At 69.9% G+C, this 41,421-nt stretch carries 45 protein-coding genes and 1 pseudogene (1 of these 46 only partly in view); 26 read left to right on the top strand and 20 right to left on the bottom strand.

Features of this window, described 5'->3' with window-relative positions; all coding sequences use genetic code 11:
* The 3 genes from ASE44_RS13715 to ASE44_RS13725 form a co-directional block, all read right to left on the bottom strand.
* Positions 1-237: the start of a S41 family peptidase gene (locus ASE44_RS13715; protein WP_056780680.1), read on the bottom strand. The gene continues 819 nt to the left of window position 1, outside the view; only the first 237 of its 1,056 coding nucleotides appear in the window; the start codon lies at positions 235-237; its stop codon lies beyond the left edge, outside the window.
* 104 nt (positions 238-341) lie between these two features.
* Entirely contained in the window at positions 342-569 is a 228-nt protein-coding gene (locus ASE44_RS13720; RefSeq protein ID WP_056011878.1) for a hexameric tyrosine-coordinated heme protein, read from the bottom strand.
* Positions 570-583: 14 nt separating this feature from the next.
* Entirely contained in the window at positions 584-1,132 is a 549-nt protein-coding gene (locus ASE44_RS13725; protein WP_056010419.1) for a carboxymuconolactone decarboxylase family protein, read from the bottom strand.
* A 123-nt stretch (positions 1,133-1,255) separates the two neighbouring features.
* Between ASE44_RS13725 and ASE44_RS13730 the strand changes: the two genes are divergently transcribed.
* From ASE44_RS13730 to bla, 3 genes are read left to right on the top strand one after another with little or no spacing between them, the layout of a single operon-like run.
* A complete protein-coding gene (locus tag ASE44_RS13730; protein ID WP_056780681.1) occupies positions 1,256-2,146 on the top strand; it encodes an AraC family transcriptional regulator in 891 nt (296 codons plus the stop codon).
* A gap of 7 nt (positions 2,147-2,153) precedes the next feature.
* Positions 2,154-2,561 carry an SRPBCC family protein gene (locus ASE44_RS13735; protein ID WP_056780684.1) on the top strand — a complete coding sequence of 136 codons (408 nt, stop codon included), beginning with the start codon at positions 2,154-2,156 and terminating at the stop codon, positions 2,559-2,561.
* Complete coding sequence (bla, locus tag ASE44_RS13740) at positions 2,558-3,499, top strand: class A beta-lactamase (RefSeq protein WP_082456018.1); 942 nt, start codon at positions 2,558-2,560, stop codon at positions 3,497-3,499. Before ASE44_RS13735 ends, bla begins: the two co-directional genes overlap by 4 nt.
* On the opposite strand, the gene ASE44_RS13745 is transcribed toward bla, so the two are convergent.
* Positions 3,489-4,538: an SDR family oxidoreductase gene (locus ASE44_RS13745; RefSeq protein WP_056780685.1), complete on the bottom strand. Its 1,050-nt coding sequence runs from the start codon at positions 4,536-4,538 to the stop codon at positions 3,489-3,491. The two genes, bla and ASE44_RS13745, sit on opposite strands and share 11 nt — an antisense overlap.
* Before the next feature lie 85 nt (positions 4,539-4,623).
* On the opposite strand from ASE44_RS13745, the gene ASE44_RS13750 reads away from it, so the two are divergent.
* The 5 genes from ASE44_RS13750 to ASE44_RS13770 all read left to right on the top strand — a co-directional run bounded on the left by ASE44_RS13750 (position 4,624) and on the right by ASE44_RS13770 (position 7,502).
* Positions 4,624-4,938 carry a helix-turn-helix transcriptional regulator gene (locus tag ASE44_RS13750; RefSeq protein WP_056780688.1) on the top strand — a complete coding sequence of 105 codons (315 nt, stop codon included), beginning with the start codon at positions 4,624-4,626 and terminating at the stop codon, positions 4,936-4,938.
* Between the two features lie 69 nt (positions 4,939-5,007).
* On the top strand, positions 5,008-5,451 hold the full coding sequence (locus tag ASE44_RS13755; RefSeq protein ID WP_056780692.1) for a hypothetical protein: 444 nt from the start codon (positions 5,008-5,010) through the stop codon (positions 5,449-5,451).
* Positions 5,444-5,770, top strand: a complete 327-nt coding sequence (locus ASE44_RS13760) for a transcriptional regulator (protein ID WP_082456019.1) — start codon at positions 5,444-5,446, stop codon at positions 5,768-5,770. The genes ASE44_RS13755 and ASE44_RS13760 overlap by 8 nt, the downstream gene beginning before the upstream one ends.
* 122 nt (positions 5,771-5,892) lie before the next feature.
* Positions 5,893-6,246 carry a UBP-type zinc finger domain-containing protein gene (locus tag ASE44_RS13765; protein ID WP_056780693.1) on the top strand — a complete coding sequence of 118 codons (354 nt, stop codon included), beginning with the start codon at positions 5,893-5,895 and terminating at the stop codon, positions 6,244-6,246.
* On the top strand, positions 6,243-7,502 hold the full coding sequence (locus ASE44_RS13770; protein ID WP_056780697.1) for an FAD-dependent oxidoreductase: 1,260 nt from the start codon (positions 6,243-6,245) through the stop codon (positions 7,500-7,502). The genes ASE44_RS13765 and ASE44_RS13770 overlap by 4 nt, the downstream gene beginning before the upstream one ends.
* Positions 7,503-7,538: 36 nt before the next feature.
* Here the strand turns inward: ASE44_RS13770 and ASE44_RS13775 are convergent, their stop codons facing one another.
* Both ASE44_RS13775 and ASE44_RS13780 read right to left on the bottom strand, forming a co-directional pair.
* Entirely contained in the window at positions 7,539-8,759 is a 1,221-nt protein-coding gene (locus tag ASE44_RS13775) for an MFS transporter (RefSeq protein WP_056780700.1), read from the bottom strand.
* A gap of 32 nt (positions 8,760-8,791) precedes the next feature.
* Positions 8,792-9,607: an SDR family NAD(P)-dependent oxidoreductase gene (locus ASE44_RS13780; RefSeq protein WP_369817198.1), complete on the bottom strand. Its 816-nt coding sequence runs from the start codon at positions 9,605-9,607 to the stop codon at positions 8,792-8,794.
* A 171-nt stretch (positions 9,608-9,778) separates the two neighbouring features.
* Between ASE44_RS13780 and ASE44_RS13785 the strand changes: the two genes are divergently transcribed.
* A complete protein-coding gene (locus tag ASE44_RS13785; protein WP_082456088.1) occupies positions 9,779-10,873 on the top strand; it encodes a GlxA family transcriptional regulator in 1,095 nt (364 codons plus the stop codon).
* On the opposite strand, the gene ASE44_RS13790 is transcribed toward ASE44_RS13785, so the two are convergent.
* The 5 genes from ASE44_RS13790 to ASE44_RS13810 all read right to left on the bottom strand — a co-directional run bounded on the left by ASE44_RS13790 (position 10,870) and on the right by ASE44_RS13810 (position 15,639).
* Positions 10,870-11,670, bottom strand: coding sequence for a family 1 encapsulin nanocompartment shell protein (locus ASE44_RS13790; RefSeq protein WP_056780703.1), 801 nt, complete (start codon positions 11,668-11,670; stop codon positions 10,870-10,872). The genes ASE44_RS13785 and ASE44_RS13790 overlap by 4 nt on opposite strands.
* Entirely contained in the window at positions 11,667-12,737 is a 1,071-nt protein-coding gene (locus ASE44_RS13795; protein ID WP_082456020.1) for a Dyp-type peroxidase, read from the bottom strand. The genes ASE44_RS13790 and ASE44_RS13795 overlap by 4 nt, the downstream gene beginning before the upstream one ends.
* The gene (locus ASE44_RS13800) at positions 12,734-13,648 is read right to left on the bottom strand and encodes a CdaR family transcriptional regulator (RefSeq protein ID WP_056780706.1); all 915 of its coding nucleotides are present in this window, start codon (positions 13,646-13,648) and stop codon (positions 12,734-12,736) included. Before ASE44_RS13800 ends, ASE44_RS13795 begins: the two co-directional genes overlap by 4 nt.
* Before the next feature lie 96 nt (positions 13,649-13,744).
* A complete protein-coding gene (locus ASE44_RS13805; RefSeq protein WP_056780710.1) occupies positions 13,745-14,962 on the bottom strand; it encodes a cupin domain-containing protein in 1,218 nt (405 codons plus the stop codon).
* Positions 14,963-15,078: 116 nt separating this feature from the next.
* Positions 15,079-15,639: a hypothetical protein gene (locus tag ASE44_RS13810; RefSeq protein WP_056780714.1), complete on the bottom strand. Its 561-nt coding sequence runs from the start codon at positions 15,637-15,639 to the stop codon at positions 15,079-15,081.
* Positions 15,640-15,825: 186 nt separating this feature from the next.
* On the opposite strand from ASE44_RS13810, the pseudogene ASE44_RS13815 reads away from it, so the two are divergent.
* Positions 15,826-16,647: pseudogene (locus ASE44_RS13815) on the top strand (helix-turn-helix transcriptional regulator); the annotation flags it as partial.
* A 38-nt stretch (positions 16,648-16,685) separates the two neighbouring features.
* Here the strand turns inward: ASE44_RS13815 and ASE44_RS18995 are convergent.
* The 6 genes from ASE44_RS18995 to ASE44_RS13845 all read right to left on the bottom strand — a co-directional run bounded on the left by ASE44_RS18995 (position 16,686) and on the right by ASE44_RS13845 (position 23,006).
* Complete coding sequence (locus ASE44_RS18995) at positions 16,686-17,255, bottom strand: hypothetical protein (protein ID WP_162235757.1); 570 nt, start codon at positions 17,253-17,255, stop codon at positions 16,686-16,688.
* A 107-nt stretch (positions 17,256-17,362) separates the two neighbouring features.
* Entirely contained in the window at positions 17,363-18,199 is an 837-nt protein-coding gene (locus tag ASE44_RS13825; protein ID WP_056780725.1) for a helix-turn-helix transcriptional regulator, read from the bottom strand.
* Positions 18,200-18,233: 34 nt separating this feature from the next.
* Entirely contained in the window at positions 18,234-19,850 is a 1,617-nt protein-coding gene (locus ASE44_RS13830; RefSeq protein WP_056780727.1) for a hypothetical protein, read from the bottom strand.
* 88 nt (positions 19,851-19,938) lie between these two features.
* On the bottom strand, positions 19,939-20,664 hold the full coding sequence (locus ASE44_RS13835) for a FadR/GntR family transcriptional regulator (protein ID WP_056780730.1): 726 nt from the start codon (positions 20,662-20,664) through the stop codon (positions 19,939-19,941).
* A 40-nt stretch (positions 20,665-20,704) separates the two neighbouring features.
* A complete protein-coding gene (locus ASE44_RS13840; RefSeq protein ID WP_056780735.1) occupies positions 20,705-22,171 on the bottom strand; it encodes an APC family permease in 1,467 nt (488 codons plus the stop codon).
* Between the two features lie 55 nt (positions 22,172-22,226).
* The gene (locus tag ASE44_RS13845; RefSeq protein ID WP_157579965.1) at positions 22,227-23,006 is read right to left on the bottom strand and encodes a carbon-nitrogen hydrolase family protein; all 780 of its coding nucleotides are present in this window, start codon (positions 23,004-23,006) and stop codon (positions 22,227-22,229) included.
* 124 nt (positions 23,007-23,130) lie between these two features.
* Here ASE44_RS13845 and ASE44_RS13850 point away from each other — a divergent pair, with 124 nt between their 5' ends.
* The 3 genes from ASE44_RS13850 to ASE44_RS13860 all read left to right on the top strand — a co-directional run bounded on the left by ASE44_RS13850 (position 23,131) and on the right by ASE44_RS13860 (position 25,179).
* On the top strand, positions 23,131-24,186 hold the full coding sequence (locus ASE44_RS13850) for a nitronate monooxygenase family protein (RefSeq protein WP_056780736.1): 1,056 nt from the start codon (positions 23,131-23,133) through the stop codon (positions 24,184-24,186).
* 70 nt (positions 24,187-24,256) lie between these two features.
* Positions 24,257-24,916: a hypothetical protein gene (locus ASE44_RS13855; RefSeq protein WP_056010477.1), complete on the top strand. Its 660-nt coding sequence runs from the start codon at positions 24,257-24,259 to the stop codon at positions 24,914-24,916.
* Complete coding sequence (locus ASE44_RS13860) at positions 24,913-25,179, top strand: hypothetical protein (RefSeq protein ID WP_056010480.1); 267 nt, start codon at positions 24,913-24,915, stop codon at positions 25,177-25,179. Before ASE44_RS13855 ends, ASE44_RS13860 begins: the two co-directional genes overlap by 4 nt.
* A gap of 147 nt (positions 25,180-25,326) precedes the next feature.
* Here the strand turns inward: ASE44_RS13860 and purB are convergent, their stop codons facing one another.
* Both purB and ASE44_RS13870 read right to left on the bottom strand, forming a co-directional pair.
* Complete coding sequence (purB, locus tag ASE44_RS13865) at positions 25,327-26,709, bottom strand: adenylosuccinate lyase (RefSeq protein ID WP_056780740.1); 1,383 nt, start codon at positions 26,707-26,709, stop codon at positions 25,327-25,329.
* Entirely contained in the window at positions 26,706-27,233 is a 528-nt protein-coding gene (locus ASE44_RS13870; protein WP_056010486.1) for a low molecular weight protein-tyrosine-phosphatase, read from the bottom strand. Before ASE44_RS13870 ends, purB begins: the two co-directional genes overlap by 4 nt.
* Before the next feature lie 176 nt (positions 27,234-27,409).
* Between ASE44_RS13870 and ASE44_RS13875 the strand changes: the two genes are divergently transcribed.
* Both ASE44_RS13875 and ASE44_RS13880 read left to right on the top strand, forming a co-directional pair.
* On the top strand, positions 27,410-27,706 hold the full coding sequence (locus tag ASE44_RS13875) for a hypothetical protein (RefSeq protein ID WP_056780742.1): 297 nt from the start codon (positions 27,410-27,412) through the stop codon (positions 27,704-27,706).
* Positions 27,703-29,142, top strand: a complete 1,440-nt coding sequence (locus ASE44_RS13880; RefSeq protein WP_056780745.1) for a hypothetical protein — start codon at positions 27,703-27,705, stop codon at positions 29,140-29,142. Before ASE44_RS13875 ends, ASE44_RS13880 begins: the two co-directional genes overlap by 4 nt.
* Positions 29,143-29,160: 18 nt before the next feature.
* Here ASE44_RS13880 and ASE44_RS13885 read toward each other — a convergent pair whose 3' ends face one another.
* Positions 29,161-29,553, bottom strand: a complete 393-nt coding sequence (locus ASE44_RS13885) for a phage holin family protein (RefSeq protein WP_056010494.1) — start codon at positions 29,551-29,553, stop codon at positions 29,161-29,163.
* Positions 29,554-29,653: 100 nt separating this feature from the next.
* Here ASE44_RS13885 and ASE44_RS13890 point away from each other — a divergent pair, with 100 nt between their 5' ends.
* The 11 genes from ASE44_RS13890 (at position 29,654) to ASE44_RS13940 (ending at position 41,043) form a co-directional block, all read left to right on the top strand.
* Positions 29,654-30,805 carry a histidinol-phosphate transaminase gene (locus ASE44_RS13890; RefSeq protein WP_082456022.1) on the top strand — a complete coding sequence of 384 codons (1,152 nt, stop codon included), beginning with the start codon at positions 29,654-29,656 and terminating at the stop codon, positions 30,803-30,805.
* Positions 30,802-31,941, top strand: coding sequence for a thiamine pyrophosphate-dependent enzyme (locus ASE44_RS13895; protein WP_056780748.1), 1,140 nt, complete (start codon positions 30,802-30,804; stop codon positions 31,939-31,941). Before ASE44_RS13890 ends, ASE44_RS13895 begins: the two co-directional genes overlap by 4 nt.
* The gene (locus ASE44_RS13900; RefSeq protein WP_056780751.1) at positions 31,938-32,918 is read left to right on the top strand and encodes an alpha-ketoacid dehydrogenase subunit beta; all 981 of its coding nucleotides are present in this window, start codon (positions 31,938-31,940) and stop codon (positions 32,916-32,918) included. The genes ASE44_RS13895 and ASE44_RS13900 overlap by 4 nt, the downstream gene beginning before the upstream one ends.
* Positions 32,919-32,944: 26 nt before the next feature.
* On the top strand, positions 32,945-34,321 hold the full coding sequence (locus tag ASE44_RS13905) for a dihydrolipoamide acetyltransferase family protein (RefSeq protein WP_056780755.1): 1,377 nt from the start codon (positions 32,945-32,947) through the stop codon (positions 34,319-34,321).
* A 110-nt stretch (positions 34,322-34,431) separates the two neighbouring features.
* Positions 34,432-35,421: a metal ABC transporter solute-binding protein, Zn/Mn family gene (locus tag ASE44_RS13910; protein WP_056780757.1), complete on the top strand. Its 990-nt coding sequence runs from the start codon at positions 34,432-34,434 to the stop codon at positions 35,419-35,421.
* Entirely contained in the window at positions 35,418-36,275 is an 858-nt protein-coding gene (locus ASE44_RS13915; RefSeq protein WP_056780759.1) for a metal ABC transporter ATP-binding protein, read from the top strand. Before ASE44_RS13910 ends, ASE44_RS13915 begins: the two co-directional genes overlap by 4 nt.
* A complete protein-coding gene (locus ASE44_RS13920) occupies positions 36,272-37,192 on the top strand; it encodes a metal ABC transporter permease (protein ID WP_056780762.1) in 921 nt (306 codons plus the stop codon). The genes ASE44_RS13915 and ASE44_RS13920 overlap by 4 nt, the downstream gene beginning before the upstream one ends.
* Positions 37,193-37,284: 92 nt before the next feature.
* Complete coding sequence (locus ASE44_RS13925; RefSeq protein ID WP_056010514.1) at positions 37,285-37,686, top strand: Fur family transcriptional regulator; 402 nt, start codon at positions 37,285-37,287, stop codon at positions 37,684-37,686.
* Between the two features lie 7 nt (positions 37,687-37,693).
* Positions 37,694-38,782, top strand: coding sequence for a permease (locus ASE44_RS13930; protein ID WP_369817199.1), 1,089 nt, complete (start codon positions 37,694-37,696; stop codon positions 38,780-38,782).
* Positions 38,775-39,587, top strand: a complete 813-nt coding sequence (locus ASE44_RS13935) for a TIGR03943 family protein (RefSeq protein WP_157579967.1) — start codon at positions 38,775-38,777, stop codon at positions 39,585-39,587. The genes ASE44_RS13930 and ASE44_RS13935 overlap by 8 nt, the downstream gene beginning before the upstream one ends.
* Entirely contained in the window at positions 39,577-41,043 is a 1,467-nt protein-coding gene (locus ASE44_RS13940) for a hypothetical protein (protein WP_157579969.1), read from the top strand. Before ASE44_RS13935 ends, ASE44_RS13940 begins: the two co-directional genes overlap by 11 nt.
* Positions 41,044-41,421: the final 378 nt, after the last annotated feature.

The raw sequence follows: 41,421 nt of genomic DNA on the forward strand, positions 1-41,421 counted from the left end.
CGGCGTCGCCTCGATGCCCTGGCGCATGCCGTCGAGCGCGACCTCCGCGTAGGTCTGCGGCGACGGCGGGACGAGGTAGATCCCGAACGACCGCAGGAGCGGTGCGGCGACGATCGCGCCACCCACGATCACCGCGAGGAGCGACGCCGCGACGACGCCGACGATGCGGCCCCGTCGTCGTCTCCGCCCGGTGATCGGCTGCTGCAGGGGAGAGTGGTCACGGGTGGTTCGGGGCATGCTTCCACGCTACGAACCGCTGCCGCCCGAGGCGTCCGTCCGCAGGACGATCCCGCCTCGTGGACGTCATCCGCGGGCGGGATCGTGGTGCGGCGGTTCGGCGGTCAGCGCCAGTAGCCGTTCGCTGCGGCGACGGTCTGGAAGTTGATCGCGATCACCTGGGAGGCGCCCATCAGGCTGTCGGCGTTCTCCGCATAGGCGACCCGCAGACGTGCGCGGACGTCCGCGTCAGGCTGGGTCATCTTGACGCCGGTTCTCGACAGCTTGATGGCGAGCGCATAGCCATCCTCCGGTGTGGCGGCCAGCAGGGTGGGGAGCCAGGATTCGGTCATCGGGACCACCCCGCTCAGGCTGCAGGGCGAAGCGCCACGGTCGGGAAGTCGACCGGCACCTCGAGCGCGACGTTGAGGTAGTTCGTGAACAGGTTCAGGGCGACCTGGCCCACGATCTCGACGATCTGCTCGTCGGTGACGCCGTGCGAGCGCAGCGCTTCGACGTCGGAGGACGGGACCTGACCCCGGAGCTCGACGAGCCGCAGCGCGAAGGCGAGGATGGCGGCGGTCTTCGGGTCGTGGGACTGCCCGGTCTGCGCAGCCGCCATGGCGTCACGGCTGACACCGGCCTTCCGGCCGAGCGCGGAGTGCGCGGCGAGGCAGTACTCGCAGGAGTTGCGGTTGGCGACGGCGACGGCGATCTGCTCGCCGAGGGCTGCGCCGAGCGAGCTGCTCGCGCCGAACGCGCCGAAGGCCGACCACATGCTCGTCAGGGCAGCGGGCGAGTTCGCGACGGTCTTGAACATTGCCGGAACGGTGCCGAAGGCGGCGCGGATCTGGTCGAGCTGCTCCTTGGTGGTTCCGGTCGCGGTCTCGGGATCGACGAGGGGGATGAGTGACATGGCTGGGTTCCTCTTCTGACTGGCCCGGTGTCTCCGGGGGTGATCCCATCCTGCGCGCCGACACCGGACGATTCGTTGCAATACGTCTGGACTTCGGTGCAGATCGTCTGAGATGCTGGCGGTATGTACCCCGTGGACCGCCTGTCGTCGATGCTCGAACAGTTCCGGATCCGGGCGAGCCTCTTCCACGCGGGCCCGCTGTGCGGCGTCACCACGTTCGCGGCGAGCCCCGGGCGCGGCTTCCTGCACGTGCTCCGCGACGGCGAGATGACCGTCACGCATCAGCACGCCGACGGCCGGATGGAGACCGTCGAGGTCGATCGCCCGAGCCTGCTGTTCTACCCGAGGCCGCTGGAACACGCCTTCCACAACGCGCCGACCGAGGACTCCGAATTCGCCTGCGCCACCATCGACGTCGAGGGCGGTGCCACACATCCGCTCCTCCTCGCGTTGCCGCCGGTCGTCGTGATCCCGCTCGACGCAGTGACAACGCTCCGGCCCGCCCTCGATCTCCTCTTCACCGAGGTCGACGCCGGTGCCTGCGGGCAGCGGGTCATCGTCGACCGGCTGTTCGAGGTGGTCCTCATGCAACTGTTCCGCTGGATGCTCGACCACACGGACGAGGTCGGGTTGCCGGCGGGCCTCCTCACCGGGCTGGCGGATCCCGCGCTGGCACGCACGCTCGTCGCCATCCACGAGGCGCCGGGTGAGCCGTGGACGTTGACGTCGATGGCGGAGGAGGCACGGCTGTCGAGAAGCACGTTCGCGGCTCGGTTCGCCGCGCTGGTCGGGATGCCTCCCGCCGAGTACCTCACCAGCTGGCGCGTGACGCTCGCGCAGGGCATGCTCCGTGCCGGGGAGCCGGTCGGCCGCACCGCCTCGCGCCTCGGGTACGCCAGTGCGCCGGCGTTCTCGCGCGCCTTCTCGCAGCGCGTCGGGTCATCGCCGCGGGCCTGGTCGGCCTCCGCGCTGTCGGCTGACGCGGTGGCCGTGCGGCCGTCAGGGCTGGCATGATGCCACGATGAGAAGCCACCACGTCAGTCGGGTCATCGCCGCCTCGCCGGAAGCCGTCTACGAGTACGCGTCGGACGTCGACAACCTGCCGCGCTGGGCCGCCGGGCTCGCGCAGGCCGCGGTGGTGCGCGAGGGCGACTCACTGTTCGTCGAATCACCGATGGGCCGCGTGGAGGTCCGCTTCGTCGAGCGCAACCGGTTCGGTGTGCTCGACCACGACGTCACGCTGCCCACGGGCACGGTGGTCACGAACCCCGTCCGGGTCCTGTCGCACCCGGACGGCGCGGAGGTGGTCTTCACGGTCCGCCAGATCGAGCTCGACGATGACGAGTTCGCCCGCGACGTCGAGCTCGTCGCGAAGGACCTCGAGCGGCTCGACCAGCAGATCACCGGGACCGATCGTCCTCGTCCATGACCGGCAGTCGGCTCTCCCTTCGGACCGTCGTCCTGGCCGGAGCGCTGCTGCTCGGCGTCGTCGGCTGCAGCCCGTCCGCTCCGTCGCCCTCCGGCGGCCCGAGCGCGACACCGACGTCGTCGGCACCGGCGGTGGTCCCCGCACCCGACCGCTCGGCGGAGTTCCAGGCGCTGGAAGCCGAGTTCGGCGCGCGCGTCGGGGTCAGCGCGATCGACACCGGGTCCGGAGCCCGGTTGTCCTACCGGGCCGATGAGCGCTTCGGATACGCCTCGACGATCAAGGCGCTCGCCGCAGCCGTCTTCCTGCGCCAGGTGCCCGCTGCGGCGCGGGAGGAGCTCGTCACCTGGTCGGCCGAGGACGTCGAGGCGGCCGGCTACTCACCGGTGACGAGCGAGCACATCGACACCGGCCTCACCCTGTCGCAACTCGCCGAAGCCGCGGTCCGCCGGAGCGACAACACGGCACTGAACCTCGTCCTCGCCCGGATCGACGGGCCGAGCGGACTGGACGCCGCGCTCGCCGCCTTCGGGGACGAGGTGATCGAGGTCGTCAACGCGGAGCCGACGCTCAACGTGATCGAGCCCGGCAGCACCGAGGACACCAGCACCCCGGCTGCGTTCGCCGACGACCTGTCCCGGCTCATCGACGGTTCCGTCCTGGAGCCCGCCGACCAGGAGACGCTCCTCACCTGGATGAGCGGGAACGCGACCGGCGACACCCTGATCCGGGCCGGTGCACCCGCCGACTGGCCGGTGGCCGACAAGTCGGGTGGCGCGGGTGGCATCCGAAACGATGTCGCGATCATCCGTCCGCCCGGTCGGGAGCCGATCATCCTGTCGATCTTCACCAACAAACTGGACCCCGACGCCGACTATGACGACGCGCTCGTCGCGGCGGTCGCGAAGGCAGCGCTCTCCGCGTTCGCCGCTACGGGATGAGTCGCTGCTCGCGCAGCTCCTGGAAGATGCCGAGGAACATCGTCTCGGTGTCGACGTACTCGTGGAACCCGGCTCGCCGGGACTTCGAGGTGTCCGCGATGACGTCGTAGTCCCACGAGAACACGAAGTCCCCGAACGTCCATGAGGACACGTCCCGATAGGGCGTGGCGACGAGCCCGTGCCGGTCGACCATCGCGTTCCACAGCGCCTCCTTGTCGGCCATGACCTCGGCGAGCTGCATCTCCAAGGGTGGCGCGACCTCGAGGTCGAAGAACGCGGCGATCTTCGGCCACATCGACGACCACCGGAACAGGTCGCCGTTCGTGATGTTGAACGCCTGATCGCGGGCGTCCTCGGTGGTCGCCGCCCACACTGTCGCCTTCGCGAGGAGGTCCGCGTCGGTCATCTCGATGAGGCTCGTGTAGGCGCCGGGTCGGCCGGGGAAGCGCAACGGGATGCCGAGCTCCTTGCTCATCGACGCGTAGACGGCGATGACCATGGCGAGGTTCATGGGGTTGCCCAGGCCGATCCCGGCGACGACCGAGGGGCGCAGGGCGGACCAGGACCAGCTCGCCCCGTCGCGTCGGCGTTCGAGGAACTGCTGCTGGTCGACGTTGAACTCGGGCGGCATGTGCGGCGGGTCGGACTCCTTCGCGGGTGTCGCGAAGGGGCCGAGGTGCGCGCCGTAGACCTTGTAGCCCTGCATCAGGCTGATGTGCTCGAGGTGCGTCGCGACGGGTTCGACGGCGTCGACGACGTTCGTGAGCATGGCGAGGTTCGGGGCGACGAGTTCGGCCCAGCTCGGGCGGTCCTGATAGGCGGCGTAGAAGATGTGGGTCACCTCGGTCAGCCCGCGCAGTGCCCGCATGGTCGCGTCGCGGTCGAGCAGGTCGACGGCGATGTGGCGGACGACACCTCGGTCCGTCCCACCGCGGCGCGACAGACCGATGACGTCCCATCCGAGCGTCTCGAGGTGGGTGATGAGGTTCCCGCCGATGACGCCGCGGGCGCCGACGACGAGTGCTGTGTGTTGCGTCATGACTTCTCCATCGTTAAATCGTGATTTACCGATGCACAGTCTCACACAACATCGGGAGATCGCGATATAGCGATAGAGTGGGGTGATGGCGAACGCTGACGAGTTGGACCTGGTGGCGGTGTTCAAGGCACTCGGGCATCCGACGCGCCTCGCGATCCTCGGCTGGCTGAAGGACCCCGAGTCGTTCCCGCCCCAGGATCGGCCCGCGAGCGAGGTGGGCGTCTGTCTGAAGCACATCCAGGCGAGGGCGGAGGTCTCGCAATCGACCGCCTCGCAGTTCATGGCGACGCTGCAGCGCGCCGGCCTGGTGACGTGCACCCGCATCGGCCAGTGGTCGCACTATCAGCGCGACGAAGCGGCGATCGAGGCGCTCGGCCGGCGGCTGGCGCTCGACCTCTGACGCAGTCGGTTGTTTCCTTTGGGGAAACACTGTGATAGTTTCTTCAGACGCAACGACTGGAGGTCGATCATGGATCATGAAGACGCACAGGACCGCTTGAACCGGGCGCGAGACGCCTCACGCCGCTCCGCTCGACAGGGAGCACTCACCACCGCCATCCTCACCGCGGTGCTCATCATCGCGCTCGGGGTCGTCGTCGACCTCGACATGGTCTGGTTGCTCGGACTCGTCGCCATCGGCTTCGTCGCCCTGTCCCTCGCGCGGCCGGTGCGACTCCGCCTCGACTGGTCGGATCGGACCGGCGTCCTGCTCCTCACCGCGAGCGGTGTGGCGGTCGCCGTGGTCTACGTCGTGACCCAGTGGATCGCCCGATCCGCGGGTGTCCCCGTACCCAACACGGTGTCGGCGGTCGTCGCAGCCGTGGTCGTGTTCGCCGCCTGCCTGCCCGCGCTGGTGCGGCTCGCGAACGGCTCCGCGACGCTGGGCGGGCGGTCGGGGTCGCGCGATGTCTGACGACCACCGAGCCGAAGACGCCGAGATCAGCCGTCCGGCGCTGAACCCGCTCTTCCACGAGCCCGCCCGCCTCGCCCTGCTGTCAGCGCTCGCGCCCGCTGAGTACACCGACTTCGCCTCGCTCCTCCGCATCACCGGCGTCAGCAAGTCGGCGCTCTCGAAGCACCTCTCGGCGCTTGCCGAGGCCGGGGTGGTCGAGGTCGGGAAGAGCGACACCGACCGCCGCGGTCGACGCATCGCCCTCACCGCGGACGGTCGGGTCGCCTTCGAGTCCTATCTCGACGCCCTCGCCGCGATCGTCGAGCGCGCCCGGCGCTGACGCTGACGCACCGCCGATCCGGCTCTCCTGCGGACTTCCGACGCCCGTCGAAGGCCAGTCCGTCCCGGCCGACGTACGGTGGGTCCACCTCGTCGGACCACGAGGCGAGGAAGGGATCCACCATGGATGATGTCGAGCGGTTCATCAAGCCGGACGTCCCGCCATCCGGCCCCGGCTGTGTCGAGTGCGAGGCGACCGCCAGCTGGTGGCTGCACCTGCGCCGCTGCACGTTCTGCGGCCACATCGGGTGCTGCGACGACTCGCTCAACACACACGCGACGAAGCACGCGACCGCGACCGGCCACCGGGTGATCCGCAGCTACGAACCGGGGGAGGACTGGTTCTACGACTACGGCACGGAGGAGTCGTTCGCCGGTCCCACCCTCGCACCGCCACTCAGCCACCCGCGGTCGCAGACGGTCCCCGGTCCGCACGAGCGGGTGCCGGCCGACTGGGAACGCCTGCTCGGTTCATGACCGCCGTCGGGGAGGTGGCGATCGCGCCGTTGCTGGTGTTCGAGCGGTCCTTCGGGCGCGAGGCGTTCGCGATCCGCGACTACCTCACGCGCAGCGGCGTCCTGTTCCAGACGGTCCTCATCGAGACGGAGGAGGACTGCCTCGACCAGCTCGGAGCCGGGTTGACGGAGACCCGCCTGCCCGTCGTCGTCTTCCCGGACGGCACCCGACTCGCCGACCCGACCCCGGCGCAGATCGCTGAGCACTTCGGCTGGATCAAACGCCCGAAGCGCAGCGAGTACGACGTCCTCGTGTACGGCGCGGGCCCAGCGGGGCTCTCGGCGGCGGTCTATGCGGCGTCGGAGGGCCTCGACGTCGCCGTCGTCGAACGCGACGCCGTCGGTGGCCAGGCCGGTTCGAGCAGCCTCATCGAGAACTACCTCGGGTTCGCGCACGGCATCTCGGGGGCGGCGCTCGCCGAACAGGCGCGGCGTCAGGCGATCGCGTTCGGCGCCGAACTCCTCGTCATGCGGCACAGCTTGAGCCGCAGTTTCGGCGACCACCACATGCAGGCCGAGTTGGCGGACGGCTCCCACCTGTCCGCGCGTGCGGTCATCTGCGCCACCGGGGTGCAATGGCGTCGGCTGGGACTGCCGCTCGAGGACGAGTTCGAGGGCTCCGGGGTGTTCTACGGAGCCGGCACGAGCGAGGCGTCGTCATGCGTGGGCGAGCACGTGTACATCGTCGGGGGCGCGAACTCAGCCGGGCAGGCGGCGATGAACCTCGCGGCGCACGCCGAGCGGGTCACGGTCCTCGTCCGTGGTCCGTCGCTGTCGTCGACCATGTCGACCTACCTCCTCCGTCGCCTGCTCGCGGCTCCGAACGTCGAGATCCTCGTCGACACCAGGGTCACGGCGCTCCACGGTGACGACCGCCTCCGTGCGCTCACCGTCGAGTCCGCGGGCACGACCACTGAGATCCCGGCCACGCGTCTGTTCATCTGCATCGGCGGCCGGCCCAACACCGCCTGGGCGGAGGATTCGGCGGTCGCGCTCGACAGCCGTGGCTTCCTGCTGACCGGCGGGGACCTCCTGCCGGAGCACCTCACCCGGTGGCCGCTCGCCCGGCAGCCGATGCACCTGGAGACGAACCAACCCGGGGTGTTCGCCGCGGGGGACGTCCGAGCCAACTCGATCAAGCGCGTCGCCTCCGCGGTCGGCGAGGGCGCGATGGCGGTCTCGCTCACCCACCGCTACCTGGCCGAGACGTACGGGTAGGCGTGAGACCGGGACCCCGGAGAACGGCCGGCCTGGTCAGGCCTGTCGGGCCGCCCGCCGCGTCATCGCGACACCGGCGAGCACCGTCGTCACCAGCACGAGCGAGACGAAGATGAGCAGCACCTCGATCTCGGGCGCGAAGGTCAGGGCGAACCCGATCGCGAGCACCGGGAGGGCGAGCCCGCAGTAGGCGATGAGGAAGACGAGCGACAGCGTCTCACCGCGGCGGGCCGGGTCGGCGAGGGACGCGGCCGTGGCGATCGCCGACTTGAAGAGGACGCCGACCCCGAGTCCGGCGATGATCCCGCCGACGATGAAGACGCCCAGCTGCGGGAGCAGTGCACCGGCGGCGACGGCGGCGAGACCGACGCCGCAGCTGACGGTCGCGATGAGGAGCTGGCGCTGCAACGGCAGTCGGGCGAGGAGCACCTGTCCGACGGCAGCCGCCCCGAAGACGGAGAACGTCGTCGCCCCGGCGAGGAGGTGGTCCGGTTCGTCGAAGGTGCCGATGAGGATGGTCGGGGCGAGCGAAGTGAACAGGCCGAGCAGCGCGAAGCCCGCGAAGGCCCCGAAGCCGGCTGCGACGAAGGCTCCCCGGGAGGACGCCGGCACCGCGAGTCGCTGCGGTCGATAGCGTCGCTTCGGCTCGCTCTGCTCGACGGTCTCCGGCACCGCGGCGATCACGATCCCCGCGACGATGAGTGCGACGAGGAACACCGCGTGGGGGAGGACCAGCGGATCGGGGAGGAACTCCGCGAAGAGTCCGCCGATGAGCGGGCCGAGGGCGAGGCCTCCGAGATTGCTGGCCCCGGCGACCGAGGCGGCGACCACCGCGTTCTCATCCGGTTTTGCCACCGCTCGCAGCTCGCCGAGGTGTGCGGTCGCGGTCGCGGTGAGGACGCCGATGCTGACGCCGTTGACCACGCGGGCGACGATCAGCCCCTCCACGCTGTTCCACAGCAGGAACAGCACGGCCGAGAGGGCGGAGATGAGGATCGCGATGAGCAGCATGCGCCGTCGTCCGACCCAGTCGCTGATGTGCCCGACGAAGAACAGACTGAAGACGACCCCCACGGCGTAGGCGGCGAAGATGACCGTGATGGTCGAGACGGGGAAGCCGTCCTTCGCCTGATACAGCGCGTACAGCGGTGTCGGGACGGTCGAGTACGCCATCACGAGCAGGAACGTGGTCGCGACGATCCAGAATCCGGCACCGTGCGAGACGCGGGATCGGGTCGGGACGGAGGAGGTCGTCATCGGGTCGCCCTGGCTCTCGGTCGTCGCGGCGGTCAGGGGAGGATCGAGTCGACGTAGCCGCCGTCGACGCGGAGGGCGCCGCCCGTCGTGCCCGACGCGAGTGGCGACGAGAGGTAGACGACGAGGTTGGCGATCTCGATGGGCTCGAGGAGTCGTCCGATGAGCGACTGTGGGCGGTGCAATCGCATGAACTCGCGCTGGGCGGCGTCCCAGTCGAGTTCGTCGCCGACGAGCTGCCGCACGAAGGTCTCGACACCGGGCGTGTGCGTCGGGCCCGCGATCACTGAGTTGACCGTCACCCCGGTGCCGGCCGCCGCCTTCGCGAAGCCGCGGCTCACGGCGAGGAGGGCGGTCTTCGACACGCCGTAGTGGATCATCTCCTCGGGGATGACCACGGCCGAGTCGCTGGCGATGTTGATCACGCGACCCCAACTGCGGGCGGACATGCCGGGGAGCAGGAGCCGGGTGAGCCGTGCGGCCGCCAGCACGTTGACCTCAAGCATCGACCGCCACTGCTCGTCGGTGATGTCGAGCGCCGGCACGGCTTCGAAGATCCCCAGGTTGTTGACGAGGATGTCGACGTGGCCGGCCTCGGCGACGAGTTGCTCCGCACCTTCGGCGGTGCTCGCGTCGGCGGTGATCCCCCGGACCGACTCGACCGACTCTTCGTCGAGTGACAGGACGGCCGCTTCGAGCCGGTCGGCGTCGCGCCCGTTGATGATGACGTCCGCTCCGGCCTCCACGAGTCGTGCCGCGATCGCGTAGCCGATGCCGCTCGTCGAACCGGTCACGAGCGCGGTGCGGCCCGTCAGGTCGAGGGGTATGGATCCTGCGCGTTCGAGTCGCATGGGAGAGCTCCTTGGGCGTCGTGACGGTGGTCGGAAGCCCGGGTCGCGGACCTGCCGGTCCGAGCGTACGCCGCGACCGGACGGCCGTTGTCGGACGTTCGTCGCCGAGGTCTTCGACAGACGTCGAAACCGGTGGTGGTCGTGCCGGGGATCGTCGGGCAGGATGAAGGCATGAGCCCGCCCCAGCCGGTGACCCGACCACGGGACGGACTCGGTACGCCTCCACGACGGCGCCGGGTCGGGGTCTTCCTGTTCGACCAGGTGAAGACGCTCGACTTCGTCGGCCCGGCGGAGGTGTTCACGGAGGCGAACCAACGGGTCGACGGCTACGACGTCCGGTTCTTCTCGCACGACGGACGCGACGTCGTCACCTCCATGGGCTTGCGCGTCGGCGTGGACGCAGCCGCGGCGGACAGCGGCCCGCTCGACCTCGTGATCGTCCCCGGGAGCGAGTCGGCCCCGCAGGTGTACCGACCGGACGAGGTGCAGGCCGCGGTCCGGCTCCTCGCGTCGCGCGCCGACCGGGTGGCGTCGATCTGCAGCGGCGCGTTCGCCCTCGCGGTCACGGGGCTCCTCGACGGCAAATCGGCGACGACCCACTGGAAGTTCACCGGTGCTCTCGCGGCCGCCTACCCGTCGATCGACGTGCGACCGGACTCGATCTTCGTCCGCGACGGCGACACCTACTCGTCCGCCGGGGTCGCCGCCGGGATCGACCTCGCGCTCGCCATCGTGGAGGAGGACCACGGTGCGGACGTCGCACGGTCCATCGCCCAGCTGCTGCTCGTCTACATGCGTCGCTCCGGCGGACAGTCGCAGTTCTCCGCCTCGGTCCGGGCGAAGCCGGCGCGCACCTCGATCGCGAAGGCCGTCGCCGACTACATCCACGGCGACCCCACCCGGGCGGGCTCGCTCGCCGACATCGCCGCCCACGCGAACGTCGGCGTCCGCCACCTCAACCGGGTCATCCGCGACGAACTCGGCATGACGCCGATCCAATACGTGGGATCGCTCCGGCTCGACGTCGCGCTCGGCATGCTGGAGGCCGGCGACACCGTGGGCGAGGTGGCCGCCGCCGCCGGGTACGCCAGCCCGATCGCGTTCCGTCGCGCGTTCGCCGCCCGCTACAACACGACGCCCTCGGAGTACCAGCGGCGGTTCCGGACGACCGGTGCCGGGACGGTCGAGACGTCCCTCCCCGCCCAGGCGCCCCGGGCCGGCGCAGCAGCCGACGCCGGTTCGCCGCTCCAGCGCTCGCCGCGCTAGCGGATCGCGATGGCCGCTTCGGGCGTCACGACCCGGAAGCTGAACGACTCCTCGAGGTAGAGACTGACCGAGTCCGCGATGTGCGCCGCATACCCGAGGGCGATGTCCTGGCCGGACTCGAAGAGAAAGTCGCCACCGCGGCGGCTGATGACGACGGCGCCTTCAATGCCCGGCGTCCACACGATGCCGCCGCCGAGGATCGACTCCAGGTGGGATGAGAGCCGTGCGCCACCCGCGTCGTTCCCACCCGCGACCGACACCCAGCCGGGCGTGTCCACGGCCAGCGCGTACGGGCCGCCGATCCCGGCGCGGGCGAGCGTCTCCACGGCTGCCGCGACCACCTGGGCGAAGCGGGTGGGATCGTCCTCACGTGGCAACGGCTGGTGCGGCGAGGCCGCCGAGATCCCCGTGTACCCCGCCGCAGGCCACTCGGCGAGGATCGCCGTGTTCTCGACGGTCGAGAGGCTCGTGACCGCGTCGTCGAGGGGCGAGAGGTCCACGTCGAGCGCGCCCCTGGCGGCACTGTCGAGTTCGCTGCGGGAGAGGACGAAGTCGGCGCGCACCTCGGTCAGCGGGAGGACGGTGCGTCGGCGGGCGATCACCCCGCCGAGCGGGGCGTCGACGACCGCGCCGACGCGCCCCACGTCGGTGCTCGAGTGCTCCCAGCCGAGCGGACCGGCGAAGTCGACGAGACGTCGTCCACCGAGGACCGGGGTCAGTCTCGTGCGGGCCTCATCGTCGAGCATCTGCCAGGTCTCCTCCGTGATCGGGGCGAGGTGGCGGAAGAGGTGGTTCATGACGTCGTCCTGTCGTCGGCCGGGCGGAGCGACCCGAGGCCGAGTGAGCCGTCGGCCGGCGGTGTCGCGGGGGTGTCGGTGGTGGTGGCTGGAGCGTCGGGCACGGCCGGGTCCGGGTCGTCGTCCATCGCCTCGAGGAACGCGGCGCTGGGCGCGAAGAACACCGAACCGGTCTGCGCGGTCGAGAAGTCGAGGAGCCGGTCGTGCAGGCCGGGAGGGTCGCCGATGAACATCCGCTGCAGCATCCGCTCGATCACCCAGAGTCGCCGGGCGTACCCGATGAAGTACGTGCCGAACTCGCCGTGGGCCGGGCTGCCGAACGGCATGTTGTCCCGGAGGATGTCGTGTTCGGCGCCGTCCACCACGATCGTCGACAGGGTCTTGTGCGACTTCTGGCCGGTCTCGGCGTCGTCGAGCTCGATGTTCTCGGCCTTCGTGCGACCGATGATCGCCTCCTGCTGCTCGGTCGTGAGCGCACGCCAGCGATCCAAGGGGTGCGTGTACTTCTGCACGACGACGTAACTCCCGCCTGCGAACGCGGGATCCTCGTCACCGACGAGGGTCGCGTCGGGGAGGTCCTGGCCGACGGGGTTCGCGGTGCCGTCGACGAACCCGAGCAGGTCCCGCACGTCGAAGAAGCGGAAGCCGACGGTCTCGTCCACGACCTCGACGGCGTCGCCGAGCAGGTCGAGGAACTGCCGCTCGAACTCGAAGCACAGGTCGCGTCGCGCGGCTCGGATGTGGAGCAGCACGTCGCCGGGCGTCGACGGCGCGGTGTGCCGGTCGCCGACGACCGTCGGGAACACGTGGAGTTCGCTCGGCAGCGGACCTCGGGTGAGTTCGCCCCAGACCCGCGCCCCGATCCCGACCGTGCACGACAGGGCGGCGTCGAGGTCGCGGAAGGCGACGTTCTTGAGCACGTCCGCGACGCTCGCCAGCGTGCTGCGGACGGTGTCCATGGCGCCCGCCGCATCACTCACGGTCAGCACGAGGAACACGGCCGTCCCGCTCAGTGGCGCGTCGACGGACTGCGGCTCGATCGGCACCCGACGCGAGGAACTCGTCATCGTGGCACCTCTTCTGCACCGGCGGTGCGGGGGTGCAGCTGCCGGACCGGGGCGATCGCCCGCCGTCCGTCCCGCGCTCGCCGAGCCCCGGACGGAGCCGACGCGCGTCCCGACGCCGGCGTCCGGTCGTTCCACAGGCGCAGCAGCTTCAGCGTCAGGTGCAGCGTGCTCCGCTTCCAGCCGTCCGCAAGGGCTTCCCGCACGACCTCCGGCATCGTGTCCAGGCGGTAGTAGAGCGTCGTGCGGTGGATGTGCAGGCGCTCGCAGGCGGCGACGACGTTGCAGCCGGCGTCGAGGTAGGTCTCGATGGTCTCCAGCCGGACGGGGTCGGCGTGCCGCAACTCGTCGGCGGCGGGAGACACCGCGGTGATGAGGGAGGGGTCCGCCTCGATCGCATGGAGCAACCGCCAACCGCCGAGCTCCTCGGCCCGGGTCGAACCGACCGCCTGGCCGACCTGCCCCACGATGTCGGCCGCCGTGCGCGCCTCGTCGACCGCGTGCAGCAGGTCGTCCTCGTCGGCGTGGAGGGAGGCGGACCCGATCGCGGACACCCGGACCCCTGTCGGGACGACGGAGCCGATCCAGTCGGCGACGGTCCCGGGCGCCCGGCGTTCCGAGGTCACCAGGACGAACTCGCCGAGCTGCTCGAGCACGATCGTGTGGTCCCGGCCACCGTGGCGGAGGGCGCGGGCGAACTCGTCGCGCTGTTGGACGCTCGTCGTGGAGAGCAGGACGGAGCGCACGACGACGTCACCGTAGGCGTCGAGCCAGCGCCGGGTCCGAGCGGTGTGCAGGGCCCGCCGCCGACGGTCGCGGTGGTCGCAGAGCAGGTCGCCGAGGACGAAGGCCCGGTCGTCGGGGACGGACCAGGCGCTGTCCATGGTGTCGCTCGTGCTGCGTTCGCCGTTCATCGGTGCCCCTCCGCGCGGATGGATACGAGTGCTGTCCCGCTCAAGCTAGGGCGGTGGGTCCCGGCTAGCGTGGCCCGCCGAGAACCACCCTGCGGCTCAGGGCCGGAGTGGCGTGATGCCCTGGGCCTCCCTCGGGAAGGTCGCCAGGGTCGCCTCGTCGATGTTCAGGTGCGCGGCGACGAGCGACGGCGGGACGTGCGCCAACCAGTTCGCGAGCGACACCTCCTCGTACCGGTCGGTGCGGAACACCTCGAGGAACTGGAGGACGTCGTCGCCGGTGTTCTCGACGTAGTGCCCGAGGTTCCTCTTCACGACGCCGATGTCGCCCGGTCGGAAGTCGGTCGTGTTCGCGTGCGGGCCGGTGTTGAAGACGGTCATGCGGGCGGACCCACGCAGGTAGTACTGCCACTCATCGGCGTTCGGGTGCCAGTGCAGCTCACGCATCGAGCCTGGCTCGACGGTGACCAGCGCGGCGGCGACGGACTGCGACAGCGGGAAGTTGGTGCTGTCGGCGATCTGGATGCTGCCACCGCTGTTGCGGTGGAGGGGCTTCGACCGCGAGAGACGGAAGATGATCGGTTCGGAGGAGCCCCACTCGACGCCGGCGTCCTCCTGGTCCTTCGCGAGCGGGCCCGGCTCGTCACCGGGGAAGATCCACAGGTTGTGCAGCGGGATGTCCGAGAAGGTCTCCTGGGCGACCCCGAAGTTCTTGGCCAGGACGTCCGGGGGCGTGTGCGCGAACCAGTCCGTGAGGAGCAGGGTGTTCGACTCCGACTGCTCGCCGTCGTCGAAGGCGAGCACGAACTCGGCGCCGTCGGGCCCGAGGCCCTGCAGGGAATGCGGCGTGCCCGCGGGGAAGAACCAGAGGTCGCCCTCCTCCACGTCCTCCACACTCGGCAGCCCGGATCGGCTCAGCGTGGTCACCCGGCACTTCCCCCGGGTCATGACGGCCCACTCCGCCGTCTGGTGCCAGTGGAGCTCGCGGATGCCACCGGCCTTGAGGTACATGTTGACGCCGGCGATCTCGTCGGAGATCGCGAAGTCCTGCTTGGTCACCTCGCGCGCCCAGCCGCCGTCCTGGACCCGACGGGGCGAGATGTTGAAGGACGACCAGAAGAACGCCTGCGTGCTGATGTCGGTGCCGGGAGCGTCGATCTGGTTCGGGAACTGACTCGCGACGGCCGGGTTCTGCGGACCGGTCATCCGCGTGCTCTGCGGATGGAGGAGGGTGTTCTCCTCGCCCTCCGCCGGAAGGTCCGGGTTGCCCAACCGTGGGGCGTCGTGGTGGGGGACGGTGGCGTCCGTCGAATCCATGGTGATCCTCCTCAGGTTGCCGCGGCGCTGGGCCGATGCCCTCCAGCAGACCAGCAGCCGGCGGTGGTGGCTTCCTGCGGACGTCGGAACCTCGTCCGACACGGGTTCCGGACGGATCAGTCCGCGTCCGGTTGGGCCTCGTCCGACACCCGTGCGGCGAGGCGCGCGAGCAGCACTTCGGACTCCTCGTCGCAGGCCCGCCAGATCACCAGGCTCAGCCCGAAGTGCTCGGGGACCTGCAACTGCAGGTACCGCAGTTCGAGCGGACCCACCTCGGCGAGGGTGAAGGTGAAGGTCTCCGCGGCACCCGGTTCGGCCCCGGGATCGAGGTCGACCCAAGCCCGCGCGAAACCCCGGTTGCCGGCGCGGAGTTCATCGACGAGGCGCTCGAACACGTCGTCCCACTCATGCGTGCCGAGCGAGCTGCGCAGCGCGCCGACGACGTGGTCGGTGACGAGCTCGGGTTCGGGGCTCGCCCGGAGGACCTCCGGTCTGAGGAAGGTCGATCGCAGCAGGTTGGCCCCCGGACGGAACGCGACCGACAGCGACCGCGCAAGCCGGTTCGCATGGAGCACGGTGAAGTGCCGGTCGTGGAGGAACGCCGGAACCGCGGACCAGGCGTCGACGAGGTCCACCAGGTCCCGCGGGAGCTGTTCGGACGGTTCGGGCCCAACCATGCGACCACGATAGTGACGGTCCGCGGAACCCGGGTGGGACGCGCAGGGCCATGATCGCGAGTCGGCCTGGACCAGGCCGACATGTCCAGAAACAGCCCAGAACGGACCGGGAACGGATCCATCGGTCGACCCGGGATCGGCGATGATGGGCTTCGACTCCATACGCTCTCTCAGACGGACGTGGTGATGCCCTCAGCTCGGTTCTCGAATGCGCTCGGCGAGTTTCTGCGCGCTCGCCGAGAGGTCGTGCAGCCCGAACAGGTCGGGATCCGTGGCGGAGCCAGCCGTCGAGTGCCCGGGTTGCGCCGCGAGGAGGTCGCCCAGCTGGCCAGCATCAGTCCGGAGTACTATCTGCGGATCGAGCAGGGGCGCGTGCATCGGCCCTCCGAACAGGTGTTGCTGGGTCTCGCCAGGGCGTTGCTGCTCGACGACAACGGGCGGCGGTACCTGCTCCGCCTCGTCAGTCCGAGGCCGTTCATCCGAGCGGTCGACGAGCGCGCGTTCACGGTGGACGAACGGGTGGCCCGGTTGCTCACGCACTGGTCGGCGACGCCGGCGTACGTGAGCGACCGCAACCAGTACGTCCTCGCGGCGAACCCGCTCGCCCGGCTGTGGGTCCCCGCCGGCATGCTCGACCCGGGGGTCAACCTGCTCGTGTCCGCCTTCGAGCAGTACGCCGACTTCCGGGCGAGCACCCCGCCCGAAGCGCCGGAGTACGACCGCATCCACCGGGAGTGGGAGGGGACCCTGCGTGATCTCACCGCACCGCTGCGCTACTACGGGCGACCGGACGATCCGCGCCTGCAGGAGATCGTCGGCATGCTGTCGGCGAGGCATCCGGTGTTCCGGACCATCTGGGCCGAGCACCTCGTCAAACCGCAGACGTCCAAGCGGACGCGCACGTTCATCGAGCCGCTCGGCTGGGTCGACTTCCGGTCGCAGACCTTCGAGGTCCCGCAGACCGACCAGTTCCTCACGGTGTTCTTCGGTGAGCGCGGTTCAGCGGCTGCGGCGGCGATCGCCTACCTCGCCGCCGGTGAGGCTGCTCAGGGGGCGGACACCGGATCGCTCGGCGACACCGGGTCGTCGCCGAGGACGTCGGCGGAGAGTCGTCGCAACGCCGCGCGCGATGCCGGTCCGGACGGGACGAACACCATCAGGAGGTCGCCCTCCGGGCCGGGTGCGCTCAGCAGGTTGTAGACCATCTCGATGTCGCCGACCGCTGTCGGGAAGTGGATGGGCCCGGAGGTCTCCACCGGTTCCTCCGGGGCGGCCCAGGTGCGGGCGAAGTCGCGCGACATCGCCGAGAGCTCACCGATGATCCGTGCCGAGGCACGATCGGTGTCGTGCTCGTCGACGGAGCGCTTGAGGAGCACCGCCGTCGTCGCGGACATGCGGTTCCAGCCGGCATCCTCCGCCACGCGGTCGGGTGAGAGGAAGGCGAACCGGGCCAGGTTGACGCCGGCTTGGAACGCCGGTGACAGTCGTGACGCCGCAGGGTTGGCCTCGATGACGTCGAGCGTGCGGTCGCAGAGCACCACGGGCACCTCACGCCAGGAGGCGATGAAGTCCTTGACCCGGTCCCGGCGTGCTCGGACGCCCTCGTTCGCGATCATGGCTCAACGGTAGGCCTTGGTGCCACGGTCGGCCAGCCCCCGGAGGACACGGATCGATCGAGCGTCGACGTCCGTGCGTCGGGTCGATCGGTGGCGATCGGCGGTGGTCAGTCGCCTCGGACGGCGAGGTAGGCGAGCACGGCGGAACCCGGCGTCCCCGGTTCGGCGAAGATCGTCGTCAGCTGATGTCCCGGCCAGTCGGGGACGACGAGGTGCTGGTACTGCAGTTCGACGGTGCCGAGGTCGTCGATCGAGGCCCGGAGTGGGGCGCCGGCGAGCGGCCGGGCGTCGTGTCGGGCCCACAGGCGCGTGAACAGGGGACTGCGGCGGGTCAGCTCGTCGACGATCTCCTGCAGGCGTGGGCTGCTCGGATCGCTGCTGTAGCGGAGCGCTGCGACGACGTTCGGGGCGTACGCCTCCCACTCCGGGGTGACGGCCCGGATCCGGTCGTCGAAGTACCCGAGCACGTCGTTCTGGCCGACGTCGAGAAGGCCGCCGCCCACGCGCCGGGCAAGGGTGTTGGACGCGACGATGTCCCGGTTGCCGTCCGTGATGTAGGCACCCGTGTCGGACCAGTGGTCGAGGAGCGTCGTGTCGGGCACCGGCCGCTCGGCGGATGACGGCTGGTGGGATTCGGACGGCAGGTGATCGGCCGGGAAGAGGTCGACGTCGTAGGCGAGCCGGAAGAGGTAGTCCATGGCGTGCTCGTCCAGCTGGAGGGCGCGTCCGATGCCCGCGAGCACCGCTTCCGACGGGCGCTGGTCCCGTCCCTGCTCGAGGCGGAGGTAGTAGTCGGCACTGACGTCGGCGAGTGCCGCCACCTCGATGCGCCGGAGGCCGCTCACCCGTCGGCCGTCCTCCTGGGGGAGGCCCGCGTCCTCCGGCCGGACGAGTCCGCGTCGGGTGGTGAGGTATCGGCCGAGAGCCGCCGCCCGGGTGATCACGTCGTCCGCTCCTGCACGGGGTCCAGGCGGCGGGTCAGAGTCCGCGGGATACGGCGGCCGCCGCGGCGAGCCACGCGCGCTGGGTGTTCGAGCGGAGGGCGTCGTGGCGGATGACCCCGTTCTTCAAGGCGGGGTCGAACGGCACGACGACGACATCGCGGACGTATGGGCGGAAGTCCTCGGCGTAGGCGTTGGCGATGGAGGTATCCTTCGCCTCGGCTTCGGAGACGATGACGACGGCGTTGCGCGCGAGTTCCGCACCTCGTTCGCTCACCCGGCTGACGGCGGTGAGGGTGAGCCGCGCGCCCTCCTTCTTGTCCTCGACGGTCGTGGTGGGGATGACGAGCTGGTCGGTGAGGTCCACCATGCGCCGCCAGTTGGGGGCGCCGGCGGAGTTGCCCGAGTCCATCACGATCAACCGGTAGTACTTGGCGAGGACGCGGTGGACGAGGTCGACCTCGTCGGCGGTCACGACATGTTCGCCGTCGGCCGCGGAACGGAGGACCTCGTACTTGTCGCCGGGCTGGTGGTGCACGAAGCGGGACAGGTCGGCGCGCTCCGCCCCGGGGGAGAGGAGGTCGCCGGCCGCGGCGAGGAGGTCGAGCACGGTCGAGTCGTGTCCGCCGTGCTCGGTCCGCCAGCCGAGCGTGCCCATGGTCTCGTTGTTGTCCCACGCGGCGACACCGCCACCGCCGTAGCGGGCGAACACCGACGACAGGTTGACGACCGTGGGCGTCTTGTTCGCGCCGCCCTTCTGGTTGGCGACGGAGATGGTGCGGCGTCTCGGGAAGTGGCGCGACACGGCGTTGACGTCGTCACGTTCGGCCCGCTCGTTCGCGGACGGCGGCACGGAGAACCCGAGCTTGTTGAGCAGGCCGGCGAGTCCGTGCTGGGCCGGACCGATGGTCGGCGGTGCGAGGAACGAGGGTGCGTCACGCAGGTCCCGACGGGCGGTCGGCGCGGCTGGCTGCCCGGCTGCGGGCTGCTGCGGGGCGACGGGAGGCTGGAGCTGTGGCGACGGCTGCGCGGGGACCGGCTGGCGTTGCGTCGGCGTGGTCGGCGTGGCCTGCTGGGTGGGGACGGAGCGCTGAGCCGACATCGGCTGCGGCGGGCTCGGCTGTGGCGCGCTGGGCTGTGGCGCGCCCGGCTGGCTCCGGATCGGCTGGAACGGCGGACCGTCGAGCGTCGGTTGCTGCACGGCCGGCCGCTGGGGTGGGACGGGCTGCGCCGGCGCCGACTGCTCGGGGACGCGCGCGGGTGCGGGTGGCGGTGTCGTGGCGGGTCCGGCCTGCGCGGGCACCCCGGGTGGAGCCTGGATCAGCGTCACCCGACGACTCGGCATGGGCGGCGCGGGCGCGGCAGGTGTGCCGCCCCGGGCGGGTGCCACCGACTGCGGTTCCTCCTGCAGTTCGCCGTCGACCCCGACCAGCAGCACGGTGACGCTCGTGGGATCGGTCACCGTCACCCGGATCGGCCGACCGGAGGTCCTGGCCTCGGCCTGCATCAGTTCGACGAGCTGACGGCGGGCCGTTCCGGCGTCGGTGGCGGAGAGGTATCGCTCGGCGGTGCCCACGCGGAACACGCCGGAGTTGTCCGCCAGCAGCGAGGCCGTCATCGGCGGGAAGTCCTGTATGGAGGTCTTGTCGATCATGCTCAGCTCCTTCGCGGCGGGTGTGAACCCGTCACCACTATGCCTTAGTACAACGCATGTCGGATATTTGAGCGGAACCGCGACCCCGTCACCGAGTGCTGTGGGTGCGGTCCCCGAGGCCGACGTACATCGATCGGTGGAGCTCGGCGACGTGCTCGGAGGCGAGGCGGCTCGCGGCAGCCACGTCGCCGCGGCGGAGGGCGTCGACGAGCAGGGCGTGCTCCTCGTTCGACGCGCGGAGGTACTCGATCCGATAGGGGATGAAGTAGGAGTACAGCTCGCGGGACACCCGGTCGTGGAGCTCCGCCGCTCCCGGCACGCCTGCAGACGCGGCCAGCTCGGCATGGAAGGCCGCGTCCGCCTCGCGGAACCGGCTCCAGTCGGGCTCGGTCCGCATGGCCGCCACGAGTTCGTCGAGCCGACGTATCGACGCCACCTCCGGCTCGGCGGCAGCAAGCGCCGCCAGCCCGGCCTCGAGCGTCGCCCGCTGGTCGATGAGCGCATGCACGTGGACGGCGTCCTCGCGGTACGCGGCGATCTCGGGCACGGTGCCCACCGTCGGCGCATCCGCGATGAACGTGCCACCCGTGTTGCCCTGCCGCCGGACGACGACGCCCTCCTCGCTCAACGCCCGGTACGCGCGCCGCACCGACATCTCGCTGACACCGAACGCCCGAGCCGCCTCCTCGGGAGCCGGGAGCCGCTGACCGGGCACCAGCATCCCGAGTTCGAGCGCCAGCGAGATGCGCGCGCGGACGGTGTCCACGGCGGTCGTGCGCCGGATCGCTCCGAGCGAGGGTGAACCCAGATCCATGTCGCCCTCGTCTCGTGTGGTACCCGCCGGTGGCGGTGCGTCAGCTCGCGGTCGGCTGCTCGGCGCTCGCCGTCGTCGTCGCGCCGTCCGGCTCGGTGTCCAAGGGGAACCGCTTCCCCATCACGATACCGACCAGCATCGCGACCACGGGGATGAGGGCGAGGACGACGCTCACGGCGACGCTTCCGCCCGTGACGAGGGTGAAGTTCGAGAGGACGAGCCACAGCGCGAAGGCGAGACCCACCACCGCGAGGATCGGGAACACCCGTGCACCCCAGGCACGGCCGGCGACGAGTTCGGGTCGGCGCGCGAAGAAGACGAGGACGGCGATCGAGGTCGTCAGCATCAGCAGCACCATCCCGACGGTCGCCACCCCGGCCATGGAGCCGAAGACCCCGACGAGCGGGTCGAGGCCCGCGAGCGCGAGCGCGGCGAGGACGATGGCCGCCGTCACCGTCTGCACGATCGAAGAGGTCGAGGGTGAGTGGTGTGCCGGGTGGCGCCGGCCGAGACGGGCGGGCAGCACCGACTTCTGCGCGAGCGTGAACTGGTAGCGCGCGATGACGTTGTGGAAGGAGAGGACGCACGCGAACAGGCTGGTGATGAGCAGGACCTGGACGACGTCGCGCATGATCGGGCCGAGGTAGGTGGTCGTCGTGTCGAGCAGGAGGTTGCCTTCGCCGGCGAGCGTCTGCTGGGCGACGGCGACGGCGTTCCCTGCGCCGATGCCCGTCACGAGGGCCCAGCACGAGATCGCGTAGAAGACGCCGATGATGATCACCGCCAGGTAGGTGGCCCGTGGGATGGTGCGCTCAGGGGTCCGTGCCTCGTCCCGGAAGACGGCTGTGGCCTCGAAGCCGATGAAGCCGGTCAGTGCGAAGAGGACGGCCACGCCGATCCCGCCGGTGAAGATGTTCGACGGGTCGAAGGTCTCGACCGCGATGCCGTCCGCGCCACCCGTCGCGAAGATGACGACGTCGAGCACGACGACCACCAGGATCTCGAGGGTCAGGGCGATGCCGAGCACCTTCGCGCTCAGGTCGATGTGGCGGTAGCCGAGCACGGCGACGATCGCCATCGTCGCGAAGGAGTACAGCCACCAGGGCAGGCTCGGGCCGCCGAAGAAGGTGACGAGGTCGTCGAGTGCCCACCCCATGTAGCCGTAGACACCGACCTGGATCGCCGTATAGGCGACGAGTGCCGTGAACGCGGAGCCGAGGCCGAGTCGTGAGCCGAGTCCGGCCGTGACGTAGGAGAAGAACGCGCCGGCCTCGCGGACGAACGGCGTCATGGTCACGAAGCCGACGGAGAAGATGAGGAGGATGACGGCGGCGAGCGCGAAGCCGATCGGGGCCCCGGCGCCGTTGCCGGTGCCGATCGCGATGGGGACGTTGCCGCCGATGACGGTGAGGGGTGCGGCGGCGGCGATCACCATGAAGACGATGGAACCGGTGCCGAGTTGGCCGTCGAGGCGCTGGCGCGGCTCGGCGATGGGGTTGACGGTCATGAGGTCACTTTCCGGGGGAGTCGGGGGACTCGGGAGGGGGAGCGGACGGGGTCGTTCAGTACAGCTCGGCGCGGCGGTCGGCGAGGTAGGGGTTCTCCTGCCTGGCGCGCCTGGTGGCCTCCGGATCGATCGTGGCGATCATGAGGCCGGTGGAGTCCGCGTCGAGGGCGTCGAGGACGACGCCGTCCGGGCCGACGATGCTGCTGCGGCCGACGTAGGTGAGGTCGCCTTCGGACCCGACACGGTTGACGTAGACGAGGGGGGTCTGGTTCTCCCAGGCGCGCACCGGGATGAGGCGCTCGGCGATGTGCGCGTACGGCTCCATCTGTGCGGTCGGGACGATCACGACGTCGGCGCCGTCGAGGGCCGCTGCGCGGACGGTCTCGGGGAACTCGACGTCGTAACAGATGAGCACGGCGATGCGGACGCCGTTCAGCTCGACGATCGGCGGCAGGGTGTCGCCGGCGACGAAGAGGTGCCGGTCGAGGTCGCCGAACAGGTGCGTCTTCCGATACCGGAGCAGCTCCGTGCCGTCGGCGTCGATGAGGACGAGCGCGTTCGCGACGCCGCCGCTCGGGACGGGCTCGGGGAGGCCGGCGAGGATCGCGATGCCGACCTCCACGGCGATCGAGGCGACCCGGTCGACCAGCTCCGGCGTGGCGAGCGGGGCCAGCCGGTCGCCGAGGTTGTACCCGGTGACGAACATCTCGGGGGTGACGAGCAGGTCCGCGCCACGATCCGATGCGCGTCGGGCGGCGTCGGCGATGAGGGCGAGGTTCGCCTCGACGTCTCCGAGGACGCCGTGGTGCTGCAGTCCGGCGACGGTCAGGGTCATGGCGGTGGTACTCCTCGAGTGGGGCGGGCGGATGTGTCCAGTAAACAGCTCAAAGTGATCTGTTTGATGTCCATCGTGTTGCAATCCGGTTTCGCCCACAAGTGGCGGGCGACATACTGAGGGCGTGCTCACCCTCCCTGTCGACGTCCCGATCGTGCTCGGTGCGTTCGGCGGACTGTCCTCCATCGAGCTCACCGCGACCGTGAGCGACCTGGGTGGCCTCGGTTCCTTCGGGCTCTACGGCTACGACGCCGAGCGCATCGAGCGGACGGCCGCCGAACTCCGCCAGCGGACCGACGCGCCCTTCGCCCTGAACCTGTGGCTGCCAACGGGGGACGAGGTGGAGCCCGAGGGGTCCGACGACGCCTTCCAGGCCGCGGTCGCCGCCCTCCGGCCCGTGTTCGACGAGCTGTCGCTCGAGGAGCCGGTGCGTCCGACGCGATACACCCCGCCGTTCGACGAGCAGATCGACGCGGTCCTGGAGGCGCGACCCGCCGTGGTGAGCTTCGTCTTCGGCGTCCCGCCCCGTCCCGTGGTGGACGCCGCGCACGAGCGGGGGATCGCCGTGGTCGGGACGGCGACCACGGTCGCCGAAGGACTCGCCCTGCAGGAGGGCGGCGTCGATGTCGTCGTCGGCACCGGGATGGAGGCCGGCGGGCACCGTGTCTCGTTCCTGCGCCCGGCCGAGGATTCGCTCGTCGGCCTCGTCGCCCTGATCCCGCAGCTCGTCGACGCTCTGGACGTCCCGGTGATCGCGGCCGGTGGCATCGCCGACCGGCGCGGTGTCGCCGCCGCGCACGCGCTCGGTGCGTCCGGCGTCCAGGTCGGCACCGCCTTCCTCCGAACGGGTGTCTCCGCCGCGACCGACGAGCATTGTGCGGCCATCGTGTCGACACCGGCTGACGGCACGGTGCTGACGCGGGCGATGAGCGGTCGGCTCGGCCGGGGCATCCCCAACCGCGTGCTGCGCCAGATCGAGGCGTCGGGCGTCATCGGTCCGTTCCCGATCCAGAACTGGCTGACCGGCCGGTTCCGCACCGTCGCGTCCGAGCGTGGCCTCGCCGAGCTCCAGGGGTTCTGGTCAGGTCAGGCGGCGCTCCTGACGCGCGACCGGGCCGACGCCGCGGCGGTCTTCGCGGAACTCGCGGCGGGCTTGCCGGTCCCACCCAGGGGACCCTGACCCCGGTCGGCACCGCACGCAGGACCGCGTAAGCTGGAGGGGACTTCCTGCAAGAGATGAGACGTTCACCGTGCCCAGCATCCCGTTCGACGGCGCCAAGCACGATCGGTACTGGATGGTCCCGATCCTGCGCGCGGTGGTCGCGCTCGCCACGGCCGGGGTCGTCACCTTCACGCAGGGTCACTCCTCGCAGTTCGGGCTGATCGTCTTCGGCGTCTTCGCGCTGCTCTCCGGTGCGATCGTCGCGGTGTTCGCCTTCCCGAACTTCTCCGACACCGTCACCCGGGCGTTCTTCCTCGGCCAGGGCGTGATCGGCGTCGTCACGGGCGTGTTCGCGCTCATGGTCAGCGGCGGTGGCCTGAGCATCTTCCTCTACGTCGTCACCCTGTGGGCCGCGCTGACCGGGTTCCTCGAGTTGTACAGCGGCATCCGTTGGCGCGGACGCCTCGCTGCGGCGAAGGACTGGACGGCTGTCGGCGCCTTCACCGTGCTGCTGGCCCTCGCGACGCTCCTCGTCCCGCCTGGCCTCGAGCAGCGTTTCGCCGCCCCGGGAGGTGTCGAAGGTGTCCTCCGTGCGGACATCGTCGTCGTCGGCCTCGTCGGGGCTTACGCCGCCATCATCGGCGTCTACCTCGTCATCGGCGGGCTCTCGCTGCGGTGGGCGGGCAACCGCCCGGCTGTCGCCCCGGCCTCCGACGACACCAACGGCACGGTTGGAGCCGCATCATGAGCAAGCCCAACCGAGACGACGTCCTGCGTCCCATCGAACTCCTCGTGCTCTCGGGCGTGATGGGCGTCTTCACGGGCGTCGTCGTCCTGATGTCCACCCGCGAGATCGTCCTGTCGCTGATCGGTCTCGGCATCGCGTTCATCGCCTCGCTCGTGGTGCTGGCGATGCTGGCGCTGGCCGTGAAGCCCGACTTCCAGGAGAAGCTCGACCTCGACGAGCAGGACGGCGACGACAAGCGTCCGCCGCGGCCCTCCGGCCACTGACCCGCCGCCGGCCCAGCCCGTCTGGTCCCTGAGCTTGTCGAAGGGCGCGCCCGCTCCCTGAACCGACTCCGCTCCCTGATCCGGCCCTCCCGGTCCCCGCGACAGGCTCGGCGCCCGGTCTCCCGTCGCCGAGCCTGTCGGAGTGTCCTACGGCAGGTAGTCCACGAGGTCGTCGGACAGTCCGAGGTACGTCGCCGGGGTGAGCTCCAGCAGACGCTGCTTGGCGGCGTCCCCGATGTCGAGTCGGCCGACGAACTCGACGAGTTCCGCCTGGCCGAGCCGCTTCCCGCGGGTGAGTTCCTTGAGCAGCGCGTACGGGTCCTCGATGCTCGAGCGACCGGCGGTCACTTCGGCGCGGATGACCGTCTGGATAGCTTCGGCGAGCACCTCCCAGTTGTGGTCGAGGTCGTTCGCGAGCACGTCTTCCGCGAGGTCGATCTGGCCGAGCCCGCCGAGGATGTTGTCGAGGGCCAGCAGGGAGTGGCCGAACCCGACGCCGATGTTGCGCTGGGCGCTCGAGTCGGTGAGGTCGCGTTGCAGGCGGGAGGTGACGAGCGTCGCGGCGAGGGAGTCCAGGATCGCGCTCGACAGTTCGAGGTTCGCCTCGGCGTTCTCGAAGCGGATCGGGTTCACCTTGTGCGGCATGGTCGACGAGCCGGTGGCTCCGGCGACGGGGATCTGGCGGAAGTAGCCGATGGAGATGTAGGTCCAGATGTCCGTGGCGAGGTTGTGGAGCACGCGGTTCGCGTGGGAGATCTTGCCGTAGAGCTCCGCCTGCCAGTCGTGGGATTCGATCTGCGTCGTCAGCGGGTTCCAGTCGAGCCCGAGACCCTCGACGAACTCCCGGGAGATGGTGGGCCAGTCGGCTTCGGGGTCGGCGACCACGTGCGCGGCGAAGGTGCCGGTGGCGCCGGAGAACTTGCCGAGGTACTCGTTCGCCTCGATCTGCCGGGCGATGCGTTCGAGCCGGTAGACGGTGACGGCGAGTTCGCGGCCCATCGTCGTCGGGGTCGCGGGCTGGCCGTGCGTGCGGGCGAGCATGGGGACGGCGCGGAAGTCGACGGCCTTGGTGCGGAGGGCGTCGAGCACGAGCCGGAGCTTCGGCAGCCAGATGGACTGGACGGCCTGTGACACGGTGAGCGCGTAGGAGAGGTTGTTGATGTCCTCGCTCGTGCAGGCGATGTGGGTGAGTTCGGCGATGCGGTCGAGCCCCAGTTCGGACAGGCGGTGGCGCACGAGGTACTCGACGGCCTTCACGTCGTGGCGCGTGACGGCTTCCTTCTCGGCCAGCCAGTCGATGTCGGCCTGCCCGAAGTCGAGGTAGAGGGCGCGGAGGCGATCGACCTCGACCGGCGAGAGCGGGGAGGACCCGAACATCGAGTGCTCGGTGAGGTAGATGAGCCACTCCACCTCGACCTGCACGCGAGCGCGGTTGAGGCCGGCCTCCGAGAGGTATTCGCCGAGCGCCGTGACGGCGGGGCGGTAGCGGCCGTCGAGCGGGCTGAGGGGCTGGGCGGGGAATTCGGTCATGGGGTGGCTCCCTGGGTCAGTGCTGGTTCGAGCTGGTGGAAGAGGGATCGGCAGGCGTGGTCGATCATGCCGAGGACGGTTTCGAACATCTGCTCGTCCGAGTAGTAGGGGTCGGGGACGTCGCGCGTTCCGGCGGTGTTGTCGAAGCTCAGCAGCAGATGCACCTTGGAGCGGTCGGCGTCGTCGCTCGCCCAGGCGCGGAGGATGCGTTCGTGGCTGCGATCGAGGGCGACGACGAGGTCGTAGCTGTGGAAGCGGTCGGGATCGAACTGCTTGGCGCGGTGCGCGGTGGCGTCGTGGCCGTGGGCCCGGAGGGCGGCGACGGTCCGGTGGTCGGCGTGCTCGCCGACGTGCCAGTCACCGGTGCCCGCGGAGGAGACCTCGACGAGCTGTTCCAGACCGGCGGCCGCGACGAGGTCGGTGAACACGCTCTCCGCCATCGGGGATCGACAGATGTTGCCCGCGCAGACGAAGCACACGCGGAACGGGGTGGTGCCGGGGTCGGCCTCCCCGAGGGTGTTCATGCGTCTATTCTGGCCGACCGCGCCCGGGCCGTCGAACTGTTCCCGTCAGACTCCTCCACACCTCGCCGCCGGCACGGCCGCTCCACAACGCGAGGTCGCGCCGGCATGGCCGCTCGATCGGTTCGGCAGAGTCGACGACAGCGCCGGCAGCCGTCCGGGCGGAGAGGAGGTCCCCGATGGGAGACGTCGCGGAGACCATGTGCAGTGTCGATCGCGGGGCGGAGGACGCGACCGCGGTCCTTGAAGGGCGAGCTCGATGTCTCGAGGACGTGCTGTTCGGATTGAACACGGAGCTCTTCCGGTTCGTGCAGGCGCGCGCTGGTCAGGAGTGGGTCGGATCGGCGGCAACGCAGTTCTCCTGGTCGGCGGACGAACTCACGAGCGTGCTCCGCGAGGCGGCCTCGGCACTCGATGAGGGGCTGAGAAGTGCCCGTGGGGCGGCGTCGTCCATGATCGACGGGGGTGGGGCATGAGCGACGACATCACCATCCGCGGCGGCGGCGTCGTGGCGGTGGACACGGAGGAGCACCTCCTCTTCGCCGCCCTGCTCCTGGAACTCGGTGATGCGTGCGCGAGCTGGGCGGACCGCGCCGAGTCCGTGTCGACCGATGACTTCTCCCGCGTGCCTCTCGGTCCATCCGTCGTCCCCCAAGCCGACGCCAGGGCGGGGAGTGAGGCGGCGGCGCGGGCGGCCGCCCACCTCCGCCATGCGGGTGAGGATGCGACGCGGTTGGGAGGGAACCTGATCCTCACAGCGGAGAACTACGGACAGATCGAGCGGCAGGTCCAAGCGCTGTTCACCTTCGCCGGGGGCGTCGCCGGGTGGGCCATGGGCGCCTCGCCGCTGATCCCGCTCGCGATCCTGGCCGCCGTCGGGGAGGTCGCGCTCATCAGGACAGCGTTCCGTGCGATCGTCGGGCTCTTCTCGTCGGAGGCCGTGGAGGACATCGACGAGGCCTCGGCTCGGTCGATGCGCGAGCTGGTCTCTTCACCCGCGTTCGTCGCCCTCGTGCGCGGCGTGGTCTCGGGATCCGACGAGTTCCTCATCGGGTTGTTCGGCCTCCCGGTCATGCTCGACGCCAATCGCCTGCGCGAGCAGGGGATCACCGGTGTCGCGTTCGCCGCATCGGTTGTGGCCAGCGTTGCCCAGTACGCCGGTGTGTTCACACCTACCCCGGTCCAGGCGGTCGAGGTGAAGACCAAGGGGGCGGAGCAGCGACCCGCCCCTCCGGCCACCTACGAGGAACTGGTCGAGCGCATCCCCCACGGCGGTGCCGATTCTCCGCAGATCCGCATCGAGCGCTACCAGGACGCTTCAGGAGCCGACCAATGGATCGTCTGGACGGGCGGGACGATCGAGGCCGGCTTCCCCGAGTCGTCGACGGAGCCCTGGGACAATCGCAGCAATGTGACCGCCGTCGCCCACACGGATGCCGAGAGCCTGGAGGCGACGCTGCAGGCCATGCGGCTCGCAGGTATCCCCGAGGGCGCCTCCGTGCTCCACGTCGGCTACTCCCAAGGGGGCATCGTGGCGTCCGGCATCGCCGCCAGCGGCCTCTTCGACTCCACCCTCGTCACGTTCGGGTCACCCGTCGAATCGTTCGAGTTCGATGACGACCTCGCACGCACCCACGTCGAACACACCGAGGACGTCATCCCGGCGGTCTCCGGTGAACGGCGCGACTCGCTCAACGGAGGTACCGTCGTCCAGCGGTCCTTGTACGACGGCGGCACGCCGCCTCCCGGCGACGACCCGCTCCCTGCGCACAACCTCGATCGCTACCGCGAGACGGCACGCCTCATCGATCAGTCCTCGGAGGAACGGCTCGCGCCGGCGATCGATCCGCTCTCCGGGCTCACGGCCACCGGTGAGGTCCACCAGTACCGGGCGGACAAGGTCCTGCCGTGACCGGGGCGTCAGCGTCCGTCAGTCGCGCTTCTTCGGGCGGATGATGATGCCGAGCAGCCAGTTCACGATGGAGATGACGATCGCGCCGAGGACACCCCACCAGAACCCGTCGACGCTCAGGCCGAATCCGAACCAGCCGCTGATGCCCGCGGTGATGAGCAGGAGGAGGCCGTTGATGAGCAGGCCGATCAACCCGAGCGTCAGGATGTACAGCGGGAAGGCGAGCACCTTGATGACCGAGCCGATGATCGTATTGACGATCGCGAAGATCAGCGCGACCAGCGCATAGGTGAGGACGATCTCGAGCGTGCCGCCCGGCGCGTAGGGGGTCATGTGCACGCCCGAGACCAGCAGGGTCGTGACCCAGATGGCGAAAGCGTTGGCGAGCAGGTTCAGCAGAAAACGTCCCATGGGGGCCATCCTCCCACTCCCGTAGCACCCACGACAGGGCCGGTCTGGGCAAGCGCACTGCATTCCGCCGCGGGTATCCGTCGCGCCCTAGACTCGTCGGGTGAGTGAGAACCCGCCTACCACCGCCCAGCCGGCCGCTCAGCCGGGCCGGAGCCCGGTCCGTCTCCGCCCCGAGATCGCCGATCTGCCGCCCTACCGCCAGGGCAAGCCCGCAGCACCCGACGCGTTCAAGCTCTCCAGTAACGAGGTCCCGTTCCCGCCGCTCGACGCCGTCCTCACGGCGATCACCGACACCGCGGCACACGCCCACCGCTACCCCGACGGTGCGGCCCTGGCGCTGCGCACGGCGCTCGCCGAAGCCAACGGCGTGACGCCCGAACGCATCCACATCGGTGCCGGTTCGGTCGCGCTGCTCAGCCAGTTCATCACCGCCACCGCGGGTCCGGGTGACGAGGTCGTCTTCGCCTGGCGGTCCTTCGAGGCCTACCCGGGTCTCGTCACCGTCGCCGGCGCCACCTCCGTCCCCGTCCCGAACCGGGCCGACGGCTCCCACGACCTCGACGCGATCGCCGCCGCCGTCACCGACCGCACCCGGGTCGTCATCGTCTGCACACCGAACAACCCGACGGGCACCGTCGTCGGACGCGAAGCCTTCGAGACGTTCCTTCGCGCGATCCCCTCCGACGTCCTCGTCCTCCTCGACGAGGCCTACCGCGAGTTCGTCACCGACGACGACGCCGTCAACGGGATCCCGCTCCTCGACGCCCACCCGAACCTCGTCGTGCTCCGCACCTTCTCCAAGGCCTACGGACTCGCCGGCCTGCGCGTCGGCTGGGCGATCGGTCACGAGCTCGTGCTCGACGGCGCCCGCAACGCAGCCATCCCGCTCTCGAGCACGGCCCCCGCACAGCAGGCGGCCATCGCCGGACTCGCGAACGCCGACGACATCCGTGCGCGCGTCGCCGTCATCACCGAACGACGCGACGCGCTCGCCGAGGCGTTGCGCGAGCAGGGCTGGTTCATCCCCGAGGCCCAGGGCAACTTCGTCTGGTTCGGCCTCGGCGCGCACGCTGCGGCGGCGAACGAGGTCTTCCTCGCCCACGGCATCGTGGGACGCGCCTTCCCCGGCGACGGCGTCCGCATCTCCATCGGCGAGGCGGAGTCGATCGAGCCGCTCCTCGCCGCGACCGCCGAGATCCTCGCCGCACTGCCGGCCGACCACCCGACACGAGAGGGAGTGCGCTCACGATGAGCCGTTCCGGAGACGACCCCACCGTGCCCAGCGTCCAGTTCATCGACGCCGCCGGCACCTTCGCGCCGAACGAGCACGCGGAGCGATACCAACCGTTCGTCGATCGCCTCACCGAGACCGATCTGCAGCAGTTCTACCGCGACATGGCGAACGTCCGCGCCTTCGACATCGAGGCGACGAACCTGCAGCGCCAGGGACAGATGGCGTTGTGGCCGCCGTCCCACGGCCAGGAGGCCGCGCAGGTCGGTTCCGCCCGGGCGGCGCGCGCGCAGGACCACATCTTCCCCTCCTATCGGGAGCACGTCGTCGCCATGATCCGCGGCGTCGACCCCATCGACATCGTGCGACTCATGCGCGGCAACACCCACGGTGGTTGGGACCCGGCAGACCCGTCGAACGGCAACATGCACCTGTACACCCTGGTGCTCGCCGCGCAGACGCTGCACGCCACCGGCTACGCCATGGGCATGACCTTCGACAAGGTCGTCGGTACCGGCGACCCCGAGCGGGACGCCGCGGTCCTCGTCTACTTCGGCGACGGCTCGAGCTCGGAGGGCGATGCGAACGAGGCGTACATCTACGCCGCCAGCTACCAGACCCCGCAGGTGTTCTTCCTGCAGAACAACCAGTGGGCGATCTCCGTCCCCGTCTCGCGTCAGGCGCGCGAACCGTTGTACCAGCGCGCGGCGGGCTTCGGCCTGGACAGCGTCCGCATCGACGGCAACGACGTCCTGGCGAGCTATGCCGCGGCGGCGAAGCACCTCGACGACGCCCGCGCCGGCCGTGGTCCGAGCCTCATCGAGGCGATGACCTACCGCATCGGCGCGCATACGACGAGCGACGACCCGACCAAGTACCGGACGGACGACGAGCTGCAGTCGTGGATCGCCCGCGACCCGATCATCCGGTTCAAGACGTACCTGCGAGGGCTCGGCGCGTCCGACGCGTTCTTCGCCGAGGTCGATGAGGAGGCCGCTGCCCTCGCCGAGGACACCCGCGTCAGGACCCTCGCCCTCGAAGCACCGGGCCGCGGGCTCATCTTCGACGGCGTCTACTCCGAACCGCACCCGCTGATGGCCGAGCAGCAGGCTTGGCTCGAACGCTACGAGGCCTCGCTCGAAGGGGGCAACGCATGACGATCACCACCATGCCGATGGCGAAGGCGCTGAACGCCGGTCTCCGCAAGGCGATGACCGAGAACGACAAGGTCCTGCTCATGGGCGAGGACATCGGCCCGCTCGGCGGTGTCTTCCGCGTCACGGAGGGGCTGCACGCCGAGTTCGGCGGCGACCGCGTCCTCGACACCCCGCTCGCGGAGTCCGGCATCGTCGGGACGGCGATCGGTCTCGCGATGCGCGGCTACCGGCCCGTGTGCGAGATCCAGTTCGACGGATTCGTGTTCCCTGCCTTCAACCAGATCACGACGCAGCTCGCCAAGCTGACCAATCGTCACGAGGGCAAGCTGCAGATGCCCGTCGTCATCCGGATCCCGTACGGCGGGCACATCGGTGCGGTGGAACACCACCAGGAGAGCCCGGAAGCCTACTTCGCCCACACGGCCGGCCTCCGGGTCGTGAGCCCGTCGACGCCGAACGACGCGTACTGGATGATCCAGGAGGCGATCGCGTCGAACGACCCCGTCGTCTTCCTCGAGCCGAAGAGCCGCTACTGGCCGAAGGGCGAGGTCGACCTCGACGGCTCGGCCGCCCCGCTCCACGGCAGCCGCGTCGTCCGCACCGGCACGGAGGTCACGCTGGCCGGCCACGGTGCCATCGTGAGTGTCATGCTCCAGGCCGCCGAACTCGCCGCAGCCGAGGGGACGAGCGTCGAGGTCGTCGACATGCGATCGCTGTCACCCGTCGACTACGACCCGCTCGTCGAGTCCGTCCGTCGCACCGGCCGGCTGGTCTACGTGCAGGAGGCGCCCGGTTTCACGAGCGTCGGCTCGGAGATCGCGGCCACGGTCACCGAGCGTGCGTTCTATTCGCTCGAGGCACCCGTCCTGCGGGTGTCCGGGTTCGACACCCCGTTCCCGCCGGCGAAGCTCGAAGGCGTCTACCTCCCGGATGCCGACCGCATCCTCGAGGCGGTCGACCGCTCGTTGGCCTACTGAACATCGAAGGAAGACGAGGAACCACGATGAGTGATCTCCAGTTCGAACTGCCGGACGTCGGCGAGGGCCTGACCGAGGCCGAGATCGTCGCTTGGAAGGTCGCGCCCGGCGACACCGTGTCGGTGAACCAGGTGCTGGTCGAGATCGAGACCGCGAAGTCGCTCGTCGAACTCCCGTCCCCGTTCGCCGGCACCGTCGGCGCGCTGCTGGTCGACGAGGGACAGACCGTCGACGTCGGGACGCCGATCATCAGCGTGACCTCGGGTGAAGCCGCGGCACCGTCCGAGTCGACCGCCCCCGCCCCCGCCGGAGCGACCGAGTCGGAGGCCGCCACCCTGGCCGCGGACACCGCCGCGAGCGTGTCACCGGCCGAAGAACCGCGCCCCGGCGCCGTGCTCGTCGGGTACGGCAGCGCCGGCGCGACGTCCAGTCGTCGTCGTGGACGCGGCGCGACCCCGGTGATCGAGCCGGCGAGCCCTGCCGTCACCCCGACGCCGCCCGTGCGCCGTCAGCCTCCGACGAGCATCCCGGCCGCTTCGGCACTGCCGGTCATCGCGAAGCCGCCGATCCGGAAGCTGGCGAAGGACCTCGAGGTCGACCTCACGACGATCGAGGGCACGGGACTCGCGGGCGAGATCACCCGCGACGACGTCATCCGCGAGGCCAGCCAGGCGAGCGTCTTCCGCAACATCGAGACGCCGGAGTGGGCGGACGAGCGGGAGGAGCGGATCCCGGTCAAGGGCGTCCGCAAGGCGATCGCGACCGCCATGACGCGGAGCGCGTTCACCGCGCCGCACGTCTCCCTCTTCGTCGACGTCGATGCGACCCGCACGATGGAGTTCGTCAAGCGCCTCAAGAACTCGACGGACTTCGCGGGTGTCAAGGTCTCGCCGCTCCTCATCATGGCGAAGGCGATGATCTGGGCGGTGCGGCGCAACCCGACCGTCAACAGCGAGTGGACGGACCAGGAGATCATCGTCCGCCACTACGTCAACCTCGGCGTGGCCGCCGCGACCCCTCGCGGGCTCATCGTGCCGAACGTCAAGGAGGCGCAGGCGATGAGCCTGCTCGAGCTCGCACGGGCCCTCGAGACCCTGACGCTCACCGCTCGCGACGGGAAGACGCCACCGGCCGATCAGCAGAACGGCACGATCACGGTGACCAACATCGGCGTCTTCGGCATGGACACGGGAACCCCGATCCTCAACCCGGGCGAGGTGGGCATCGTGGCACTCGGCACGATCAAACAGAAGCCGTGGGTCGTCGACGGTGAGGTGCGCAGTCGCTTCGTCACGACGCTCGGTGCGTCCTTCGACCACCGGGTCGTCGACGGCGATGTGGCGAGCCGCTTCCTGGCCGATGTGGCCTCGATCATCGAGGAGCCGGCGCTGCTGCTCGACTGAGTCCTCGGGACTCGGACCACCCGGTCCCTGAGACTCCGATGGGCGATTTTGAGAATCAGTATCAATAGGCGTAGCGTTGGGGCTCTCACCCCGATCGAGAAGGTTCATCAATGCGCGCTCGCACCCTGCTTCCGGCTCTCGCCGTCCTCCCGGCAGCCGCCCTCGTCCTCGCGGGCTGCTCCGGCAGCCCCGCCGCGAGCTCGACCAACGACGGCAAGATCAGCATCGTCGCCTCCACCAACGTCTACGGCGACATCGCCTCGAAGATCGGCGGGAAGGACGTCGAGGTCACATCACTGATCACCTCGGCCGCCCAGGACCCGCACTCCTACGAGGCGAGCACGCAGGACCAGCTCTCCATCAAGAACGCGGACGTCGTCATCGAGAACGGTGGCGGCTACGACCCCTTCGTCGACACCCTCCTCGACGCCGCGAAGAACACCTCCGTCGAGGTCGTGAACGTCGTCGACCTGTCGGGCCTCGCCCCGGACGACGACCACGCCGACGACGAGCACACGGAGGAGGCGCACAGCGACGAGGCGCACGCCGACGAGGACGGCCACGACCACATCGAAGGCTTCAACGAGCACGTCTGGTACAGCCTGCCCACGATGGCGAAGCTCGCCGACGAGCTGGCCAAGGAGCTCGGCGAGCTCGACAGCGCCAACGCCGACACCTACACGGCCAACGCGAAGTCATTCACCGACTCGCTCGCCACGATCGAGACCGCGCAGGCCGCCATCAAGACCGCGCACGACGGCGAGGGCGTCGCGATCACCGAGCCCGTCCCGCTCTACCTGCTCGAGGCCGCCGGCCTGAAGAACCAGACCCCGGACGCCTTCAGCGAGGCCATCGAGGAGGGCACGGACGTCTCCCCGACCGTCCTCAAGGAGACGCTCGACCTCTTCGGCAGCGGAACCGTCGCCCTGCTTGCCTACAATGAGCAGACGAGCGGCGCGGAGACCGAGCAGGTCAAGACCGCCGCGGAGAACGCAGGCGTGCCGGTGCTGTCATTCACCGAGACCCTCCCGGACGGCAAGGACTACCTCTCGTGGATGACCGAGAACGTCGACGCCGTGGCGGACGCCCTGGGTCGATGACGAGCGGATCCACGGATTCATCCGGCCCCGTCGACGTCCTCGCGCTCGCCGGGGCCGAGCTCGGTTTCGGCGGACGCACCCTCTGGAACGGTCTCGACCTCTCCGTGCGTCCGGGTGAGTTCCTCGCGGTGCTTGGTCCGAACGGCTCCGGGAAGACGAGTCTGCTGCGGACCGTCCTCGGGCAGCAGCAGCTCGACCGAGGGACGATCAGCGTCGCCGGCGGACCGGTGCACCGCGGAGACCGCCGCATCGGGTACATCCCGCAGCAGAAGCTCATCCCAGCGGGCACACCGATGCGCGGCCGCGACCTCGTCGCGCTCGGCGTCGACGGTCACCGCTTCGGGCTGCCCATCCGCTCCGCCGCGACGAGGCGCCGGGTCGACGAACTCATCGCGTCGGTCGGCGCGAGCTCGTACGCCGACGGACCGGTCGGCACGCTGTCCGGCGGCGAGCAGCAGCGGCTCCGCGTCGCCCAGGCGCTCGCGGACGACCCGATCCTGTTGCTCTGCGACGAGCCGCTCCTCAGCCTCGACCTCCAGCACCAGCGCGGTGTCAGCGAACTCATCGACCGCCGCCGCCGGGAGCACGACACCGCGGTGGTGTTCGTGACGCACGACGTGAACCCGGTGCTCCACATGGTGGACCGCATCCTGTACCTCGCCGGCGGCAGCTTCCGGGAGGGGACGCCGGACGAGGTCCTGCGGAGCGACGTGCTCTCCGAGCTGTACGGCACACCGGTCGACGTGCTGCGCAGTCACGGACGCGTCGTCGTCGTCGGCATCCCCGACAGCGAGACCCACCATCACCATCACGATGAGGATCCGCGCACCGGAGCCGTGGGGGTGGGCGCATGAACGCCGACGACCTCTGGGGACGACTCTTCAACTTCCAGGACTACGGCGCGCTGCTCGAGCTCGTGCAGAACTCGATCATCGCGGGCGCGGTGCTCGGCATCGTCGGAGGGCTGATCGGTGTGTTCGTCATGCAACGCGACATGGCGTTCGCGGTGCACGGCATCAGCGAGCTGTCGTTCGCCGGTGCCGCCGGGGCGCTGCTGTTCGGCGCGAACGTCGTCGTCGGGTCGCTCGCGGGCTCGCTCGTCGCCGCGATCCTCATCGGGCTGCTCGGCGCGAAGGCTCGCGACCGCAACTCGATCATCGGCGTGCTCATGCCCTTCGGCCTCGGGCTGGGGATCCTCTTCCTCGCCCTCTATCCCGGCCGCAGTGCGAACAAGTTCGGCCTCCTGACCGGGCAGATCGTCTCCGTCGACGACCCGCAGCTCGGGCTGCTCATCGTCATCAGCATCGTCGTCCTGGTCGCGCTCCTCGTGCTCTGGCGGCCGTTGAGCTTCGACAGCCTCGACCCGGACGTCGCCGCGGCGCGCGGGGTGCCGAGTCGGTTCGTGTCGCTCGCCTTCATGGTCCTGCTCGGGCTCACGGTCGCGGTGTCGGTGCAGATCATCGGAGCGCTGCTTGTGCTCGCGCTGCTCGTGACGCCCGCCGCCGCCGCGCTCAGGGTCTCCTCGTCGCCGTTGCTCGTGCCGCTGTTGAGCATGCTCTTCGGCTTCGTGTCGGCCGTCGGCGGCATCCTGCTCGCCATCGGCGGGTCGCTGCCCATCAGCCCGTACATCACGACGATCTCCTTCCTGATCTACCTCGTCTGCCGCATCCTCGGTTCGCGCGGTTCGCGGAGCCGGGCCAGGGCATCCCGTCGAGGTCGCGATCGAAACGAGGCGGGCCCGGTCGGTGACCGCGTCGAGGTCGCGCCGTGACGGTGAACGGCACGCCAGGGATGCACCGAGCCCCTTCGGAGCGTCCTCCAAGTGGTTCCCGGGTACCCTTGAAGCGACAGGCAGGAGCACCCGTGGCGAAGCGCAACACCTGGCAGCGTGAAGCTGTCCGCGAGGCCCTCGGCGGCAACGACGGATTCGTGAGCGCTCAGGGGCTGCACGCCGAACTCCGCGACACCGGCTCGCCGATCGGGCTCGCCACCGTCTACCGCGCCCTGTCCGACCTCGCCGTCGAGGGTGAGGCCGACTCACTGCAGTCGCCGGACGGCGAGAACCTCTACCGCGCCTGCACGCCGGGTACCCACCACCACCACCTCATCTGTCGCAACTGTGGTCTCACGATCGAGATCGAGGCCGACGAGGTCGAGGCGTGGGCGCGCTCGGTCGCATCACAGCACGGGTTCACCGAGGCCAAGCACGTCGTCGACGTCTTCGGCCTCTGCGCGAACTGCTCGGCGGCGGCCCAGCGCGCGTGAGGCCGCAGTGAGCAGGACGACCGGCACCCTCGGGGTCGACGACGACTGGACCGCACCCGACGATGACGGTGCCGAGCACTGGGGACGCACGGAGGGCCGCGATCCGCGGAACATCCGCACCCCGCTCCTGATCGGGGCCGCGCTCGCGGTGGTCGTGGGGCTCTTCGTCCTCCGGGCACTCATGCCGCTCGGCGAGGCCCTCACCCCGCCGACGGCCGTCCGGGACTTCGTCACCCTGACCCTCAGCGTCGTGGTGGAGTCCCTGCCGTTCGTCGTCCTCGGGATCGTGCTGTCGATCCTCGTGCAGATCTGGTTGCCGGACGGCTGGCTCGAGCGCTGGCTTCCGTCGCAGCCCATCCTCCGTCGTGCCTGCATCTCGCTCCTCGGCATGTTCCTCCCGGTGTGCGAGTGTGGCAACGTCCCGCTCGCCCGAGGGCTCATCGTGCGCGGATTCACGGTGCCGGAGTCGATCACCTTCCTGCTCGCCGCACCGATCCTCAACCCGATCGTCATCGTGACGACGCATCAGGCCTTCGGTTGGGACGGCGGCATCCTCGTCGCCCGTCTCGTCGGAGGGTTCCTGCTCGCGAACCTCATCGGCTGGCTGTTCAGCAAGCACCCGGACCCGAGCTCGCTGCTCACCCCGACCTTCCAGGCCAGCTGCGAGGTGACGGAGCAGCACGGGCACGAGCACACGCGCGTCGAACGCAGCCTGCAGCAGTTCGTCGCCGAAGCGCGCGCGATCATGCCGGCGCTCCTGATCGGTTCCGCGGTCGCGGGTGCCGTCCAGGTGCTCGTGCCGAGGGAGGTGCTGGTCACGCTCGGTGCGAACCCGGTGTGGTCGGTGCTCGCCATGATGACGTTGGCCGTCATCGTGTCGATCTGCTCGAACGTCGACGCCTTCTTCGTGCTGTCCTTCGGATCGACGTTCATGCCCGGCTCCATCGTCGCCTTCCTCGTCCTCGGACCCGTCGTCGACGTCAAGATGCTCGCGCTCATGCGCACGACCTACACGACCAGGACCCTCGTGATCATCACCGCGGTCGCCGTGCTGTTCTCGGCGGCCCTCGGATTCGGAGTGAACGCCCTTGCCTGATCAGACCTCGACCCACGACCACGCGCAGAGCCGAGGCCCGGCGGGGGTGGACCCACGACGGGTCTCCCTGCTCGAGCGTCTGCGGCAACGATGGTGGGGCGTCCTGCTCCTCGTCACCGCCGCGGTCTGCATCCTCTGGCTCGCGATGACCGACCGCCTCGGTCTCTACATCCACCCGCGCTACTTCGTGTTCACGGTCATCATGGCGCTCATCGCGGTGGCGCTCGGCATCGTGAGCGTCCTCGTCCACGTCGACACGGAGGCGGTCCCGAAGCGCCGTGGTCGCACGGTGCTGCAGCTCGCTTCGGTGGTGGGCAGCCTCGCCGTGGTGGGTTCGATGGTCGTGCTCCCGCCGTCCACGCTGTCGGTCGCGACGGCGGATCAGCGCTCCGTGAACTCCGGCACGCTCGCCGGCGAGGTGCAGGGACAGGATGCGCAGACGGTCCTCACCTCGAATCCGGACTTCAGCACCTTCGGCATCAAGGACTGGGCGACCCTGTTGCGCCAGACCACCCGGCCCGCCGACCTCGAGGGGCGCGCGTTCACCGGCGTCGGTTTCGTGATCGCCGATCCGGACGCGGCGGGCGTCTTCTACGTCTCGCGGTTCGTCGTGAACTGTTGTGCCGTCGACGCGCAGCCGGTCGGGGTGCCGGTGGAGCTCGACGGGTGGTCCCAGCAGCTGAAAGCCGGCGACTGGGTCGAGGTCTCGGGGACGCTGACCGCCGGCGACGCCACCCACCCGCTGGTGGTCGGCACGGCGAAGGTCGACAAGGTCGAGGAGCCGGCGGACCCCTATGACTACTGATCGCCGTTCCGCCGTGAGCGGTCGATCGACGCGGGTGGACGCAGAGCGGAGCGGCTTCGGCCGGCTGGTCGCGATCGTGCTCGTCGCGCTCGTCGTCATCGGTGGCGGCGCCGCCGTCGTCGGTCTCACGCAGGGGCCGAAGCTCGTGCGCACCGTGGTCGATCCGACCGGTCTCGTCGAGTCGCGCGGTCAGCGCGTCGTCATGGCGGTCAACCAGCCGATCGCCGATCTCGGGGCGGATCGGGTCAGCGTCGAGCCGGCGGCGGACTTCGACGTCAGTACCGGCGACGGCGGGATCACCCTGGTCTTCCCGGAGCCGCTCGCCTACGGGACCGACTACCGGATCACCGTCGACGGTGTGACCGCGCCTGGCGGGGGGCCGTCGGCGAAGCTGACGACGTCGTTCTCGACGCCACCGGTCGAGGGCTTCTCGCTTGTCCGGGGTGAGGCGAAGCAGGGTGGTTCGGCGGGGAAGAAGCCCGAGGACCGGATCATGCGACTCGCGCTCGACGGCGGGGAGCGACAGACGGTCTACCGTGCGGCGAAGATCCAGGAGTTCGCGACGATCGGGGATTCGCTCATCGTGGTGGAGCAGGATTCGAGCGGGCTGGGTCGCATCGTCGTGGTGGACACGAGGGACGGCGCCACCCAGGAGGTGAAGCTTCCCATGGGGGGCATGATCACCTCCTTGCAGACGGCTCCCGCGCAGAGTCGCGTCGGGTTCCTCTTCACGGAGCAGTCGTTCGGTCGGGACGGCGGCGACAACCTGACGCTGTACTCGTTCGAACTGCGCTCTGGGAAGCCGACGGGCCCGGAACGGGTGGGCGGGATCGACGGAGCCGCGGTCGAGGCGGCCGAGTGGTCGTTCGTGCCGCGCACGTCGTCGATGCTCGTGCGGACGGTGGACAACTCGCTGGAGTTGCTCGATCCGGCTGCGACCACCGCTCCGGTGCTCCTCGGTCGCGCCGCCCTGATCTCGAGCTACATCCCGGGAACCACCAAGGTCGTCATCGAACAGATCGACGGCGTGGTGGTGCTCGACCTCGCCACGGGGAAGAGCGAGCCGTTCGTGCTCCCCTCGGTTGCACCCACCGAGATCCCCGGTCAGCTCGTCGCCCTCACGGAATCCTTGTCCGCTCGCATCTACGCGGACTACGACCGTGCCGCGGGGACGACGCAGCAACGGGTGTTGGCGATCAAGGACGGGGCGACGGCCGTGCTCTACACGCCGGAGCCGGGTGCGGTGGTCTGGTCGTTGTGTGCGAGCCCGAACGCGGAGTACGTCGCGGTCGTCGTGGTCCCCGACTTCGCCGATGCCGGCTTCGACGGGTACGCGAACGCGCCGATGCCGAACGGTCCGCAGATCGAGGTCGTCGAAGCCCGCACGGGGAAGGTCGTCGGTACACAGCCCGGATTCGACCTGTCCTGGTGCGCGGGAACGGGTATCGCGCAATGACCGGTCGACGTGGCCGTTTCGCCCCGGCTGGCGAAAACCGCGTCTTTCCGGGCGACACGCCCGGGATGCAAGCGGAATTTGCCACGATCCCGAGACACACGTAGAGTAATCACTCGTCACCCCAAAGGTGCGGGAAGCGGAAGAGCTTCTCGGCCTCAAGCGGGGACAATCCCCAGCCAAAAGCGAGAACATTTCGATGTTATCGTTTCAAGTCTCGGTTGGATGACCTCCTCCTGGTGTCACTCGTGCTCAGCATGACTCTGTTCGCAGAGCGGCTGAAACGCCGAGTTGACAACAAGCCGGGAAGATGTAAGATAGAGAAGTTGCCCTGCAGGGCGGTCGTGATGGCCAAAGGCAGGAGCATCCGATCCTTGAGAA

The sequence above is a fragment of the Plantibacter sp. Leaf1 genome (assembly GCF_001421315.1).
Taxonomy (GTDB): Bacteria; Actinomycetota; Actinomycetes; order Actinomycetales; family Microbacteriaceae; genus Plantibacter.

Excerpts from the sequence above, each read along its gene's own strand:
- ASE44_RS13875 (WP_056780742.1), top strand. The coding sequence starts at position 27,410 with ATGGGAGACGTCGCGGAGACCATGTGCAGTGTCGATCGCGGGGCGGAG.
- ASE44_RS13905 (WP_056780755.1), top strand. The coding sequence starts at position 32,945 with ATGAGTGATCTCCAGTTCGAACTGCCGGACGTCGGCGAGGGCCTGACC.
- ASE44_RS13845 (WP_157579965.1), bottom strand. The coding sequence starts at position 23,006 with ATGACCCTGACCGTCGCCGGACTGCAGCACCACGGCGTCCTCGGAGAC.
- ASE44_RS13860 (WP_056010480.1), top strand. The coding sequence starts at position 24,913 with ATGAGCAAGCCCAACCGAGACGACGTCCTGCGTCCCATCGAACTCCTC.
- ASE44_RS13835 (WP_056780730.1), bottom strand. The coding sequence starts at position 20,664 with ATGGATCTGGGTTCACCCTCGCTCGGAGCGATCCGGCGCACGACCGCC.
- ASE44_RS13725 (WP_056010419.1), bottom strand. The coding sequence starts at position 1,132 with ATGTCACTCATCCCCCTCGTCGATCCCGAGACCGCGACCGGAACCACC.
- ASE44_RS13895 (WP_056780748.1), top strand. The coding sequence starts at position 30,802 with ATGAGCCGTTCCGGAGACGACCCCACCGTGCCCAGCGTCCAGTTCATC.
- ASE44_RS13775 (WP_056780700.1), bottom strand. The coding sequence starts at position 8,759 with ATGACGACCTCCTCCGTCCCGACCCGATCCCGCGTCTCGCACGGTGCC.
- ASE44_RS13730 (WP_056780681.1), top strand. The coding sequence starts at position 1,256 with ATGTACCCCGTGGACCGCCTGTCGTCGATGCTCGAACAGTTCCGGATC.
- ASE44_RS13765 (WP_056780693.1), top strand. The coding sequence starts at position 5,893 with ATGGATGATGTCGAGCGGTTCATCAAGCCGGACGTCCCGCCATCCGGC.
- ASE44_RS13885 (WP_056010494.1), bottom strand. The coding sequence starts at position 29,553 with ATGGGACGTTTTCTGCTGAACCTGCTCGCCAACGCTTTCGCCATCTGG.
- ASE44_RS13720 (WP_056011878.1), bottom strand. The coding sequence starts at position 569 with ATGACCGAATCCTGGCTCCCCACCCTGCTGGCCGCCACACCGGAGGAT.
- ASE44_RS13915 (WP_056780759.1), top strand. The coding sequence starts at position 35,418 with ATGACGAGCGGATCCACGGATTCATCCGGCCCCGTCGACGTCCTCGCG.
- ASE44_RS13800 (WP_056780706.1), bottom strand. The coding sequence starts at position 13,648 with ATGAACGGCGAACGCAGCACGAGCGACACCATGGACAGCGCCTGGTCC.
- purB (WP_056780740.1), bottom strand. The coding sequence starts at position 26,709 with ATGACCGAATTCCCCGCCCAGCCCCTCAGCCCGCTCGACGGCCGCTAC.
- ASE44_RS13880 (WP_056780745.1), top strand. The coding sequence starts at position 27,703 with ATGAGCGACGACATCACCATCCGCGGCGGCGGCGTCGTGGCGGTGGAC.
- ASE44_RS13750 (WP_056780688.1), top strand. The coding sequence starts at position 4,624 with ATGGCGAACGCTGACGAGTTGGACCTGGTGGCGGTGTTCAAGGCACTC.
- ASE44_RS13805 (WP_056780710.1), bottom strand. The coding sequence starts at position 14,962 with ATGGATTCGACGGACGCCACCGTCCCCCACCACGACGCCCCACGGTTG.
- bla (WP_082456018.1), top strand. The coding sequence starts at position 2,558 with ATGACCGGCAGTCGGCTCTCCCTTCGGACCGTCGTCCTGGCCGGAGCG.
- ASE44_RS13780 (WP_369817198.1), bottom strand. The coding sequence starts at position 9,607 with ATGCGACTCGAACGCGCAGGATCCATACCCCTCGACCTGACGGGCCGC.
- ASE44_RS13735 (WP_056780684.1), top strand. The coding sequence starts at position 2,154 with ATGAGAAGCCACCACGTCAGTCGGGTCATCGCCGCCTCGCCGGAAGCC.
- ASE44_RS13920 (WP_056780762.1), top strand. The coding sequence starts at position 36,272 with ATGAACGCCGACGACCTCTGGGGACGACTCTTCAACTTCCAGGACTAC.
- ASE44_RS13755 (WP_056780692.1), top strand. The coding sequence starts at position 5,008 with ATGGATCATGAAGACGCACAGGACCGCTTGAACCGGGCGCGAGACGCC.
- ASE44_RS13870 (WP_056010486.1), bottom strand. The coding sequence starts at position 27,233 with ATGAACACCCTCGGGGAGGCCGACCCCGGCACCACCCCGTTCCGCGTG.
- ASE44_RS13790 (WP_056780703.1), bottom strand. The coding sequence starts at position 11,670 with ATGAACCACCTCTTCCGCCACCTCGCCCCGATCACGGAGGAGACCTGG.
- ASE44_RS13770 (WP_056780697.1), top strand. The coding sequence starts at position 6,243 with ATGACCGCCGTCGGGGAGGTGGCGATCGCGCCGTTGCTGGTGTTCGAG.
- ASE44_RS13785 (WP_082456088.1), top strand. The coding sequence starts at position 9,779 with ATGAGCCCGCCCCAGCCGGTGACCCGACCACGGGACGGACTCGGTACG.
- ASE44_RS13830 (WP_056780727.1), bottom strand. The coding sequence starts at position 19,850 with ATGATCGACAAGACCTCCATACAGGACTTCCCGCCGATGACGGCCTCG.
- ASE44_RS13760 (WP_082456019.1), top strand. The coding sequence starts at position 5,444 with ATGTCTGACGACCACCGAGCCGAAGACGCCGAGATCAGCCGTCCGGCG.
- ASE44_RS18995 (WP_162235757.1), bottom strand. The coding sequence starts at position 17,255 with ATGATCGCGAACGAGGGCGTCCGAGCACGCCGGGACCGGGTCAAGGAC.
- ASE44_RS13795 (WP_082456020.1), bottom strand. The coding sequence starts at position 12,737 with ATGACGAGTTCCTCGCGTCGGGTGCCGATCGAGCCGCAGTCCGTCGAC.
- ASE44_RS13745 (WP_056780685.1), bottom strand. The coding sequence starts at position 4,538 with ATGACGCAACACACAGCACTCGTCGTCGGCGCCCGCGGCGTCATCGGC.
- ASE44_RS13940 (WP_157579969.1), top strand. The coding sequence starts at position 39,577 with ATGACTACTGATCGCCGTTCCGCCGTGAGCGGTCGATCGACGCGGGTG.
- ASE44_RS13840 (WP_056780735.1), bottom strand. The coding sequence starts at position 22,171 with ATGACCGTCAACCCCATCGCCGAGCCGCGCCAGCGCCTCGACGGCCAA.
- ASE44_RS13900 (WP_056780751.1), top strand. The coding sequence starts at position 31,938 with ATGACGATCACCACCATGCCGATGGCGAAGGCGCTGAACGCCGGTCTC.
- ASE44_RS13810 (WP_056780714.1), bottom strand. The coding sequence starts at position 15,639 with ATGGTTGGGCCCGAACCGTCCGAACAGCTCCCGCGGGACCTGGTGGAC.
- ASE44_RS13910 (WP_056780757.1), top strand. The coding sequence starts at position 34,432 with ATGCGCGCTCGCACCCTGCTTCCGGCTCTCGCCGTCCTCCCGGCAGCC.